This window comes from Pseudomonas sp. B40(2017) (assembly GCF_002112855.1).
Taxonomy (GTDB): Bacteria; Pseudomonadota; Gammaproteobacteria; order Pseudomonadales; family Pseudomonadaceae; genus Aquipseudomonas; species Aquipseudomonas pharyngis.
Genome location: NZ_NEIT01000007.1, coordinates 506,378 through 548,191, shown reverse-complemented (window position 1 = coordinate 548,191; position 41,814 = coordinate 506,378). Strand labels below are relative to the sequence as shown.

The 41,814-nt window shown below is 61.0% G+C and carries 40 protein-coding genes (1 of these 40 running past the window's edge); 19 read left to right on the top strand and 21 right to left on the bottom strand.

Annotated features, from left to right (window positions below):
- A partial coding sequence (locus CAF76_RS22640; RefSeq protein ID WP_085695479.1) for a type II secretion system protein N occupies nucleotides 1–366 on the bottom strand: 366 nt, incomplete at its 3' end.
- Between the two features lie 133 nt (nucleotides 367–499).
- Between CAF76_RS22640 and CAF76_RS22635 the strand changes: the two genes are divergently transcribed.
- Together CAF76_RS22635 and CAF76_RS22630 are read left to right on the top strand one after the other, a co-directional pair.
- A complete protein-coding gene (locus CAF76_RS22635) occupies nucleotides 500–952 on the top strand; it encodes a GspH/FimT family pseudopilin (protein WP_085648456.1) in 453 nt (150 codons plus the stop codon).
- On the top strand, nucleotides 949–1,557 hold the full coding sequence (locus CAF76_RS22630) for a prepilin-type N-terminal cleavage/methylation domain-containing protein (RefSeq protein WP_085648455.1): 609 nt from the start codon (nucleotides 949–951) through the stop codon (nucleotides 1,555–1,557). Before CAF76_RS22635 ends, CAF76_RS22630 begins: the two co-directional genes overlap by 4 nt.
- 154 nt (nucleotides 1,558–1,711) lie before the next feature.
- Here CAF76_RS22630 and CAF76_RS22625 read toward each other — a convergent pair whose 3' ends face one another.
- The 3 genes from CAF76_RS22625 to CAF76_RS22615 are packed head-to-tail and all read right to left on the bottom strand — an operon-like array spanning nucleotide 1,712 to nucleotide 3,951.
- Nucleotides 1,712–2,650: a DUF4880 domain-containing protein gene (locus CAF76_RS22625; RefSeq protein WP_085648468.1), complete on the bottom strand. Its 939-nt coding sequence runs from the start codon at nucleotides 2,648–2,650 to the stop codon at nucleotides 1,712–1,714.
- A 33-nt stretch (nucleotides 2,651–2,683) separates the two neighbouring features.
- Nucleotides 2,684–3,235 (bottom strand): RNA polymerase sigma factor, encoded by a 552-nt coding sequence (locus CAF76_RS22620; RefSeq protein ID WP_011334580.1) that lies wholly within the window; start codon nucleotides 3,233–3,235, stop codon nucleotides 2,684–2,686.
- Nucleotides 3,232–3,951, bottom strand: coding sequence for a secretin and TonB N-terminal domain-containing protein (locus tag CAF76_RS22615; protein WP_085648454.1), 720 nt, complete (start codon nucleotides 3,949–3,951; stop codon nucleotides 3,232–3,234). Before CAF76_RS22615 ends, CAF76_RS22620 begins: the two co-directional genes overlap by 4 nt.
- A gap of 150 nt (nucleotides 3,952–4,101) precedes the next feature.
- Here CAF76_RS22615 and CAF76_RS22610 point away from each other — a divergent pair, with 150 nt between their 5' ends.
- On the top strand, nucleotides 4,102–4,446 hold the full coding sequence (locus CAF76_RS22610; protein ID WP_085648453.1) for a hypothetical protein: 345 nt from the start codon (nucleotides 4,102–4,104) through the stop codon (nucleotides 4,444–4,446).
- On the opposite strand, the gene CAF76_RS22605 is transcribed toward CAF76_RS22610, so the two are convergent.
- Nucleotides 4,447–4,887 (bottom strand): carboxymuconolactone decarboxylase family protein, encoded by a 441-nt coding sequence (locus CAF76_RS22605; RefSeq protein ID WP_085610522.1) that lies wholly within the window; start codon nucleotides 4,885–4,887, stop codon nucleotides 4,447–4,449.
- Nucleotides 4,888–5,198: 311 nt separating this feature from the next.
- On the opposite strand from CAF76_RS22605, the gene CAF76_RS22600 reads away from it, so the two are divergent.
- The 4 genes from CAF76_RS22600 to CAF76_RS22585 all read left to right on the top strand — a co-directional run bounded on the left by CAF76_RS22600 (nucleotide 5,199) and on the right by CAF76_RS22585 (nucleotide 8,598).
- The gene (locus tag CAF76_RS22600) at nucleotides 5,199–6,635 is read left to right on the top strand and encodes a PLP-dependent aminotransferase family protein (protein ID WP_085648452.1); all 1,437 of its coding nucleotides are present in this window, start codon (nucleotides 5,199–5,201) and stop codon (nucleotides 6,633–6,635) included.
- A 120-nt stretch (nucleotides 6,636–6,755) separates the two neighbouring features.
- A complete protein-coding gene (locus tag CAF76_RS22595; protein WP_039773274.1) occupies nucleotides 6,756–7,049 on the top strand; it encodes a putative quinol monooxygenase in 294 nt (97 codons plus the stop codon).
- Between the two features lie 174 nt (nucleotides 7,050–7,223).
- On the top strand, nucleotides 7,224–7,643 hold the full coding sequence (locus CAF76_RS22590) for a cupin domain-containing protein (protein WP_085648451.1): 420 nt from the start codon (nucleotides 7,224–7,226) through the stop codon (nucleotides 7,641–7,643).
- 241 nt (nucleotides 7,644–7,884) lie between these two features.
- On the top strand, nucleotides 7,885–8,598 hold the full coding sequence (locus CAF76_RS22585; RefSeq protein ID WP_085648450.1) for an ATPase: 714 nt from the start codon (nucleotides 7,885–7,887) through the stop codon (nucleotides 8,596–8,598).
- Between the two features lie 270 nt (nucleotides 8,599–8,868).
- Here the strand turns inward: CAF76_RS22585 and CAF76_RS22580 are convergent, their stop codons facing one another.
- On the bottom strand, nucleotides 8,869–13,755 hold the full coding sequence (locus CAF76_RS22580) for an NAD-glutamate dehydrogenase (protein ID WP_064597204.1): 4,887 nt from the start codon (nucleotides 13,753–13,755) through the stop codon (nucleotides 8,869–8,871).
- Nucleotides 13,756–14,271: 516 nt separating this feature from the next.
- Between CAF76_RS22580 and CAF76_RS22575 the strand changes: the two genes are divergently transcribed.
- The 7 genes from CAF76_RS22575 to CAF76_RS22545 all read left to right on the top strand — a co-directional run bounded on the left by CAF76_RS22575 (nucleotide 14,272) and on the right by CAF76_RS22545 (nucleotide 21,751).
- On the top strand, nucleotides 14,272–14,625 hold the full coding sequence (locus tag CAF76_RS22575; protein ID WP_085648449.1) for a hypothetical protein: 354 nt from the start codon (nucleotides 14,272–14,274) through the stop codon (nucleotides 14,623–14,625).
- 280 nt (nucleotides 14,626–14,905) lie between these two features.
- A complete protein-coding gene (locus CAF76_RS22570; protein ID WP_011334589.1) occupies nucleotides 14,906–15,865 on the top strand; it encodes a MoxR family ATPase in 960 nt (319 codons plus the stop codon).
- A gap of 5 nt (nucleotides 15,866–15,870) precedes the next feature.
- On the top strand, nucleotides 15,871–16,815 hold the full coding sequence (locus CAF76_RS22565) for a DUF58 domain-containing protein (protein WP_007959332.1): 945 nt from the start codon (nucleotides 15,871–15,873) through the stop codon (nucleotides 16,813–16,815).
- On the top strand, nucleotides 16,812–17,309 hold the full coding sequence (locus CAF76_RS22560) for a DUF4381 domain-containing protein (protein ID WP_039766825.1): 498 nt from the start codon (nucleotides 16,812–16,814) through the stop codon (nucleotides 17,307–17,309). Before CAF76_RS22565 ends, CAF76_RS22560 begins: the two co-directional genes overlap by 4 nt.
- Nucleotides 17,302–18,381 carry a VWA domain-containing protein gene (locus tag CAF76_RS22555; protein WP_085648448.1) on the top strand — a complete coding sequence of 360 codons (1,080 nt, stop codon included), beginning with the start codon at nucleotides 17,302–17,304 and terminating at the stop codon, nucleotides 18,379–18,381. The genes CAF76_RS22560 and CAF76_RS22555 overlap by 8 nt, the downstream gene beginning before the upstream one ends.
- Nucleotides 18,378–20,114: a tetratricopeptide repeat protein gene (locus CAF76_RS22550; protein ID WP_085648447.1), complete on the top strand. Its 1,737-nt coding sequence runs from the start codon at nucleotides 18,378–18,380 to the stop codon at nucleotides 20,112–20,114. Before CAF76_RS22555 ends, CAF76_RS22550 begins: the two co-directional genes overlap by 4 nt.
- Entirely contained in the window at nucleotides 20,111–21,751 is a 1,641-nt protein-coding gene (locus CAF76_RS22545) for a BatD family protein (protein WP_085648446.1), read from the top strand. The genes CAF76_RS22550 and CAF76_RS22545 overlap by 4 nt, the downstream gene beginning before the upstream one ends.
- A 143-nt stretch (nucleotides 21,752–21,894) precedes the next feature.
- Here CAF76_RS22545 and CAF76_RS22540 read toward each other — a convergent pair whose 3' ends face one another.
- The 6 genes from CAF76_RS22540 to CAF76_RS22515 form a co-directional block, all read right to left on the bottom strand.
- Complete coding sequence (locus tag CAF76_RS22540) at nucleotides 21,895–22,347, bottom strand: hypothetical protein (RefSeq protein WP_237233725.1); 453 nt, start codon at nucleotides 22,345–22,347, stop codon at nucleotides 21,895–21,897.
- 69 nt (nucleotides 22,348–22,416) lie between these two features.
- Complete coding sequence (locus tag CAF76_RS22535; protein ID WP_085610531.1) at nucleotides 22,417–22,770, bottom strand: hypothetical protein; 354 nt, start codon at nucleotides 22,768–22,770, stop codon at nucleotides 22,417–22,419.
- A gap of 72 nt (nucleotides 22,771–22,842) precedes the next feature.
- Nucleotides 22,843–23,133 carry a hypothetical protein gene (locus tag CAF76_RS22530; protein WP_085648445.1) on the bottom strand — a complete coding sequence of 97 codons (291 nt, stop codon included), beginning with the start codon at nucleotides 23,131–23,133 and terminating at the stop codon, nucleotides 22,843–22,845.
- Nucleotides 23,133–23,552, bottom strand: coding sequence for a hypothetical protein (locus tag CAF76_RS22525; protein ID WP_143491836.1), 420 nt, complete (start codon nucleotides 23,550–23,552; stop codon nucleotides 23,133–23,135). Before CAF76_RS22525 ends, CAF76_RS22530 begins: the two co-directional genes overlap by 1 nt.
- Entirely contained in the window at nucleotides 23,549–23,932 is a 384-nt protein-coding gene (locus CAF76_RS22520; RefSeq protein ID WP_064597226.1) for a contact-dependent growth inhibition system immunity protein, read from the bottom strand. Before CAF76_RS22520 ends, CAF76_RS22525 begins: the two co-directional genes overlap by 4 nt.
- Nucleotides 23,929–24,426 (bottom strand): hypothetical protein, encoded by a 498-nt coding sequence (locus CAF76_RS22515; RefSeq protein ID WP_064597228.1) that lies wholly within the window; start codon nucleotides 24,424–24,426, stop codon nucleotides 23,929–23,931. The genes CAF76_RS22520 and CAF76_RS22515 overlap by 4 nt, the downstream gene beginning before the upstream one ends.
- 264 nt (nucleotides 24,427–24,690) lie before the next feature.
- On the opposite strand from CAF76_RS22515, the gene CAF76_RS22510 reads away from it, so the two are divergent.
- Genes CAF76_RS22510 through CAF76_RS22500 form a run of 3 tightly spaced genes read left to right on the top strand, consistent with a single transcriptional unit; the run spans nucleotide 24,691 to nucleotide 30,154 of the window.
- Entirely contained in the window at nucleotides 24,691–25,935 is a 1,245-nt protein-coding gene (locus CAF76_RS22510; RefSeq protein ID WP_085648444.1) for an exonuclease SbcCD subunit D C-terminal domain-containing protein, read from the top strand.
- Nucleotides 25,932–29,573, top strand: a complete 3,642-nt coding sequence (locus CAF76_RS22505) for an AAA family ATPase (protein ID WP_085648443.1) — start codon at nucleotides 25,932–25,934, stop codon at nucleotides 29,571–29,573. The genes CAF76_RS22510 and CAF76_RS22505 overlap by 4 nt, the downstream gene beginning before the upstream one ends.
- Nucleotides 29,570–30,154 (top strand): glutathione S-transferase, encoded by a 585-nt coding sequence (locus CAF76_RS22500; protein WP_085648442.1) that lies wholly within the window; start codon nucleotides 29,570–29,572, stop codon nucleotides 30,152–30,154. Before CAF76_RS22505 ends, CAF76_RS22500 begins: the two co-directional genes overlap by 4 nt.
- Nucleotides 30,155–30,159: 5 nt before the next feature.
- On the opposite strand, the gene CAF76_RS22495 is transcribed toward CAF76_RS22500, so the two are convergent.
- From CAF76_RS22495 to CAF76_RS22460, 8 genes are all read right to left on the bottom strand, one after another.
- Nucleotides 30,160–30,417 (bottom strand): hypothetical protein, encoded by a 258-nt coding sequence (locus tag CAF76_RS22495; RefSeq protein ID WP_039766855.1) that lies wholly within the window; start codon nucleotides 30,415–30,417, stop codon nucleotides 30,160–30,162.
- The gene (locus CAF76_RS22490; protein ID WP_085648441.1) at nucleotides 30,414–30,626 is read right to left on the bottom strand and encodes a hypothetical protein; all 213 of its coding nucleotides are present in this window, start codon (nucleotides 30,624–30,626) and stop codon (nucleotides 30,414–30,416) included. Before CAF76_RS22490 ends, CAF76_RS22495 begins: the two co-directional genes overlap by 4 nt.
- Before the next feature lie 255 nt (nucleotides 30,627–30,881).
- On the bottom strand, nucleotides 30,882–31,061 hold the full coding sequence (locus tag CAF76_RS22485) for a hypothetical protein (RefSeq protein ID WP_007941320.1): 180 nt from the start codon (nucleotides 31,059–31,061) through the stop codon (nucleotides 30,882–30,884).
- A 156-nt stretch (nucleotides 31,062–31,217) separates the two neighbouring features.
- A complete protein-coding gene (locus CAF76_RS22480; RefSeq protein ID WP_085648440.1) occupies nucleotides 31,218–32,393 on the bottom strand; it encodes a lactonase family protein in 1,176 nt (391 codons plus the stop codon).
- Nucleotides 32,390–32,698, bottom strand: coding sequence for a DUF5629 family protein (locus CAF76_RS22475; protein WP_085648467.1), 309 nt, complete (start codon nucleotides 32,696–32,698; stop codon nucleotides 32,390–32,392). The genes CAF76_RS22480 and CAF76_RS22475 overlap by 4 nt, the downstream gene beginning before the upstream one ends.
- A gap of 163 nt (nucleotides 32,699–32,861) precedes the next feature.
- A complete protein-coding gene (locus CAF76_RS22470) occupies nucleotides 32,862–34,442 on the bottom strand; it encodes an aldehyde dehydrogenase (NADP(+)) (protein WP_085648439.1) in 1,581 nt (526 codons plus the stop codon).
- 9 nt (nucleotides 34,443–34,451) lie between these two features.
- The gene (gene araD1, locus CAF76_RS22465; protein WP_085648438.1) at nucleotides 34,452–35,444 is read right to left on the bottom strand and encodes an AraD1 family protein; all 993 of its coding nucleotides are present in this window, start codon (nucleotides 35,442–35,444) and stop codon (nucleotides 34,452–34,454) included.
- Nucleotides 35,445–35,502: 58 nt separating this feature from the next.
- Nucleotides 35,503–36,825, bottom strand: coding sequence for an MFS transporter (locus tag CAF76_RS22460; RefSeq protein ID WP_085648437.1), 1,323 nt, complete (start codon nucleotides 36,823–36,825; stop codon nucleotides 35,503–35,505).
- A 193-nt stretch (nucleotides 36,826–37,018) separates the two neighbouring features.
- On the opposite strand from CAF76_RS22460, the gene CAF76_RS22455 reads away from it, so the two are divergent.
- A complete protein-coding gene (locus tag CAF76_RS22455) occupies nucleotides 37,019–38,755 on the top strand; it encodes an IlvD/Edd family dehydratase (protein ID WP_064380416.1) in 1,737 nt (578 codons plus the stop codon).
- A 188-nt stretch (nucleotides 38,756–38,943) separates the two neighbouring features.
- Nucleotides 38,944–39,663: a FadR/GntR family transcriptional regulator gene (locus CAF76_RS22450; RefSeq protein WP_085648436.1), complete on the top strand. Its 720-nt coding sequence runs from the start codon at nucleotides 38,944–38,946 to the stop codon at nucleotides 39,661–39,663.
- Between the two features lie 263 nt (nucleotides 39,664–39,926).
- Here the strand turns inward: CAF76_RS22450 and CAF76_RS22445 are convergent, their stop codons facing one another.
- On the bottom strand, nucleotides 39,927–41,814 hold the 3' portion of the coding sequence (locus CAF76_RS22445) for an RND family transporter (protein ID WP_085648435.1). Its footprint extends 497 nt past the window's final position; the window shows 1,888 of its 2,385 coding nt (coding positions 498–2,385); the start codon falls outside the window, past its right edge; the stop codon is at nucleotides 39,927–39,929.

Here is a 41,814-nt window from a genome sequence, read left to right as displayed (position 1 = left end):
CTCCCCACCCTGCTCAATCACCACCCCATCTCCCTCCACCGCCACCAACTTCACCCCAGGACTCACCCGCTCCCCCTGCAAAAAACTCCTCGGTGATCCGTCGTTCAGGCTGAGTATCGCCACCGCCCCGCGGCTCCCCGCCATCACGCCGCTGACCTTGATTTCCACCGGCGCCGTCCGGTTGGAAAACCATTGCAACGCCGGGTTATCGCTACGCGCCGCGAGCAGTTGCGGCGTGGCCGCCGGGGTGTGGGATTCGGCGGTGGTCAGGAGCAGGGATGACCAGGTGGCGATGCCGACCAGGGCGGTCAGCAGTGCGGCGGCCTGGATGATTTGGGGGGGTGAAAAGCGTGCGGTGTATTTCATGGGCTGAATCTCCTTTTAGTCCCGGTGACCAGACTACGCGGCAATTCTCACGGTTTTATTTCACACGCCTTACATGTTGGCCGTGCAGGATGGTTTTTTGGGACGGGGCTGGACGCAAGGGAGTGCGCATTCGATGAACCGGTGCAGGCAGCAGGGTTTTACGCTGATCGAGTTGATGGTGGTGTTGGTGATCATCGGTATCGCCAGTGCGGCGATCAGTTTGAATATCAAGCCCGATCCGTTGCAGTTGCTGCGCAAGGACGCCGAGCGCGTGGCGCAGTTGCTGCAGATTGCCCAGGCTGAGGCCCGCGCCGATGGGCGGCCGATTGCGTGGTTGAGCGATGGCAAGGGGTTTCGGTTCAGTCGGCGCAGTGACAGTGGCAACGGTTTTGATCATTTCGATCGGGACCCTCAGTTGCGGCCGCGTCCCTGGCAGAGTCCGAAGCTGGAGGTGCGGGTGGAGCCCAAGCAGAAAGTGGTACTGAACGCGGAGTGGATCAATCCGCCGCTGCAGTTGACGCTGTCTGACGGGCTCAATCGGTTGAGTGTGCTGCGCGATGCTTCGGGCCGGATTAGCGTGCAATGAACAGACAACACGGTTTTACGCTGATCGAGGTGATGGTCGCGATTCTGCTGATGGCGGTGGTCAGTCTGATTGCCTGGAAGGGGCTGGACAGTGTCACCCGCGCCGACAGCCATTTGCAGGCCAGTGGTGAGCAGAGCGACAGCCTGTTGCGGGCGTTGAATCAGATGCAGCGGGATGTGGAGATGCGCGCCGGGGTTGAGCTGACGGAGCCGAAGAAGGTTGGCACGGAGGATGAACCGGCGACGGCGCCGCCTGCCGTTACGGTGCGCAGCAGTGACAGCAAGGGGTTTCGGCTGGACATTATTCGGAGCGCGGCGGATCAGTCGGGGGCGTTGCAGCGGGTGCGCTGGTGGCTCAAGGGGGACACGCTGTATCGCGCGGTGGCGCCGGCGCGCAGTCGCTATCCGTTGCCGGCGCCGACGGCTGGGGTGGCGGTGTTGGGCGGGGTGAGTGATTTGCAGGTGCGGGTTTGGGAAATGGATAAGGGCTGGCGGCAGTTGAGTGGGAATCGGCGGGAGGATCCGTTGGGGCTGGAGGTGCGGTTGACTCGGGAGACGGCGCAGGGGGTGGAGAAGTATCGGCAGGTGATGGGGCCGTTGCAGTAATTGAAGTCACTGAGGTCCTGTGGGAGCTGCGGTGCGACGATTCGACTTGCCAGCGATGGGGCCTGCACATCCAACATTTCATTGCCTGACATACCGCTATCGCTGGCAAGCCAGCTCCCACAGGGTTTTAGGGTGTTTGTGGGGGTTGTGTTAGTTAGCTGAGGACGACTACGCCGCCCGGCAACTCGGTGCATTTGACGCCGTAGGCATCGCGGATCAGCGCGCCTACGCCGGCCAGTTGATCGAGGGAGAAACGCGCCTGTACGCGGCGCTGGCCGAGTTCGCGGTTGAGCAGCAGCAACATGCCTGGGCGGTAGCGGTTGATCTCGTCGATCATCTGGCTCAGGGTCGCACCGTTGAACACAAGGACCTGTTGACGCCAGTTCATCACCGCCGCGGTGTCGACGCTTTGCACGGTGCCGACCTGTTGCGCGTCATAGGTCAGTTGCTGGCCCGGTTCCAGGCGCAGGCTCCGGCCTTCAACTTCCACATCCACCGCACCATCGAGGCACGTCACGCAAACCTGTTGATCAAGGTTGCGCAGGTTGAACCGCGCCCTGCTCGCCCGCAGCCATCCGCCACCGGCCTGCATCGCCATCGGCAACCGTGCGGTCTGCACTTCAACTTCGCCGCTGACCAGTTCAAAGCCTTGCACGCCCTCATCCACCGAGCGTTGGTTGATGCGGGTCTGGGTATTCAGTTCCAGGCTCAAACCATCGGCCGGTTCGACGCGGCGTTGCTGACCGACTTCGGTGATGTAATCCGCGCCGAGCCCGGAGAACCCGCCCGGGATCGTGCCGCGCACCAACAGGAACGCTGCCGACGCCGCAACCGCGCCGCCGAGAAAGGCCCGTCGTCCAAACCGGCGTGGCGCCTGCGTCGCTTCCGCCGCCGGTTGCAACAGATGCCACAACGCTTTGCACTCTTCAAAGGCTCGGGCGTGTTCGGGGCTTTGCGCGCACCACTGGCGCAGCGCTCGGGCGTCGGCGACCGTGGCGCGGCCGGAGGTCAGCAGGATCAGCCAGTCGCGGGCTTCGCTTTGCAGACGCTCGGCAGGCGTGGGCTCGGCAGGTGTCAGACGGAAGATGTTCAAACGCACAGGTACTCGACGGGTTGATCGGGAGCTTCATTCACTAGACGGTTTTCCGGCCCCGCGACCGAACCGCTGAAACACTTTTCTTTCCAGTTTGGCCGCGCAGTGTCCGAGGGCAGCCTTGATTTCCTTCTCGACCATGCGCGTGGAGATGCCGAAACGCTGGGAGATTTCCAGGTGCGGCGCTTCTTCCAGCCGTGCGGCGATGAAGATCCGGCGGCGCCGGGCCGGCAGTTCGTAAAGGGCGCTTAGCAGGGACTGGATTTCCTTTTGGCCGCCCACGACGCGCATCGGGTCGAGCGCTTCGTCGCTGACTTGCAGCAGCTCTTCGACTTCACTGCCGGTGAGCAATCGCGCATCGGCCTGGCGGCGGTCGGCGGCGATGTTCAGGGCCATGCGATAGAGGTAGGCGTTGGGCCGCAGCAGGTTCGGCGGCGCTTCCATGCGGTCGACCCGCAGGTAGGTTTCGTGCAGCACGTCGTTGGCCAGGTCCTCCGAGCCGAGACGGCGTCGCAGGCGCACCCGAAAGTCCTCGTAGGACGTCAGGAACAGCTGGACCATCGAACTTTGTCCGGCGTCTTTCATCCCCCGGAAACTCCTTCCCATTGTGTGCATTCCATGCGCTTTCCTGACGATTCGGGTAACAACAGCAACGTGACTGGCTGGCGCAATGCGCCGGGTGTGGGCCGGTCGATCTTGAGCGTGTGAAAACTGTCTACCAGCGCTGCATCGCGCCGAACATCGCCGGTCGAGGTGACCAACCGGTTGTGCTGCACCACGCCGTCGCGGCCGATCCACAGCTGCAACACCGCGCGAAAACTGCCGGGCCGGGTCAGCGGCGAGCGGCACAGGTTGCGTTCAATCGCGGCCTGCACCGCCGTGGCGTAACTGCGGTTGACTGCCGCGCTGGCCGGGGTCGGTTTCTCCGCCGGCATCGGCACGTCCTCGACTTGCGCCACTTGCAAGGTGAACGCGTCGTCGCGGCTGTACTTGGCCATCAAGCCGCTGCCGCCGAGCATCCGGCGCAATGCTTCGGCAGCAGTGAATTCGCCTTCGACTGCCAACGAGCGGCGACCGCGACTCAACTGGCTGTCGACCAGCACCGCCATGCCGGTGGCGCGGCTGAACTGTTCGAGGGCGCGGGCCAGTTCCTGGGCCGGGATGTGCAGCGTCATGCGCATCGATGCCGGCATCGGGTCGGCGCTGACGCGGCTCAGAAACAAGCCAAGCAGCAGCCCCAGACAGAGCTGGCGCACGAGCGCTGAGCGCGTAAATTCGTCCCTGGCACGGCCTCGCTGCACGGCTGATGCACCCCTGAAAACCGTCATCCTGAGGGCTGTTTATGAATCTGGTGTGACGGCCACTGCAAAAAAACCATCACGGGATCGGCGCCGCCGTTGCACTAGACTCTGGAGCTAGAGCGGCCCCTTCGGGCCGGCCAGGAGGCAGGCATGAAATCAGTCTGGAAAGTCGTCTTCGGCGGGTTGTTGCTGACGGTGTTGGGCGGTGCGCACGCGGAGCAGCCGCTGGGCTGCGTCGAGGTGACGGTGGGTGGCTACAAGGCGCCGAATTACGATTGCCTGAGCCAGCAGATGGGCAACAACCCCGACGGCGCGGCGGCTGCGCAGAAGAATCAGGAAGCGATGAATGTGCCGGTCAACAAGCGCCCGCCGAATCAGGTGGGGCTGGCGACGCCGGCGGCCACGAGTACGCGGATGGGCAATACGTTTGGCACGTCGGTGAAACCGCAGCGGCCGCCGGTGAATACCGGCGCTTCACCGCTACTGGGCAAGTGATCAGTCGCTGGGGATTTGGCGAAAGCTCACCGCCAACCGGTTCCAGCTGTTGATGGTGCTGACGGCCATGGTCAGGTCCACCAGTTCCGTCTCGTTGAACTGTTCCCGCGCCTGCTGGTAAACATCGTCGGGCACCCGGCTATCCGCCAGCAGCGTCACCGCCTCGGTCCAGGCCAGCGCCGCCCGCTCGCGCAGGTTGAAGAAGCCGCTGTCGCGCCAGACCGCGATGGCGTACAAGCGTCGATCCGTCTCCCCGGCCCGCCGCGCCTCAACCGAATGCATGTCGGTGCAGAACGCGCAGCCGTTGAGTTGCGAGGCGCGGATCTTGATCAGGTGCAGCAGCGGCGGTTCGATGCTCAGGTTGCTGGTCAGCGCTTCCAGGCCAATCATCGCTTTCATGGCTTTGGGCGATGCACTGTAGTAATCCAGACGCGGGGACATGGGCGGGCCTCGGGCAGCAGAAGAGTGATTTCACGGTAGGCGCTGGTTGGGCAACGTTACAGCCCCAATTCCACGAAAAAATGGCAGACCATTTCCCCCGAGCCAAACACGATACCTGTGGGAGCGGGCTTGCTCGCGAAGGCGGTGTGCCAGTCGATTTTTTGTTGCCTGACACGACGCCTTCGCGAGCAAGCCCGCTCCCACAAGGGTAAGTGACCAATTCGATATTTTTGCTCTACGCAACTACTGCCCCGTAAACAAACGGGAGTAATCTGGCCGGCACACTCAATCACCCGGAGCGCCCCGTCGGGATGGAACTGCATGTCGTGATCAATGGCCGCAAGGATCTGGCCGGTCAGTTGTACCAGCAACTGCGCGGCGCCATTGAATCCGGGCGCCTGGCCGCCGGCACCCAGTTGCCGCCCAGCCGTTTGCTCGCCGAGCAACTGGGGATCTCGCGCAAGACCATTTCCGACACTTACGCGCAGCTGACTTACGAAAACTTCCTGACCGGAGTGATCGGCAAAGGCACTTATGTCAACGCCCGCTCGACGCCGGTACAGCGCAAACAAAGCCATTCCGAACTGGCCAGTTCCGAGGTGATCGAGAGCTGGCGCAATCTGCCGGTGTTCCTGCGGCATCCAACGCTTGAAGGCTCGCTGCGCTACGACTTCATCGGCGGCGCCACCAGCAAGGGCCAGTTTCCCCAGGATGACTGGCGCCGCTGCGTCGCTCATGCGCTGCGGCAGATGGCCAATGCCAAAGGTTTCTACAGCGTGCCGGAAGGCCTGCCGGCGCTGCGCAATGCGATTGCCCGGCACATCGCGTTTTCCCGTGGTGTGAACTGTCAGGACGAGGACATCGTGGTCTGCAACGGCGCGCAGCAGGCGCTGGATTTGATCACCCGGGTGTTGATCCGCCCCGGCAGTCTGGTGGCGATGGAAGATCCCGGTTACCCGCCGGCGCGGCTGCTGTTCGGCACTCACGGGGCGACGGTGGTCGGCGTGCCGGTGGATGCCGAGGGCATTCAGGTCGAGCGGATTCCCGAGGGCACGCGGCTGATTTACGTGACGCCGTCGCACCAATTCCCGCTGGGCATGCCGATGAGTCAGGCGCGGCGCGAGGCCCTGCTCGAGCGAGCCCATGAGCTGGGCGCGATCATCATCGAGGACGACTATGACAGCGAGTTCCGCTACGAGGGCCGCCCGACGGATTCGCTGCACAACCTCGATCAGCGCGGCATCGTCGCCTACGTCGGCACCTTCTCGAAAACCCTGCTGCCGGAGCTGCGGCTCGGCTACGCGATCCTGCCGCCGGCGATTCTCGAGGCGGTGATTCGCGCCAAGCAGCTCACCGATCTGCACGCCTCTACCCTGCCCCAATGGGCGCTGGCCAAGTTCATCGCCGAAGGCTGTCTGCTCAAGCACATCCGCCGCTGCCATACCATTTATGCCCAGCGCCGCGAGCGGATTCTGGCGCGCATGGCCACCGACCTTTCGCCGTGGCTGGAAGCCGTGCCGCCCAGCGCGGGGTTTCACATGGCGGTGTTCTGCAAGGTGCCGATCAACTTGCCGCTGGTGATCGAACTGGCGAAAAAAGTCGAAGTCGGGCTGTACGCCATCGACGGCTTCTATTACCAGCAGCCGGCCAGAAGCGGGATGTACTTCGGTTTCGGCGCCATCGAGACGCTGGACATAGACATCGCGCTGGACCGCCTGCGCGACATACTGCAACAGGTCGTTGGTTAGATTGGACTAAACGATTAACCGCCGATTGGTTATTGGTGATCCGGGGGTGCAGGCCTATTCTGCACAAGCGTTATCCCTCAGTGAGCAGGATTCGTCCGGCCTGATTCAGGAGTGTGAGCAATGTCCAACGAAGTGATCAACACCGTACAGGTGCAGGCTGCCGCCGGCCGATCGGAGGAGCTGGGCAAGCAGTTGCAGAAGATCGTCGAAACCCTGCGCCAGACGCCGGGCTGCGATTCCTACATGGTCGACCGCTGCCCCGAGGACAGCCACCGCTGGACGGTCAGCGCCCGCTGGCAGTCGGAAGCGGCGATGCAGGCGCATTTCAATCGCCCGGAAGCTCAGGGGTTTATTGACTTGATCGACAGTCGTCTGGCCAATAGCGTGGATTTCAACAGCTTCCCGATCGTATAAAAACAACAGGATCCACATCGATGGCGACGGAGCCCCCTCCGTCGCCATCGTTCGTTTTGCCGGCCTTGTTTTCCCGCGATTGGTCACCCGAACTTCCCGAACATTGGCCGTTTGAATACCCCGGCACGCGGACTACTGTGATCACCGACTCCCCCACTTCATCAGGTGATCACCATGAAAGTCCTGCACTTGCTTGCCGCCCCGCTCGCCGCTCTGGCGCTCACCATCAGCGCTTCCGCACTGGCCCACGGTACCGATTCCCCGTCCGAGAAAGTCTCGGTGCTGCAGGACCAGCTGCTGAAAAACGTCCCGGGCAAAAAAGCCATGATGATCGAAGTCGATTACAAACCCGGCCAGTCCTCGATCGCCCACAAACACGACGGCACCGCCATGGCCTACGTGCTCGAAGGCGAGATCGTTTCCCAGGTCAAAGGTGAGCAACCGATCACTTACAAGAAAGGCCAGTACTGGTACGAGCCGGCCGGTTCCGAGCATTTGATCTCGAAAAATGCCAGCAAGAGCAAGCCGGCCAAGTTGCTGGTGTTCATGGTGCTCTCGCCGGACGAGCAAGTGCTGATCCCATTGAAAAACTGATGGCTGTTTAACCAGCCATAAATGAAAGGCGGAAATTTCTGATTTGCGCCTTTTTTATTTCACGCGGCAATTAATCAAAAATCCTTACAACCAATAAAACTATGACATGACAGTCATTCAGCAAATTGTCAGGTTGTTTTCAGTTTGGCGGGAGTAGTCTGAGGCGACTGTCGCCGGTTCTATTTAATCAACCCCGACATGCCTGACTTTCCGACTGAAGTTGCTTCACGGGAGACTCACCATGAAACTTGCATTTGCCAGTACTCTGGCGATATCGGTTTTAGCCTTGTCAGCCTGTTCTGTTCCAACCGCTCCGAAAGCGGTTTCCTCCCTCGATACGCTGTTCAACCAACCGGTGGGACGCAGCAGCGCCACTCAGGTCAAAAGCGGTCCCGGTGTCTCGCTGGGTGTCATCTACAGCCCAAGCACCCAGGCCAACCGCGACTATTTGCGCAACTACCAGGCCAACGCCGGCACCGGCTTCGGCCAGAGCCTGCTGGTGCAGCCGATCCATGACGCCTACGTCGCCACTTCAAAACCGGACATGGCGGTGGATTGGGTGAAAGCCTCGCTGCAACGCCAGTTCGGTTCGGTGACGGTGTACCCGGACATGCAGAGCCTGCGTGCGGCCAACCCGGATGTGGTGGCGATCGTCGACACGCACAGCCAGTTGATTACCTCGCGCAGTTCGAACATCAAGGCGGATGTGAGTGCGGATTTTTATGACGGGAAGTTCAACTATATCGGGACGGCCAAAGGATCCGAGGCGAAAGAGTTGACGCCGGTCTGGGCGGACTTCAAGCGTTCGGAAGATATCGTGGCAGATATTAACGAACAGCAGAATGTACAAGTTCGGGCGCTGCAGAAGTTTGACCAGTCGCTCAGTAATTTATTGACCAGGTCGGCAGGTAATGTGTCGATGCTTGAGAGTAAACAGGAACTGAATGTGCGGTGATAGTTAGGCCGCTGCCCTCACCCTAGCCCTCTCCCGGAGGGAGAGGGGACTGACCGAGGTGCTCTTTCGAACTACGCCGACGTGAAATACCGAGGCGAACTCAAGTTTGAACAGCATGGAGATCTGCTCCCTTTCCCCCTCGCCCCCCTGGGGGAGAGGGCTGGGGTGAGGGGGTGGGATCTATGCATCAACACATAAATACCGCCGAGACAACAGGCATAAAAAAGCCCCGCCTCTTTCGAGAGCGGGGCTTTTTCATTCAACGTCTACTCAAGCAAGCTCAAGCTCCGCCGTCGCCGCAGCAGGCACAACCGCCTGACCGCTCAGCGCCACGTCGTTCAGCTCACGGTTGGCCACCGCGTACATGGCGTAGTCGGTGCCGCTGGCGGCACGGATTTCCACCAGCATGGCGCGCCAGCGCTGGATCATCGCGTCGTGTTGCGCCATCCACAGCGCCAGACGCTCTTCCACGTCCAGGTTACCGCCGCCCGCTTGCAGAACGGCGATGGTGATCGCGCGTTGCTGCCAGTCGACGTCGTCGCGGAACGCTTCACGGGCCAGGGCCTGCCAGTTGTTTTCAACCGGCAAGGCGCTGATCTGCGAAATGTACCAGGTGATGTCCAGCGCGCTGCCCACGGCGAAGTACGCCTTGGCCACTTCGGCTGGATCCTGACCGGTCACGTCGGCGGCTTCGATGATCGGCAGCAGCGTGTAGAGGTGGGTAGTACCCGCCACCATACGCGCCAGCAGTTCCGGTACACCGGCGGCGACGTACGCCTGATAGCGCGCCTGCCAGTTTTCGCGGATTTCGCCGCTCAACAGTTCGTCCAGCTTCAGGCCCAGCTCTTTGAGGTGCGGACCGAAATGCGCGACGTCACGGGCAGCGTTCTGCTCGTTGCGACGGGCACGCAGGAACCAGCGCGTAGCGCGACGGCCCAGACGCATCAGCTCGTCCATCAGCTCCAGTTGCACGTCAGCGGAGACCTGATAGTCCAGGGCTTCGATCTGACGGAACCAGTGCGGGAGGTGGAAGATATCCCGAACAATCACATACGCACCGGCAACATTCGCCGGGGTCATGCCGGTGGACTCTTTGAGTCGCTGAACGAAGGTGATGCCCATGTGGTTGACCAGATCGTTGGCGATCTGGGTGCTGACGATCTCGCGCTTCAGGCGGTGACGACGCATGGCTTCAGAGAACTTGCTGACCAGAGTCGGCGGGAACGCCGTTTCCATGTCGCGGGTCAGGTAGTCGTCGTCCGGCACCAGGGAGCCCAGCAGCTGCTCCTTGAGGTCGATCTTGCTGTACGAGATCAGCACCGACAACTCTGGACGGGTCAGGCCATGGCCTTCGGCAACGCGTTCGGCCAGTTGCTCTTCGGTCGGCAGGAACTCGATGGCGCGATCCAGCTTGCCACGGCCTTCCAGGTCGCTCATCAGACGCTTGTACTCGGCGATCCGCGCGTAAGCACGGCGGGCTGCCAGGGACAGGGCCTGAGTCTGCTTGTAGTTATTGCCCAGCACCAGACCACCGACTTCGTCGGTCATGCTCGCCAGCAACTGGTTGCGTTGCTTGTCGGTCATGTCGCCGGCCTGAACCACTTCGTTCAGCAGGATCTTGATGTTCACTTCGTGGTCGGAGCAGTCCACGCCACCGGCGTTGTCGATGAAGTCGGTGTTGGAACCGCCACCATTGAGACCGAATTCCACACGACCCAGTTGGGTCATGCCGAGGTTACCGCCCTCGCCCACCACTTTGCAGCGCAGTTCGTTGCCGTTCACGCGCAGCGCATCGTTGGCCTTGTCGCCGACATCGGCGTGGCTTTCGGTGCTGGCTTTGACGTAAGTACCGATACCGCCGTTCCACAGCAGATCCACCGGTGCCTTGAGCAAGGCATTCAGCAGTTCGGTCGGGGTCAGCTTGTCGGCCTGGATGTCGAAGCGCTCTTTCATCTGTGGCGAGATGGCGATGCTCTTCGCGCTGCGCGAGAAGATGCCGCCACCTTCGGACATGATGCTGGTGTCGTAGTCGGACCAGGCCGAACGCGGCAGGTCGAACATGCGTTGACGCTCGGCGAAGCTGGTGGCCGGATCCGGGTTCGGGTCGATGAAGATGTGCATGTGGTTGAACGCGGCGACCAGTTGCAGCTTGTCGGACATCAGCAGGCCGTTACCGAACACGTCACCGGCCATGTCACCCACGCCGACCACCGTGATGCTGTCTTCCTGGACATTGATGCCGCGCTCGCGGAAGTGGCGCTGTACGCCAACCCACGCGCCCTTGGCGGTAATGCCCATTTTCTTGTGGTCGTAACCGGCCGAACCACCGGACGCGAACGCGTCACCCAGCCAGAAGCCGTAATCGATGGCAATGCCGTTGGCGATGTCGGAGAAGGTTGCAGTGCCCTTGTCCGCCGCGACCACCAGGTACGGGTCATCGTCGTCATGCCGCACGACGTTGGCCGGCGGTACCAGTTTGCCGTCCTTCAGGTTGTCGGTGATGTCCAACAGGCCCGAGATGAAGATGCGGTAGCAGGCGATGCCCTCGGCCGCAATCTCGTCACGGCTGCCGCCCAGTGGCAGGCGACGCGGCAGGAAGCCGCCCTTCGCCCCCACCGGCACGATGACCGAGTTCTTCACTTGCTGGGCTTTTACCAGGCCGAGGACTTCGGTACGGAAGTCTTCTTCGCGGTCGGACCAGCGCAGGCCACCGCGAGCGACATTGCCGAAGCGCAGGTGCACGCCTTCGACGCGTGGCGAGTAAACGAAGATTTCGAACTTCGGCACCGGTTTCGGCAGCTCAGGGATCAAGTGCGGGTTGAACTTGAAGCTGAAGTACGACTTGTTCTGGCCGTTGGCGTCGGTCTGGTAGAAGTTGGTGCGCAGGGTCGCTTTGATCAGGTCCAGGTAACGACGCAGAATGCGGTCTTCGTTGAGGACCTGAACGTCGTCCAGCGCGGTCAGGATCGCCTGTTCCAGACGTTGTTGCTTGTCGTCCAGGTCGTCGCTGCCGAGCTTGCGGGCCAGGTAGAAACGGGTCTTGAACAACCGGGTCAGTTCGCGAGCGATGTCGGTGTGGTTGTTCAGGGTGCTGGCGATGTAGCCGAGGTCGAAGCCCAGGCGGATCTGCTTCAAGTAGCGAGCGTAAGCACGCAGCAGCGCCACGTCGCGCCATGGCAGGCCGGCGGTCAGCACCAGACGGTTGAACGCATCGTTCTCGGCATCGCCACGGACGATGTGGACGAACGCGTCCTGCAGGGTGTCGTTGAGTTGCTGGATGTCCAGGTCCAGGCCTTCGGCAGCGGTGAACGCGAAGTCGTGGATCCAGAACTCGCGGCCGTTGGTGTGACGCAGACGGTACGGGAATTCACCCAACACGCGCAGGCCGAGGTTTTCCAGGATCGGCAACACGTCGGACAGGGCCAGCGGGGTATCGGCGTGATACAGCTTGCAGTGCAGCTCGCGTGGGCCGGAGGCCAGCGGCTGGTAGAAGCTCATGGCCAGCGGCTTCTTCTCGCTCAGATTGAGCAAGTGCTGCATGTCGACCACGGCCGAATGCGCAGCGAAACGCTCGCGGTAGCCGGCCGGGAAGCCTTTCGGGAAATCGGCCAGCACGTTGGTGCCGTTGGCTTCGCCGAAGGTTTCAACGGTCAGGGCGGCGTAGTCGTCCTGCCAGCTGCGGCAGGCCTGGATCACTTCGTTTTCCAGTTGCAGCGGGTCGATGTCGATGCGGTTTTTCGGGTCGACGCGCAGGATCAGTTGCACGCGGGCCAGCACGGACTCGGAGAAGAACGTCCAGAACTCGCAGTCGGAAGCTTTCAGGCGCTCCATCAGCACTTGCTGGATCTTCTGGCGAACTTCGGTGGAGTAGATGTCGCGCGGCACGTAGGCCAGGCAGTAGCAGAAACGGCCGTACGGGTCTTTGCGCAGGAACACGCGGATCTTGTTGCGTTCCTGGATCTGCACGATCGACATCACGGTGCTGAACAGTTCGTCGACCGGGGTCTGGAACAGGTCGTCACGCGGCAGCACTTCCAGAACCTGTGCCAGTTCCTTGCCCAGGTGAGCCTTGGACTGGAAGCCGGAACGGCGCTCGATTTCCTCGACCTTGCGGCGGATGAACGGAATGACACGCACGCTTTCGCCATACACCGACGAGGTGTACAGGCCCATGAAGCGGTGTTCCTTGATCACTTTGCCGTCGGCATCGATTTCGCGAATCGACACGTAGTCCGGGTAGGCCGGACGGTGCACGCGGCTCGGATGCGCGGCCTTGGCGAACGACAGCAGTGTCGGTTCGCGCAGGTAGTTCACGGCATAGTCTTCGATGTGGCGGTCTTCGTTGGTCAGACCGGTGCGCAGCATCTTGGTCAGGCCGAGGAAGGAGTTCTGGTCGTATTCGATATGGCCACCATCGGCCTGATCGACAACGGTGAACTCTTCGTAACCAAGGAAGGTGAAGTGGTTGCCCACCAGCCATTCCAGGAAGCTCTTGATTTCGTTCTTTTCGTCGGCATCGACGGCGAATGCGCTGTTATCGAGCTTGGTGAGGATTTCCTGCACCTTGGCCTTCATCGGCTCGAAATCGGCGACCGCGACGCGGACTTCACCCAGGACCTGTTCCAGTTCCTTGGACAGCACATTCAATTCGGCCGCGTTGGCGCAGCGGTCGATTTCCAGGTACATCAGCGACTCGTGCAGCACGCCTTCGCCGGTGGTGCCTTTTGGCAGGATTTCCAGCAACTCGCCCTTGCTGCCACGACGCACGCTCAGCACGGTGGTCTGCAGCGTGTGGATGCTGTAGCCGCGACGGTTCAGCTCGGTACGCACCGAGTCCACCAGGAACGGCAAGTCATGGTGCAGCACTTCGACCGCGGTGTGGGTCGACTGCCAGCCGTGACGTTCGTAATCGGGGTTGTAGACGCGCACTTGCGGTTGCGCGTGATCGAAGCGCTCAAGCAGGCGCCACGCAGAAAGAGTACAGCCAGCGAGGTCGGAGAGGCGACGTTGAGTCAGCTCGTCCAGGGAAATGATGCCGAAGAATTGTTCAGCGAACAGCGCCACTTGTGGCAGTGCCTGTTCACTGATGTGCTGCGCCAGTGCCGCTTGCAGTTGGTGCTGGAAGTCGGCTTTGCTGGCTGCGGTGAAGAACGCCATCTGTGGTACTCCGCTTGGGCTTGTTATTGATGGAAAGCGTCGCGTGCAAAACCCCTTTCGGGGCGTTCCGTCGCCCTGTTCCTGAATCTCGGGCAGAGGAAACAGGGTGACAGGTGGGTGAAGCTGGACGAGACACTCAGGTCACATTCACCTTCCATGAATGGGCATCTGCAAAAACGACTGCCCGGCGCCGCTCGCGGGGCCCTGGCAATGCCTTTACGGGTGCTCATCCGTTGCGCAGCTTAATGGGTGCGACAATGTGTCTGCTTGCGGTGCTGCGACATATTCGGTCATTGGCACGTAAACCAAGGCCTGCGCATCGGTAAACACTAGCATTCATGGGGCGGAACGCCGGTCTGAATGCCCGTTTTTACGGTACAGGCGTGCCAGGAATGACCATTGACCTGTGTCGCGTTCACGACACATCCTCTGACACTCTCACATGCAGAAATTCCCGCGGGCTGGCAGAATCGCGCCCAATTGCGACCAACACGCCCGCCGAGGCAGGAATTCCCCATGCAAATGACCACCGCCCTTTTGATCGTCAACCCGTGCGACGACGAAGAAGACAACATGGCCATGCTCTGCTGCCACAGCGACAAGGGCGACATGTTCCTGATGAGCCGTTACCCGGACGAGGATGAGCTGGAGATCACGCTGGATGGCGAGCCGTCCACGCTCGATGGCGTCAAGGTCACGCTGACCAGGACACTGCTGAAGATCGAAATCGCCGCGGCGGATGCCGATGCGCTGAACGGGGATGATGTGCTGGAAATCACCTTCAACCCGGACATGGTGGATCTGGCTGAAGTCGAGGAAACGCTGAAGAACATTCTTGATGGCACCGGGACCTTCATTAGCGAAGTTTAATGGCGTCTGCACTGGCCCAATCGCGAGCAGGCTCGCTCCCACAGTGGACCGTGTCTTACTGACAGAACGCGGTCACTGTGGGAGCGAGCCTGCTCGCGATTGGGCCCGAAAGAACACCGCACCTACCCCGCCCTACAAAATTCCAACAAATCCCCCGGTCATTTCCCGCACTTTGCGCAAAATGCCGTTAGTCGCCACCCCCCGCGATGGATTAAAGTAACGCCCCCAGCCCCGGCGTTATCCGAACGCCTGTGGCCACCCTTTCCAGGAACAGTCATCGATGGAACATCGTGAAGCGCTGCTGGCGCTGCGAACCTTTCTTTCAACGCAGATTCTCGGCCAGGAAAAACTCATCGAGCGCTTGCTCATCGCCCTGCTCGCCGACGGCCACATGCTGGTCGAGGGCGCTCCGGGTCTGGCCAAGACCAAAGCGATCAAAGAGCTCGCCGAGGGCATCGAAGCCCAGTTCCATCGCATCCAGTTCACTCCGGACCTGCTGCCGGCCGACATCACCGGCACCGAGATCTATCGCCCGGAAACCGGCAGTTTCGTGTTCCAGCAAGGGCCGATCTTCCACAACCTGGTGCTGGCGGACGAAATCAACCGTGCCCCGGCCAAGGTGCAATCGGCGCTGCTGGAAGCCATGGCCGAACGTCAGGTCAGTGTCGGGCGCAGTACTTACGAGCTGTCGCCGCTGTTTCTGGTGATGGCCACGCAGAACCCGATCGAGCAGGAAGGCACCTATCCGTTGCCCGAAGCCCAGCTCGACCGCTTCCTGATGCACGTGAAAATGGGTTTCCCGGACGCGGCCGTCGAACGCCGGATCCTGCAACAGGCAAGGGGCGAAGCCCTCAACGGCGAGACCAAGCCCGAACGTCGAGTCAGCCAGCAGGCGATCTTCGCCGCGCGCAAGGAAATCCTCGGGCTGTACATGGCGGACGCCGTGGAGGAATACCTGGTGCAACTGGTCATGGCCACGCGCAACCCGGCCAAGTTCGACCCGGAAATGGCCGAGTGGATCGCCTACGGCGCCAGCCCGCGTGGCTCGATCGCCCTCGACCGCTGCGCCCGCGCCCACGCCTGGCTGGCCGGTCGCGACTTCGTCAGCCCGGAAGACATCCAGGCGGTGCTGTTCGACGTGTTGCGTCACCGCATCATTCTGTCGTTCGAGGCCGAAGCCGCTGGTATCGACCAGGATCGGGTGGTGCAACGGATTCTCGACGTCGTAGCCGTCGCTTGACCTCGATGAACGCCTCCCTGCCGTCCGAACCGGGCATCCGCATCAGCCTCGCCGAGCTGATCGAGATGCGTCACCGCGTGCGCGAAGTGCAGCTGTTTTCGACGCCGAGCCAGCGCAGCCCGTTGATCGGCCTGCATCACTCGAAATTCCGTGGTCGCGGCGTCGACTTCGATCAGGTGCGGGTCTATCAGGCCGGCGACGACGTGCGCACCATCGACTGGCGCGTCACCGCGCGGACGCAGGAGCCGCACACCAAACTGTTCCATGAAGAACGCGAACGGCCGATTTTCATCATGGTCGAGCAAAGCACGCGGCTGTTTTTCGGCTCCGGGCTGATGTTCAAGTCGGTGCTCGCGGCGCAGGCGGCGGCGCTGATCGGCTGGGCGGCGCTGGGCCACAACGACCGGGTTGGCGGGCTGGTGTTCGGCGACAACGAGCATTACGAAATCAAACCACGGCGCAGCAAGCAAAGCCTGCTGCAACTGCTCAACCGCTTGGTAAAGGTCAACCAGTCGCTGCACAGCGAGCGGGAGCCGGATCGCGATGCGTTTGGCGTGGCGTTGCGCCGGGCCCGTGAAGTGCTGCGACCGGGCAGTCTGGTGATCGTGATCTGCGACGAGCGCGCACTGTCCGACAGCGCCGAGCAGCAATTGAGCCTGCTGTCGCGCCATTGCGACCTGTTGATGCTGCCGCTGTCCGATCCGCTGGATCACGCCCTGCCCGCCGCCGGACTGCTGAGGTTCGCCGAGCGCGGCGCGCAGCTGGAACTCGACACCCTGAACTTCGATCTGCGCCAGACCTATCGCGCCCAGGCTGAAGCGCGGATCGCTCGCTGGGAACTGCTCGCGCAGAAGCTGCGCGTGCTGCTGATGCCGCTGAGCACCCAGAGCGAAATGGTCGAACAGATGCGCGAATTCCTTAACCCGCAACGCCCGGGGAAAGGTCGATGAACGGCCTCGAACAACTGCAGCCGCTGATCTCCCCGCCACCGATTGCCTTCTGGCCGCCGGCACCGGGCTGGTGGTTGCTGCTTTTGCTGTTGCCGGTGATTGGTTTTGCAGTCTGGCGGCTGCGGCGTTTCATTCCGATCAAGAAAAAACCGGTCGTGCGCGCCGAACTGCCACTGGACCCGGTGCGCATCGCTGCACTCGCGGAACTGGCGCAGATGCCCAAACCCTACGACGGCGCCCCGGCCGGGGCCTGGCTGCAGCAGCTCAACGGCCTGCTCAAGCGCCTGTGCCGCAACCACTATCCCTACAGCCAGAGCCATACCCTCAACGGCCGCAAATGGCTGGCGTTTCTCGACAACCGTTGCCCCGCCGCCGGCCTGACCCGCTGGATGGTGCTCGTCGAAGGCGCCTACAAACCCGAGTGCAAACTCGACGACAAAGCCATCGCCGGCCTGACCCAGGCAGTCGACACCTGGATCCGCAAACATGTTTGAGTTCGCCTGGCCGTGGATCTTTCTGCTGTTGCCGCTGCCGTGGCTGATGCGCCTGGTGCTGCCGGTGGCGGACAGCGGCGAGCCGGCGTTGAAAGTGAGTTTCCTGGGTGACCTGGAAGGCCTTGCTCGCCGTCGCGCCCGGGCCAATCTGCCGGCCTGGCGTCAGCAGGCACCATTTCTGTTGTTGTGGCTGATGTTGCTGACCGCCGCCGCACGCCCGCAATGGCTCGGCGAACCGCTGCCGATTGCCGCCAGCGGTCGTGATCTGCTGGTGGCGGTGGACGTGTCCGGCTCGATGGATTTCCCGGACATGCAATGGAACGACGAAGACGTCAGTCGCCTGTCGCTGGTCCAGCATTTGCTCGGTGATTTTCTCGAAAGCCGCGATGGCGACCGCGTCGGTCTGATCCTGTTTGGCAGCCAGGCTTATCTGCAAGCACCACTGACGTTTGACCGGCGCACCGTTCGGGTCTGGCTCGATGAAGCGCGGATCGGCATCGCCGGCAAGAACACCGCGATTGGCGACGCCATCGGCCTGGCCCTGAAGCGCCTGCGCATGCGTCCGGCCCAGAGCCGGGTGCTGATTCTGGTCACCGACGGCGCCAACAATGGCGGCGAAATCGACCCGCTGACCGCCGCAAAACTGGCCGCCAGCGAAGGCGTGAAAATCTATCCGATCGGTATCGGTGCCGATCCCGAAGAAAGCGGCGCCACGGCGTTGCTCGGCGGCAATCCGACTCTCGATCTCGACGAACCGGCGCTCAAGTCCATCGCCGAGGTCACCGGCGGGCGTTACTTCCGCGCCCGCGACGGTAAGCAGTTGCAAGCGATCAAGGACACCCTCGATCAGCTCGAACCGGTGACTCAGCAACCGACCCAGGCCCGCCCGGCGCAGGCGTTGTATCAATGGCCGCTGGCATTCGCGCTGCTGCTGAGCATTTTGCTGGTGGCCCGCGTGTTGTGGCCGGACAACCCGCTGCAACGGCTGTTCACCAAGGAGCTGTATCTGCAAAGTCCCCTGCCTGACTGGCGCGAACGCCTCAAGCGCCTGCGCTTGCGGAGGCGCCGATGATCGTCCTGTGGCCGCACTGGTTCCGTCCCTGGTGGCTGTTGCTGCTGCCGTTGCTCGGCTGGCTGATCTGGCAGCTCTGGCACCGGCAGAAACGCGCGGGTCGCTGGCAGATGATTCTGCCGCCGGCCTTCCACGCCACGCTGCTCAGTGGCGGCAGTGGTCGTGACAGCAAGTTGCCGTGGGTCGCCCTGAGCGTGGCCTGGCTGCTGACGATTCTGGCGTTGCTCGGGCCGAGCTGGGAACGGGTCGAACAGACCAGCCAGAAACCCGCCGATCCGTTGGTGGTGGTGCTGGAGCTGACCCCGGAAATGCTCGCCACCGATTCGCCGCCAACGCGACTGGAACAGGCCCGGCGCAAGCTGTTCGACCTGTTGCAGGTGCGCAGCGACGCCCAGACCGCCATCGTTGTTTACGCCGGCAGCGCCCATACGCTGGTGCCGCTGTCGGATGACCTGGCGACCAGCCGCAACCTGCTCGACGCGCTCAAGCCTTCGCTGATGCCGGAAAGCGGCCATCGCGCCGATCTGGCAGTGGGCAAGGCGCTGGCGTTGCTCAAGCAGGGTGCGTTGGGTCAGGGGCGGATTCTGCTGATTGGCTCTTCGCTGTCGGAAGAAGAACGCCAAGGCATTCGCAATGCGCTGAGCGGCCAATCGGCGCAGTTGTTGATGCTCGGTGTCGGCACCGCCGAGGGCGCGCCGATTGCTCAGGAAGACGGCAGTTTCCTCAAGGATGCCCAGGGCGCAATCCGCGTGCCGCAACTCGACAGCCCGGGCCTCGGCGCCTTCCTCAACGCGGTCGGCGGCGAGTACCGCAGCGCACGGCTGGATGAATCCGATCTGGGCGACCTCGGCCTGCTCGATGGCCCGCGCAGCCTGCGCGACGATGGCCAGACCGTGCGCCTCGACACCTGGGCCGATCAGGGTTACTGGCTGCTGTTGCCGCTGTTGTTGCTCGCCGCGTGCGCCGGGCGGCGTGGCTGGCTGTTCTGCCTGCCGCTGCTTCTGGCATTGCCGCAACCGAGCTATGCCTTCGACTTCGAGGACCTGTGGCTGCGCCCCGACCAACAAGGCCTGCACCTGCTCAAACAGAAGCGCCCGGCCGAAGCGGCGAAGCATTTCGAAGATCCGCAATGGCAAGGGGTGGCGTTGTACGAGGCCGGCGACTACAGTGGCGCCGCTCAGCGTTTCGCCGAGGGCAATGACGCCCACGCCCACTACAATCGTGGCAATGCCCTGGCCAGAAGCGGCGAGCTGGAAGCGGCGCTGGATGCCTACGAACAGGCCCTGGAACGTCAGCCGGATCTGCGTCCGGCGCTGACCAACAAGGCGCTGGTGGAAAACCTGCTGAAACAGAAAAACGCCCCGCCGCCGGCCGAACCGCAAGACAAACCGGCGCAGCCAAACCTACCGGGCGATGAACCACCGCCAACGACCGCACCACCACCAGCGGTCAAAAGCGAAACGCACAGCGAGCCGCAGACCGGCGAATCCGCCAGCGAACCGCCACCGACCACTCCGCCGCTGCCGGGTGCCAACGAGCTGCCGGACAGCGAACCGGGCGAGGAACACAACACCCCGCCGCTGCTGCGCCCCAATGAGGACACTCTCGAAGGCGAGCAACAGCAGGCGCTGGAACAATGGCTGGGCAAGATCCCGGATGATCCGGGCGAACTGCTGCGACGCAAATTCTGGTACGAACAGCAACAACATCAGGATCAGGAAAACATTCGATGACCCGTTTCACCGCTCTCTTGCTGCCCCTGCTGATCTGCACGGCCACCGCCCAGGCGGCCGAGCTGACGGCCAGTGTGGATCGCAGTCGCCTGAACTCCGGCGAGACGGTGGAACTCACCCTCGAATCCAACGATGTCACGCAGTTCGGCAAACCGGACCTGAGCCCGCTGGAGCCGCTGTTCGAAGTGCGCGGCACGCGTCAGGTCAACCAGTTGAACACGCTAAACGATGACAACCGCGCTACCACGCGCTGGATCATCACATTGCTGCCCAAGCAGAACGGCAGCGTTGAAATCCCGCCGCTGAAACTGGGCGACGTCGAGAGCCAGCCGATCACCGTGCAAGTGATCGAGAGCGACACCCGCGAAGAAAACAATGCCCGCGAACCGGTGTTCATCGAAGCCAGCCTCGACCAGACCAGCGTTTACGTGCAGGCCCAGGCAATCCTGACGTTGCGCATCTACCATTCGGTGTCGCTGTACGACGACAGCAGCCTGACGCCATTGCAGATCGCCGATGCGCGCATCGAGCAACTGGGCGACATGCGCACCTACGAAAAAGACATCAACGGTGTGCGCCATGGCGTGATCGAGATGCGCTACGCGATCTATCCGCAGCACAGCGGTCTGCTGAGCATCGCCCCGCAGACCTTCAGCGCCACACTGGTCGATACCCAACCCTCGCAGGACGCCACGGCGCAGGGGCCGAAGCCGGGCAAACTGATGCACATCAGCTCCGCCGCGACTTCGCTGACGGTCAAACCCAAACCGATGACCTACCCCAGCGATGCGCCGTGGCTGCCGGCTCGCAGCCTGAGCCTGAGCGAAAGCTGGAACCCGGAGCCGGAGCACACTCAGGTCGGCGACTCCCTGACCCGCAGCCTGACCCTCAAGGCCGAAGGCCTGGCCAGCTCGCAACTGCCCGCCCTGCCCGCCACCGAAGCCAACGGCCTGCGCCGCTACCCGGACCAACCGGTGCTGAACAACCAGAGCAGCGACCGCGGCCTGATCGGCAGCCGCGAAGAACGCGAAGCGCTGGTGCCGAGCCGCAGCGGCGCGATCGAGTTGCCAACGGTGGACGTGGTCTGGTGGAACACCTTCGAAGATCACCTAGAACACACCAGCCTGCCGGCGCGCACCCTGCAAGTGGCGAACAACCCGAGCCTGCAAGTCGACACCCCGGCAGGCAACGCGCAACCGCTCAGCGTCGCCGACAGCGAAGCCTTGTGGTGGTGGAAGCTCAGCACGTTCGTTTTCGCCTGCACCACCCTGCTCGGCTTCGGCCTCTGGTGGCGTGCCCGCTGGCAACCGGCAATCCTGCGCGCCGCCCAAACCGGCCCGAGCCCGCGCACCCTGCTCGACGACATCAAACGCGCCAGCCAGGCCAACGACCCCCACGCCACCCGCCAGGCCCTCGACGCCTGGGCCCGTCAGCAGCCGGAAACACTGGCGGACATGGCGGCGCGGTTTGTGCCGCTGTCGGATGCGCTCGATGGTTTGAACGGCGCGCTGTACAGCGAGACCGGGCAGCATTGGCAGGGTGAGGATCTGTGGCGGGCGATCCGGACGATTCCGACGGCGGAGCGGGTGCAGGATCCGGTCGGTGATAGTGGGTTGCCGCCGCTTTATCCGAAGTAGTTGCAGTCCAATAGAAGCTTTTGCCCGTAAACTCTCTTCTTTTTTCGCCGCGTTTTTTTCCTGCGGCCATCACCTCTTTATATTGCGGAGTCAAGACAAAAAGGGGACAGATTTATTTAATCAAATAAATCTGTCCCCTTTTGCTACTGGGCAAGAAATCCCATGTCACCCGAGTTAACAGTAAGCACTGCTTGCTCATACCCCTCAAGGTCATCGCCCAACCAGGGCTCATCAGGTCGGAGCACATGAACCTTGACCGTTGCACCGAATTCGTCGGTTGAAACGCTCCCCTGAAGAACACCCGGCAGACCGAATTTATTCCATTGATCAAGTACCAGGGACAACCAGGAAATAGCGGTGGCTAATAAATCATCGCTGACATAATCATCAATATGAACCGAGTTCACGAAACACTCATAACCGGTTCTATCAGGGAAGCTATCGAGGCTCATATGACTTTGAGGATTCAGAGCTGCGATAAAAATACAACCATCACGCTCCACAAAATCAGAACGTGCAATACGCTCTAGCTCACCCTCGATAACAACGAGTGGCAGGTCAGCCAGCAGCGATTCCATTGCCTTGTTAGCTTTCACAGCAATCCTCAAACATAGTAAAAAAAGGGACAGATTTATTTAATAAAAAAGCCCCCTTTCCTTTCACTTTCATGTCTTGTCGTAAACATAGTCGTCAGGTATTTCTTGCCACTCGGCTTCTCTGACCAGTGCATCGAAATCATCAAATATTCCTCTAAAAAAATTTGACAGATCCAAAAAACCCGTACGCGCCCTCCCCGCCGCCACACACAACTCAACGTCATCTTTATTTTTCAATGCTTGCGCGACTCTCGAAACATCGGACACAGCGTTACCCATCAATTCCGACAGTTCGTCATTCCAATTCAGCCTATAGTCGGCCGCCCAACTCTCAGCCTCGAAAGTTCCCCACTTTTCGGCAATCAAGTCAATCAACGTCTTTCGGAACACTTCTCCATCCTTCATCGCAACCCCTGCGGTCATTTATCGCCTTTTTCGCTTTTCGATCCTGAGCAACGAGTTTCCACTTTTATCTGGCTCATTGTCTGTTAGCACCTACTTCATAAACTCGCCAGGAACCGCCCTTCCCGTTTCGATATCAATCTCAAACATACCACCATCCCATCTATAACCTTTAAGCCCCCTCTCATTGAGGATGATATTTGTGAAGGGACCTGCATGGGCGTCAAAGTCAGAAAAAACTTGCCAAACCCTACGACCGACTTCACCCATTAAATAGATATTGCTCGCACACTCAAGTTCACCGAAAAGTGCTTCTTGCCCAAGTCGATCAATCAGCACAACACTCAAGGATTCTGCGACCTTAATTACTTTTGAAGTCTTCATCAGGCGCGATAAAGCTCTACATACACAGCCTCGACGATGGCGTCATCTTCTTCGAAGTCAGGCACGTAAAACTTCAAACCCATATCAACAACATCAAAACCCGAGTTATTGAAAACCAGCGTTTGTCCTCGGCTTTTCAGAAACCGCTGTATCACCAGAGCATCTTCACCGACCAGTTTCTGATCCCCCCAAACAAGCTCACTCCACTTTAAAAATTCAACACCAACGACAATGAAACTCTCATCAAAGTACATGTGAACGCCTAGATCATCATAAGCATCCGTCGGCACTGCCGAATCTTCAGTCTTGAAAAACTCATCAAACTTTCCACCAAGGGTCGCTCGGGACTGGTCTCGCGTCATACCAGCGCGAATCAATCCCAGATCACCGCGACCCAACAAGCTAAAAATCATAGTCATCTCAAGCAACCTGTCAGGGCTGAAGCAGCCTTTAACAGCTCGGCGTCAGCACTCAAGCGATTCACTTCGGCCACAGCTACAACAGCCTTGCGGGATGCTTCGACATTCTCGTGCCAATACACAGTTCTCAAACCCGCCAGCGCGACCAGCAATTCTCCGTCATATCTATCGCCTTCCAGGACGTCTTCGGTCAGTAAAGCGATGCCGATGGGCAACAATTCCCGCACATGCAAATCCTGCCTCAATGCACGACAGACATCTCCCACACTCAAGCAATCCAAGGGCGTATCGCGCACGGACAAATACCATTCATCCAACGACGAGAGCTTTACCGGGGGCCCGTAAACATCCGGTCCTTGCTCCAGGTCCCGAAACCTCATGCCTCGGCTCCCGGACTCAACGATCCAACCTGGTAGAAAGTAATATCCGGGCCATAGTTCTGCTCCGAGTTCGACACCTCTACACAAAACACCTTCTCTGGAAATTTTTCTTTCAGCACCATGCGCCACGCGAAACCGATCACATTGCACAATTGAAGAAACACGTCATCCGAAACACCAGCAGCAACCTGGCCAAAAACGTCATAGATCCTCACAACATTCAATAACTTTTCAGTCTTTGAAATATCACCAGAGGTAAGGCCAGAACACCTATCAAGCACTTCAGTCGAGAAATTCCGCGCTAAAAATACGCCACCCTCTTTCACCACAAAATCCGGGAAAAGCATTTTTGAAAACAACAGAATATGTTCGGGCTGGCATTGATCGAAGATGTACGAATAAACGTCCAGGCCTTCCTGATTCGACCACTGTTTTTTCCAGGAAAAATACGCTGGATTGTCAGTAACGGAAGGTATCGAATTAACCCGTTTCATTACGCTTGCTCCAGACTCTATGTCTCTGTGAGCTATCGTGGCGTGCGGGTTGAAGCACGACGAGTCGCCAGACCCCAAAAACGATATCAATATAGTGGCGCGATGGTAGGTAACCGGTGCCGAGTCGTCAATTAATGGGTTCACCGAGATCGCGGCCGCCATCTCCCGGACAAGCCTACCCGCCGCAATAATCTGTAAACTCTCCCCTCTTTCGCCGCCCTCTCATCCCGGCGGCCATCACCTTTTTATATTGCGGAGTCAGCCTTGCGTCTGTTTCACACCTCCGACTGGCACCTTGGGCAGAACCTGCACGGCCAGGAGCGCGATTTCGAGCACGCCTGTTTTCTCGAGTGGCTGCTGCGTCAATTGAGGCTGGCGCAGCCGGACGTGCTGCTGATTGCCGGCGACATCTTCGACACGGTCAATCCGCCGGTCAAAGCCCAGGAACGCCTCTACGATTTCATCGTCAGCGCCCACGAACAGCAACCGTTGCTGACCATCGTGATGATCGCCGGCAACCACGATTCCGGTTCGCGGATCGAACTGCCCGCGCCGTTGATGCGGCGTTTGCGTACCCATGCGCTGGGCCGGGTGTTATGGCTGGACGACGGGCAGCTGGATGCGGAACGCCTGCTGTTGCCGCTGCCGGACGCCACCGGTGAAATCGCTGCATGGTGCCTGGCGCTGCCGTTCCTGCGGCCTGCCGAAGTGACCGGCGCGCATCTGGGCGACAACTATTTGCGCGGCATTTGCCAGGTGCATGAATGGCTGATCGAAGCGGCGAACGCCAAGCGTCAGCCGGGTCAGGCATTGGTCGCCATCAGCCACGCGCACATGGCCGGCGGCTCGGTGTCGGAAGATTCCGAGCGCAGCCTGATCATCGGTAACGCCGAAGCTCTGCCTGCCAGCCTGTTCGGGCCGAGCATCAGCTATGTCGCGCTCGGCCATTTGCACAAGCCGCAGAAGGTCAATGGCGAAGAAAGAATTCGCTACAGCGGCTCGCCGATCCCGTTGTCGTTTTCGGAAATCAGTTATCAGCACCAGGTGCTCGACGTCGTTCTGGACGGCGAAACCCTGGTCAGCGTCGAGCCATTGCTGATCCCCCGCTCCGTAAACTTGCAGCGCCTCGGCCCAGCGCCGCTGGCCGAAATTCTGCTGCAACTGGCGGACCTGCCGAACATCGACCTGCTGGCCGAAACCCAGCGCCAGCCGTGGCTGGAAGTGCGGGTGCGTCTCGACGAACCGCAACCGGACCTGCGCCATCAGGTCGAAAGCGCCCTGCAAGGCAAGGCTGTGCGGCTGGTGCGGATCGCCGCCGAATACGCCGGCAACCGTGGCGCTGATGGTGCCGAGGACGGCAGCGCGCTGATTGAACTGGACCAGCTTACGCCGCAGGAATTGTTCAGCCGCGCCTGGCTCGACAACTACGGCAGCGAAGTCGACGAGCAAACCCTGAAGGACTTCGCCGAGCTGCTGCAAGACGTGCAAATGGAGGGCGAGCAGCCATGAAGATTCTCGCCATTCGTTTGAAAAACCTCGCGTCGCTGGCCGGCCCGTTCGAGATCGACTTCACCGCCGAACCACTGGCCAGCGCCGGTCTGTTCGCGATCACCGGCCCCACCGGCGCCGGTAAAAGCACTCTGCTCGATGCCTTGTGCCTGGCGCTGTTCGGCGCCGTGCCGCGACTGAACAACACCGGGCGTGACGCCAAGGTGCCGGACGCCGACGGCGAAATCGCCACCGGCGACCCGCGCACCCTGCTGCGTCGCGGCACCGGTGAAGGCTTTGCCGAAGTGGATTTTGTCGGCGTCGATGGCCGCAGGTATCGCGCGCGCTGGGAAGCCAACCGCGCCCGGGAAAAGGCCGGCGGCAAGTTGCAGGCCAGCCGTCAGAGCCTGCGCGACATCGATCAGGATCAACTGCTCGCCAGCCAGAAAGGCGAGTACAAGACTCAGCTCGAGGCCGCGCTGGGCTTGAACTTCGAACAGTTCACCCGCGCGGTGCTGCTGGCCCAGAGCGAGTTCAGTGCGTTCCTCAAGGCCGACGATAACGACCGCAGCGAACTGCTGGAAAAGCTCACCGACACCGCGCTCTACACACGACTCGGCCGCCGCGCGTTCGACAAGACCAAAGAGGCCCGCGAAGCCCACAAGCAGTTGCAGGATCAGGCCACCGGCGTGACTCCGCTGGCCCCCGAAGCCCGCGCCGAACTCGATGAGCGCTTCAATGCCGCCCAGCAACAACTGAAGTTGCAGCAGGCGCAGCTCAAGCAGATCGAGCAACAGCACGACTGGCTCAGGGAGCTGTTGCGGCTGCAAGACTCGCAACAAGCCGCCGCCGAGCAACTGCGCAGCGCCGAGCATGAACGCGAATCGCTGGCCGGAGAACGTCTGAAACTGACACGCCTGGAACAGCTCGCCCCGCAACGGCACCAGTTCGCCCGCAAAACCGAACTGGATGTACTGCTGACGCCACTGGCGGAACAGATCAGCGTGCACACCCGGCAACAAAGCGAACTGGCTGAGCGCCAGACGCGACTGGAACAGGATCTCGCCGCAGCGCAGATCGCCCTGACCCAGGCGCAAACGCAGCTGAGCGAAAGCGCTCCGCTGTTGCGCCAGGCTTTCGAGGAGCAAAGCACCCTCGCCCGCCTCGCCAAGGACGTTGCGTCCGGCACCGAAGCGAAGCACGCCGCAGAGCAAGCCTGCACTCAGGGCCAAAGCACGATCCAGTCCCTGCTCGATCAGCAAAAACAGGTTGCCGAGCGCCTGCAACGTATCGCCGCTGATCTTGAGCAAAGTGCTCATCTGGCACCGTTGAGCGAAGCGTGGAATGCCTACCGCGACCGCTTGCAGCAACTGATGCTGATCGGCAATCGGTTGAACAAGGGCCAAAGCGAACTCGCTTCCCTCGAAGAAAACGCCACTCGCGCCAGCGAAGCGCTCGCCACGCAGAAGCAACAGCTGGAAGTGCTGTTCAAGGAAGCCGGCGCCGAGCCGGACGCCGTCGCCGAGCAGATCGGCATCCTCGGCACTCTGTTGCAGGACAACCGCAAGCAACTGCGTGCCATCGAAGAGCTGACGCGCCTGTGGGCCAGTCAGCAGGAGCTGGACAAACGCAGTGCCGAGCTGCAACAGCGTCAGCTCGATGCGCAACAGGAACGCGAGCGCCTGACCCAGGACGGGGTGAACACCAAGTCCGAGCTGACCGTCGCCGAACAGACCCTCAACGTCACCCGTGAACTGCTCGAGCGTCAGCGTCTGGCCCGCAGTGCCAGTGTCGAAGAGCTGCGCGCGCAGTTGCAGGACGACCAGCCGTGCCCGGTCTGCGGCAGCAACGAGCATCCGTATCATCAGCCGGAAGCCCTGCTGCAAAGCCTCGGCCGTCACGATGAAAGCGAGCAGGCCAGCGCGCAGCAAGCAGTCGATCAACTGAAGGAAAAACTCACCGAGCTGCGCGCCAGTGTCGGTGGCGTGATTGCCCAACAGAAAGAGTTGCTGCAACAGCAGGAACAACTGGCTGCTCAGCAACAATCGCTGACGCCGAGCATCGAGGCGCATCCGCTGGCGGCATCGTTGCTGAATCAGGACAGTGACAAACGCGCTGCGTGGCTGACTCGCCAGAATGAACAGCTGAACCAGAGCATCACCCAGGACGAACAACGCCAGACCGCCCTGCTCACGCTGCAACAGGACGCGGCGCGCCTGACCCAGCAATTGCGTCAGGCCGAGACGGCGCACCAGCAAGCGGCGCAGCACCTGAGCAATCAGCAACGCGAACTGAGCGCTGACCGCCAGCGTCTGGACGAAGAGCTGGCGGCCTTCGCCACACTGCTGCCCAGCGACACCCTCGACGCCCTGCGCGCCGACCCGGCTGCCACCTTCATGCAGCTTGACCGGCAGATTGCCGAACGTCTGGCGCAAGTCGATCAGCAGAAGGAAGAACTGGCCGAACAGCAACAGCGCCAGCAGACGCTCGAGAAAGAACAGGACCGCCAACAGGGCCGTGTGCAGCAGCTGCAAAACGCTGAACAGCAACTCAACACGCTGACCGAACAGCAACTCGCCAGCCAGGAAAAACTGGCGCAATTGTTGGGCGATCACACCTGCGCCGAGCATTGGCAGCAGCAACTGGAACAGGCCGTGGAACAGGCGCGCAACGCCGAATCCACGACGACTCAGGCGTTGCAGGAAGCGCGTACGCAGTGGGTGCAAATCGCCGCCGAACTCAAGGCGCAGCAAGAGCGTCTGCAAGCGCTGGAAACCGAGGACCGCGAACTGGCCGGCAAGATTGCCGACTGGCGCGCCCGTCATCCGGAGCTGGATGACGGCGGCCTCGAAGACCTGCTGCGGATTGATGACGCGCAAGTTGATGAGCTGCGCCAGCGCTTGCAGCACAACGAAAAAGCCATTGAACAGGCCAAGGTGTTGTTGCAGGAACGCGATCAGCGTCTGCTCGAACATCAGGGCCAACACAACGGCAACCTGGATGCAGAACAACTCGCCAGCGCCCTCGCCGACCTGCAAAACCAGTGCACGGCCAGCGAACAGCAATGCGCCGAACTGCGCGCCGAGCAGGCCGAAGACCAGCGGCGCCAGAACGCCAATCAAGCGCTCGCGCAGCAGATCGCCGATGCCTATGCCGAATATCAGCGCTGGGCGCGGCTCAATGCGCTGATCGGCTCGGCCACTGGCGACACCTTCCGCAAGATCGCCCAGGCTTACAACCTCGACCTGCTGGTGCATCACGCCAACGTGCAGCTGCGGCAACTGGTCAAGCGCTACCGCCTCAAGCGCGGCGGCAGCATGCTCGGCCTGCTGGTGATGGACACCGAAATGGGCGACGAACTGCGCTCGGTGCATTCGCTGTCCGGCGGCGAAACGTTTCTGGTGTCGCTGGCCCTCGCCCTGGGCCTGGCTTCGATGGCGTCGAGCACGTTGAAGATCGAATCGCTGTTCATCGACGAAGGCTTCGGCAGTCTCGATCCGGAATCCCTGCAACTGGCCATGGACGCCCTCGACGGCTTGCAGGCTCAAGGGCGCAAGGTTGCGGTGATTTCCCACGTACAGGAAATGCACGAACGGATTCCGGTACAGATTCAGGTGCAGCGACAAGGCAACGGTTTGAGCACGCTGGAGGTGAAATGAACACGCTGTATTCCTTCCGCCGCTGCCCGTACGCGATGCGGGCACGGATGGCCCTGCGTTATTCGGGCGTGCCGGTGGAGATCGTCGAAGTCAGCCTCAAGGCCAAACCGGCCCAGATGCTGGCGATCTCGCCCAAGGGCACGGTGCCGGTGCTGGATGCGGGTGGTCAGGTGATCGACGAAAGCCTGGAGATCATGCACTGGGCGCTGGCGCAGAACGATCCGGATAACTGGTTGCTGGGTGGCGATTCAAGGATCGCCGAGTTGATTGAAGCCAACGATCAAGTGTTCAAGATTCACTTGAATCGCTACAAGTACGCCGAGCGTTATCCGGAACAGCCGATGGAGGTTTATCGCGCCGAAGGTGCTCTGTTCTTGCAGAAACTGGATGAGTTGTTCGAGGGTCGTGATTACTTGTTGACCGGGCACCCGAGCCTGGCCGATATCGCGCTGTTGCCGTTCGTTCGCCAGTTTGCTCACGTTGATCGTGACTGGTTTGCGCAGACGCCTTACGTGCGATTGCAGGCCTGGTTGCAGCGGTTTCTGGAATCGGAGCTGTTCACCGGCATCATGAAAAAGTAGGCGCGTTACGCCAACACTTCACACATGCCGATGGCCGAGCAATCCACTTCGAACGGGCCGAGAAAACCGCTGGCGGTTTTCGCTGGCGGATTGCCGGCCAGCAGCCCCAGCGCATTGGCCCGTTCGATGTTGTGCGCGATGTTGTGGTTGGCCTCTATGGCCCGGGCCAGCCCGCCGACCGAGCCTTGGCCGAATCCCAACAGGGAAGCGCCGTTGGTCATGAACGCCAGTCCGGCAATGACCCAGAGTCTGTAGCCTTTCATGCTCCGCCGACTCCCGTGAGTTCAGCTGAACCGACCGCTGCGTTTTGCGAGCGAAGTTCGAACTGGATGCCGGGATGTGCAACGTCGATCGGTGCTTCGAAGCTGTGTTGCGACTGCGACGCCAGACTGACAAACAGCACCATGACCAGGTACAGACCGATGGCCACGTAGGCGCCGCGTTTGGCGGAAGTGATGATTGAACTGGCCATGATGTGTGCTCCGTGGACAATGTTTCGAGGTCCACAGAATCGATCAAAAAAGCCGGGGTATCCACTCAGGGTTTTCCATAGTAACCATCAGCTTCGTTGATTATTTAGCCGATCTATCTCGTCGTTTGAAAATAGCTATCGTTGGTCGTTGCGCAGGCAAAAAACTGCCCAAGGCTGCGATCTTTTGATTTTGCTTTTTGAGAAACAAGATCAAAGGATCGCAGCCTTGGGCAGTTCCAGGGCGTAACGGAAATTTCAGTGTTGAGCTTTGTGATCCAGCGCGGCGTAGAAGTTGGCGCTTTGTTGCAGGTATTTCTGGGTGTAGCTCTGGGTGTGGGATTTTTTGTCGCTGATTTCAACGTTGGCACTGGCTGGCAGAGCCACGGTGGCGGAGATGGCGGAAGCGGCAATTACGGAGAAGAGATTGAAGTTCATGGCGGTAACCCTCGTGTTCAGTTGGCTTGCTTGCCCGGTTGGGCCGTGGAGCAAACTTAACGCTCGAGGGTTGATCGCTTGAAATGCTTTGCAACATTACCTGTTATCAGCAGGATTAATACATAGCTTCAGGCCCCGTAGAACGGGGCCTGCGGCTTATTGACGCATGAGGAACTTGATATCGCTCGGGGCGTCCATCGGCAGTTTTTGTACGGTTTTGCCCAGCAGACCGGTCTTGCTGTCGCGCTCGACCACGACAATCTGATTGCTCTTCTGATTGGCGATCAGCAGGAATTTGCCGCTTGGGTCGAGGCTGAACTCACGGGGGTGATCGCCTTCCACCGAACGTCGCTGCAACTCTTTGAGCTGACCGGACGCCGGATCAATCGCGAACACCAGCAGCTGATTGGCCGTGCCACGGTTGCTGACATAGAGGAATTTGCCGTCGGCGGACGTGTGCAACGCGGCGGCAGCCTTGTCCGAGGTCGGTTGACCGGCCGCCAAATCGACCAGTTGCGTCTGGGTCAGCACGCCGTCGTGGTAATCGAACACCGCAACCTGGGCGCTCATTTCCATGGTCAGCCAGGCGTGTTTGCCGTCGGCGCTGAACAACAGATGACGCGGGCCGCTGCCCGCGGGCAAAGGCACAGAAGCGGTCATCGCCGGCGTCAATGGCAAGTCCGGGTTGGCCTTGGGATCGAACAGGTAGACAAAGACCTTGTCCGCGCCCAGGTCATTGGAGAACACATAACGACCGTCCGGCGAGGAAACCGTCGAGTGCACGTGGTTCGAGGCCTGACGCTCGAGATTGATCCGGCTTGCCGGGTGCGCGCTCATCTGCACCACCGGTTTGAGCTTGCCGTCGCTGCCCACCGGCAATACCGCGAGGGTGCCGCCCGGATCTTCCATCACCGAATAGTTGCTGACAAACAGATGGCTGGCGTCGCCGCTGAGGCTGGAATGGGTCGGCTCGTTGCCCAGGCTCTGGACCTGATTGATCAGGGTCAGGGCATGGGTCTTCGGATCGATGGAATAACTGCTGACGCGACCGACCGGGTCTTTCTGGCCAGGACCGTTTTCGTTGACCACGAACAGCCGGCGCTGATCCTTCGACAGGGTCAGCCATGACGGGTTTTCGCTCTTGATCACTTGCAGTGGTTTGGTGTCGATCTGGCCGGTGGCGCTGTCGAAGCTCATCCGGTAGATGCCTTCGCTGGTATCGGCGGTGTAGGAGCCCACCAAAAACTGGAAGCTCTCGGCCGAGGCGCTGGAAAGGCCCATCGCGCCGACGCTGCCGGCCATCAGCAATGGCCAGAATTTACGCATGTTCATTCGGTTTCTTCCTCGTCGTCGGCGCTGCTCAGTACATCACCGAGGCACACCAAGCGGTGCTCGCCAACGGTTTTGGTGTCGCTGGCAAAACCGACGATCAGCCAACTCTGCAAATCTTGATCAAACGTCGCCGCTGCCACCTGCGCCGGGGTGAACTCCCAATGCTTGGCTGCCCGGCCATCGATGCATTCGATGTGCAGGTTGTCGTCTTCGTCGAGGGCGAATTCGAAAGCGTGCAGGCCGTCGATTTCGACCATACCGCAGTGTTCGAGGGCGTTGAGAAGGGTGTCGGTTACGGCAGTCATGGCAATCATGTCTTTCAGGGGGAAAGGGGCAATGATAGCTCAAAGCAGCTGCTGAGCCTGCCTGTGGGAGCGAGCCTGCTCGCGATAGCGGTGCATCAGTCGACATACATGTCGCCTGACGATCGCGAGCAGGCTCGCTCCCCCCATTGACTGGGTTCGGCGGTTAGAGGGCATCGCGCGATGGCTTGCCATCGACCAGCCGCTGTATGCGCAACGGGTTGGCGTTTTTCAGCGGTTCCGGCAGCAGACTGTCGGGGTAGTTCTGGAAGCACACCGGACGCAGGAATCGATCGATCGCCAGCGTGCCCACCGAAGTGCCGCGGGCATCGGAGGTCGCCGGATAAGGCCCGCCGTGCACCATCGAATCGCACACTTCGACACCGGTCGGATAACCATTGAGCAGGATCCGTCCGACCTTCTGTTCCAGCAACGGCGTCAGCTCCGGGAAGCGCTCGAAATCCGTCTGCTCGCCGATGATGGTCGCCGTCAGTTGCCCGTGCAGGCCCTGCAACGCCGCGCTCAACTGCGCCTTGTCGGCCACTTCAACGATCACCGTGGTCGGGCCGAACACTTCTTCCTGCAGCACTTCATCGCCATCGACCAGCAGGCTGACATCGGCCTTGAACAACTGCGGCTGCGCCTGATTGCCCTGCTGCGGATTGCCCGCCAGATGCTCGATGCCGGCGTGCGCCAGGAGTTTTTCCAGGCCTTTGCCGTAGCTGCCGAGGGTGCCGGCATTGAGCATGGTTTGCGCCGGTTGATCACCGATCAGCGCCGCGACTTGCTCAACGAATGCGGTGAACTGTGGCGAACGGATGCCGATCACCAGGCCCGGGTTGGTACAGAACTGACCGCAGCCCTGCACCACCGACGCGGTGAGATCGCGAGCAACGGTTTCCGAGCGCACGGCCAGGGCCTCGGGCAACACGATCACCGGGTTGATGCTCGACATCTCGGCGAACACCGGAATCGGTTGAGGGCGCGCGGCGGCCATGTCACACAGCGCCCGTCCACCGCGCAGCGAGCCGGTGAAACCCACGGCCAGAATCGCAGGATGCTTGACCAGCCATTCGCCGACGCCACCGCCGTAGATCATGTTGAACACGCCGGCCGGCATAGCGGTTTTTTCTGCTGCACGGATCAACGCGTCGGCAACCAATTCGGCCGTGGCCATATGACCGCTGTGAGCCTTGAACACCACCGGGCAACCGGCCGCCAGCGCCGACGCGGTATCGCCGCCAGCAGTGGAGAACGCCAGCGGAAAATTGCTGGCGCCGAACACCGCCACCGGCCCCAGGCCGATACGGTACTGACGCAGATCCGGACGCGGCAACGGCTGACGATCCGGCAATGGCAGGTCGATGCGTGCACCGTAGAAATCACCGCGCCGCAGGACTTTGGCGAACAAGCGCATCTGGCCGCTGGTGCGCCCTCTTTCGCCTTGAATCCGCCCGGCCGGCAGCGCGGTTTCGCGACAGACCACGGCGACGAAATCATCACCCAGTGCGTCCAGCTCATCGGCAATCGCATCGAGAAACTGCGCACGGCGTTCGGCGCTGAGGCTGCGATACGCCGGATACGCCGCCGCAGCGGCCTTGGCGGCGGCGTCGACTTCCGCTTCCGTGGCCTGAATGAAATCGTGGGGCAGTGCTTCGCCCGTGGTGGCGTCGACGCTTTGCAGCTTGACGTTGCCCGCCGCGCTGCGACGACCGCCGATGTAGTTGTGACCGAGAATCTGAGTCATGGGATCTCCTTAAAGGGTGCCGATGCTGTCCGGTTCGAATGCCGCTGCAACCGGGGCGATGCCGTTGACCAGCGGTGCGCCGAATTCAGCCTGGCTGATCTCGAAGACGTCGCCGGGCTGAGTGCGGATGCCATCGGCGAACGACAGGGTCGCGGTGCCGAAAAAGTGAATGTGCACGTCGCCAGGACGCAGGAACTGGCGGTACTTGAAGTGGTGGTATTCGAGGTTCGCCAGACTGTGGCACATGTTGGCCTCGCCGCTGAGGAACTCGTTCTGCCACAGCACTTCGCCGTCGCGCAGGATGCGACTGGTGCCCGCCAGGTGTTGAGGCAATTCACCCGTGCGAAGTTCCGGGCCGTAGCTGCAACTGCGCAGCTTGGAGTGGGCCAGGTACAGGTAATTCTTGCGTTCCATGACGTGATCGGAGAACTCGTTGCCCACCGCAAACCCGAGGCGATACGGCCTGCCGTCGTGGCCGATGATGTAGAGGCCGGCCATCTCCGGCTCCTCGCCGGCGTCTTCGGCAAACGGCGGCAGCGGGAACGGCTGACCGGGACGCACAACGATGCTGCCGTCGCCCTTGTAGAACCATTCCGGCTGCACCCCGGCCTGCCCCGCCGCCGGTTTTCCACCCTCCACCCCCCACTTGAAGATGCGCATGGTGTCGGTCATCGCCGCTTCGTCGCCGGCCTGCTGGTGCATCTTGTCCCGGGCCGACGCGCTGCCGAGGTGCGTGAGGCCGGTGCCGCTGACCAGCAAGTGCGCCGGGTCCGGGTGATCCAGTGGCGGCAGGATCCGCAGTTGGGCCAGCAACTCGGCGTAATCATGGCTGATGCCCAGGCCGAGGGTCTGCACTTGCTGCGCGAGCGTGTTGCCGGCCTCGATTGCCGCCAGGGCAAGATCACGAACCGTGCGCGCATCCTGCACTTCACGCACCAGACCGTCCTCGACCACCCCGACACGGCGCTCGCCGTTACTCAATTCGAATTGAACCAGATGCATAAATCCTCTCCTATTCCCTCAAAAACACAGCGCTCCCACAGGGGCCAGTGTTGATCATTCAGGTGCGCGTCGCACCGCGTGCGCTCGCTGCAAATTGCTCGACTGGCAGCACATGCTTGCGCTCCAGCAAGCGATAAACGACGCCCGTCAGAATCAGCCCGAACACCATCACCCCGGACAGGAAGTACAGGCCCGAAGCGAGGTTGCCGGTGTATTCCTTCAGCGCGCCGATCACGAACGGGCCGATGTAACCGCCGAGGTTGCCCACCGAGTTGATCAAGGCGATCCCGGCCGCCGCGCTGGCACCGGCAAAGAATCGGCCCGGCAGCGTCCAGAACACCGCCGTGCAGGAAAACAACGCAAACGCCACTAGACACAACGCCGCCAGTTGCGCCACCGGCAACGACAGCCAGGCGCTGAGGAACAGGCCCATGGCACCCAGCACATAGAGCACCGCCAGATGGCCGTAGCGGTCGTTCAAACGGTCGGAACTGCGCGGAATGATCAGCAGGCCGATGATCCCGAAAATGTACGGCACCGAGGACACGAAACCGGTGACCAGATCACTGCCGCCAAACTGTTTGATCAGGGTCGGCAACCACAGGCCCAGGCCATAGATGCTCAGGGTCACCGGCAGGTAGAACAGCGCCAGCAGCAATACGCGTTTGTCTTTCAGCGCATGCAGCGGATTGCCGTGACGGGTCTGGCCGTATTCCTGCAAGTCCTTTTTCAGCTCGCCGGTCAGCCAGTCCTTCTCGGCCTGGTCCATCCATTTCACTTGCTGCGGGCCGTCCGGCAGCCAGTGCAATACCGGCCAGGTCAGCAGGATCGCCGGGGTGCCGATAACGATGAACAACCACTGCCAGCCGTGCAGGCCGAGGATGCCGTCCATGCCCAGCAAACCGCCCGAAACGGGGCCGGTGATCATCATCGCGATGGGTTGGGACAGGATGAACAGCCCGAGGATCTTGCCGCGGTGGCGCACCGGGAACCATTGGGTGATGTAGTAAAGAACGCCGGGAAAGAAACCCGCCTCCGCCGCGCCGAGCAGAAAGCGCATCACGTAGAAACTGTGCGGGCCCTGAACGAAGGCCATGCCGATGGTGATCGCGCCCCAAGTGATCATGATCCGCGCAAACCAGCGCCGCGCGCCGAAGCGTTCGAGCATCAGGTTGCTGGGGATTTCAAACAGAAAGTAGCCGATGAAAAACAGCCCGGCGCCAAGGCCGTAGGCGGCATCGCCGATGCCGATGTCGGCGCCCATGTGCAGCTTGGCGAAGCCGACGGCAGAGCGATCCACATAGGCGATCAGGTACAGCAGGATCAGGAAGGGAATCAGTTTCAACGTGATGCGCCGGACAAGCCGCAGTTCCTGGCTCATGAGATCGGTCTCCGATTGTTGTTTTTATGGAACCTCGGGGGACGCCTCTCGCGGAAAACCGCCAGGGCCGTCCCTCCGTCGAAATCGACTATATAGTAATACTAATTACGCAACAACACTTCCAAACCGGTGATTTTGCGCTTATGTTTAGTCAAAGCTCGCAAACAATAGTCTTACAATAAGAGAATCGATCATGTCTGATAAGAAACCCACCCTGCGCTCCGCCCAATGGTTTGGCACGGCCGACAAGAACGGCTTCATGTACCGCAGCTGGATGAAGAATCAGGGCATCGCCGACCATCAGTTTCACGGCAAGCCGATCATCGGCATCTGCAACACCTGGTCGGAACTGACCCCGTGCAACGCGCACTTCCGCCAGATCGCGGAACACGTCAAACGCGGGGTGATCGAGGCTGGCGGCTTCCCGGTGGAATTCCCGGTGTTCTCCAATGGCGAATCGAACCTGCGCCCGACCGCCATGCTCACCCGCAACCTGGCGAGCATGGACGTCGAGGAAGCGATTCGCGGCAATCCGATTGACGGCGTGGTGCTGCTGACCGGTTGCGACAAGACCACCCCGGCCCTGCTGATGGGCGCGGCCAGTTGCGACGTACCGGCGATCGTCGTCACCGGCGGGCCGATGCTCAACGGCAAGCACAAGGGCAAGGACATCGGCTCCGGCACCGTGGTCTGGCAGCTCAGCGAACAGGTCAAGGCCGGCACCATCACGATTGACGATTTCCTCGCGGCCGAGGGCGGCATGTCCCGCTCGGCCGGCACCTGCAACACCATGGGCACCGCGTCGACCATGGCCTGCATGGCCGAAGCACTCGGCACTTCCCTGCCGCACAACGCGGCGATTCCGGCGGTGGATGCGCGGCGCTATGTGCTGGCGCACATGTCCGGCATGCGTGCGGTGGAGATGGTTCGTGAGGATCTGAAACTGTCGAAGATCCTGACCAAGGAAGCCTTCGAAAACGCGATCCGGGTCAACGCGGCCATTGGCGGTTCGACCAACGCGGTAATCCACCTCAAAGCCATCGCCGGGCGCATCGGCGTCGAGCTGGATCTGGACGACTGGACGCGCATCGGTCGCGGCATGCCGACCATCGTCGACCTGCAACCGTCCGGGCGTTTCCTGATGGAGGAGTTCTACTACGCGGGCGGTTTGCCGGCCGTGCTGCGCCGCCTCGGTGAGGCCAATCTGATTCCCAATCCAAATGCATTGACCGTCAACGGCAAATCCATCGGCGAGAACACCAAGGACGCACCGATCTACGGTGAAGACGAAGTGATCCGCACCCTCGACAATCCGATCCGCGCCGACGGCGGCATCTGTGTGTTGCGCGGCAACCTGGCGCCACTGGGCGCGGTGCTCAAGCCGTCAGCCGCCACGCCGGAACTGATGCAACACCGTGGGCGCGCGGTGGTGTTCGAGAATTTCGACATGTACAAGGCGCGGATCAACGACCCGGAACTGGACGTCGATGCGGACTCGATTCTGGTGATGAAGAACTGCGGGCCGAAGGGTTATCCGGGCATGGCCGAAGTCGGCAACATGGGTTTGCCGGCCAAGCTGCTGGCGCAGGGCGTGACCGACATGGTGCGCATCTCCGACGCACGGATGAGCGGCACCGCGTATGGCACCGTTGTCTTGCACGTAGCTCCGGAAGCGGCGGCCGGCGGGCCTTTGGCGGCGGTGAAGGAAGGCGACTGGATCGAGCTGGACTGCGCCAGCGGGCGTTTGCATCTGGACATTCCGGACGCTGAACTGGCGGCGCGCATGGCGGATCTGCAACCGCCGCAGCAGCTGTTGGTGGGTGGGTATCGTCAGTTGTACATCGACCATGTGCTGCAGGCGGATCAGGGTTGCGATTTCGACTTCCTGGTAGGTTGCCGAGGGGCTGAAGTCCCGCGCCATTCTCACTAAAACCGCCATCCTTTTGTGGGAGCCAGCCTGCTGGCGATGGCGATCTGTCAGTTGATATTCATATTGACTGATACACCGCTATCGCTGGCAAGCCAGCTCCCACATTTGCTTTGTGTATCCACCTCAAGATTGTGTCGTGCCTGCTATGATGCGCGGCATCTCCATCGCTCAGGATCGCGCCACTCCCTATGGATTACCGCAAACCTTCCGACCGTAAAAGCATGCACTCGCGCATCGTCCAGGAACTGGGCATGCAGATTGTTTCCGGACGTTTTCTGCCCTGCGACAAACTGCCCGCCGAAGCCCTGCTCTGCGAGGAGTACGCGGTCAGCCGGCCGGTGTTGCGCGAAGCCACGCGAGTGCTGGTCGCCAAGGGCCTGGTGTATTCCAAACCCCGCGTCGGCACCGTGGTCAAGCCGCGCCGCGAATGGCACATGCTCGACCCGGACGTATTGCACTGGTTGATGCAAAGCAGCCCGCAGAACGAGTTCTTCAACGTCCTGACCAGCGTGCGCAGCATCATCGAACCGGCCGCCGCCGCCCTCGCCGCCCAGCATGCGACCGATGCCGACATTGCCGCCATCAACGAAGCCTATCAACGCATGGAGGCCGCGCCGACGCCGGAAGCCTTGTTGCAGCCGGATCTGGATTTCCATAGCCGGATTGCCGATGCGACGCACAACGATTTGCTGGCGAACCTGTGCAACATGCTCGCGGTGGCGATTGCCGAGGCATTGAAGCATTCCAATCAACGGCCGAATCTGCATGAGTTGGCGTTGCCGCGGCATAAGGCGATTCTGACGGCGATCGAGAATCGTGATGCGTTGGGGGCTCGGCATGCGACGTTGGTGCAGTTGGATGATGCGCGCAGTGCCTTGAGTGTTGTGCTGGGGGCGGATCTTTCTTAAGCCTTGAGACCGCTTGCCCTCACCCTAGCCCTCTCCCAGAGGGAGAGGGAACCGATTGGGGGATACTTGAGAGATACGCCGACTTGAACGATCCGCTTTGAATCCATAATCGACTCGGTTTTTCAGGTCGATGTATCACGCGAGACATTGCGGTCAGTCCCCTCTCCCTCCGGGAGAGGGCTAGGGTGAGGGGCTTTTGATCTTGCCCCATAAAAAAGCCGCAACCCTTCAAGGTTGCGGCTTTTTCATTTCAGCCAAACGGATCAGTGAGCAAACAACGAATTGCCCTTCTGCCCTGCCAGTTTCTCCGGCTTGATCAGGAACTTCGCCAGTGCCGGCAGCAGCCACAGCGCACCGAACATGTTCCACAGCAGCATGAAGGTCAGCATCAGGCCCATGTCGGCCTGGAACTTGATCGCCGAGAAGATCCAGGTGCATACACCAATGGCCAGGCACAGGCCGGTGAACAGCACCGCCTTACCGGTGGATTTCAGGGTCTGGTAATAGGCTTCCTGCAACGGCAAACCGGCACGCAGGAAACTTTCCAGACGGCTGTAGATGTAGATGCCGTAGTCCACGCCGATCCCCACGCCCAGCGCCACCACCGGCAACGTCGCAACTTTCACGCCGATGCCCATGAACGCCATCAGCGCGTTGCCCAGCACCGAGGTCAGCACCAGCGGCAGCACGATGCACAGGGTCGCCGCCCACGAGCGGAAGGTGATCATGCACATGACCGCCACGCAGATGTACACCAGGATCAGGATGGTCAGCTCGGACTTCTTGATCACCTCGTTGGTGGCCGCTTCGATGCCGGCGTTACCGGCAGCGAGGATGAATTCCAGGCCTTCCTTGTTGTTTTCCTTGGCGAAGTCCTGCACCGCATGCACCGCCCGATCCAGGGTTTCAGCCTTGTGGTCGTTGAGGAACACCAACACCGGCGCCAGCGAGCAGCTGTTGTTGTACAGGCCGTCGGCCCGGGCGATGGAGTTGTTCAGCACGTCCGGGTTGCGCGACAGGGTTTCCCATTTCAGGTTGCCCTCGTTCATGCCCTTGATCATCTGCTTGGACACGGTCACCAGCGAGATCGCCGACTGCACGCCCTCGGTGTTCTGCATCTTCCACATCAGCTCGTCGATCGGCGCCATGGCTTCATAACGCGAGCAGCCTTCGGACTTGGTCTTGACCATCACCACCAGCACATCGGAGCTGGTCGAGTAGTTATTGATGATGAAGTTGTTGTCCTTGTTGTAGCGTGAGTCCGGACGCAGTTCCGGCGCGCCCTGGTCGAGGTCGCCGATCTTCAGGTTCTGGCTGTACCAGAGGCCGCCACCGAAGGCGACCAGCGCCAAAGCGATGGAGATCGGCGCGACTTTCGGGTTGGCGAAGTTCGACAGCAGGCGCCAGAACGGATGTTCGCGGTGCGCGTCCTTCTTGCTCTTGGCAATGGCGCGCTTGCTGATGCCGACATAGGAAATCGCCACCGGCAGCAGGATCAGGTTGGTGAACACGATCACCGCCACGCCGATGGAAGCGCCGATAGCCAGCTCGCGGATCACCCCGATGTCGATGATCAGCAGTGTGATGAAGCCGACGGCGTCCGCCAGAATCGCGATCATCCCCGGCAGGAACAACTGACGGAAGGTCCGCCGTGCGGCCGTCAACGCGTTGTCCGCCTCACCGGATTGCAGGGCGATACCGTTGATTTTCTGCACGCCGTGGGAAATGCCGATGGCGAAGATCAGGAACGGCACCAGCATCGAATACGGATCGAGGCCGAACCCGAAGAAGTGCATCAACCCGAGTTGCCAGACCACCGCCACCAGCGTGGTGCTCAACACCGCCACGGTGCTGCGCAGGCAGTTGGTGAACCACAACAGCAGGATCAGGGTGATGACGAAGGCGATGCCGAAGAACATCACCACCATCACCAGGCCGTCGATCAGGTCACCGACCTTCTTGGCGAAACCGACGATGTGGATCTTGACGTTGGGGTTCTGCGCTTCGAACTTGTTGCGGATCTTGTCTTCGAGCTCATGGGAGAACTGGCGATAGTCCAGCGCCAGCAACTTGCCTTGGTCCTGCGGGTCCGGGTAGGACTCCAGCAGCGGGATGTCGACAATACTCGACTTGAAGTCGTTGGCCACCAGA

What these genes read in the sequence shown, in the direction of transcription:
- CAF76_RS22635 (WP_085648456.1), top strand. Translation starts at nt 500, where the DNA reads ATGAACCGGTGCAGGCAGCAGGGTTTTACGCTGATCGAGTTGATGGTG.
- CAF76_RS22630 (WP_085648455.1), top strand. Translation starts at nt 949, where the DNA reads ATGAACAGACAACACGGTTTTACGCTGATCGAGGTGATGGTCGCGATT.
- CAF76_RS22620 (WP_011334580.1), bottom strand. Translation starts at nt 3,235, where the DNA reads ATGAAAGACGCCGGACAAAGTTCGATGGTCCAGCTGTTCCTGACGTCC.
- CAF76_RS22610 (WP_085648453.1), top strand. Translation starts at nt 4,102, where the DNA reads ATGAAATCAGTCTGGAAAGTCGTCTTCGGCGGGTTGTTGCTGACGGTG.
- CAF76_RS22605 (WP_085610522.1), bottom strand. Translation starts at nt 4,887, where the DNA reads ATGTCCCCGCGTCTGGATTACTACAGTGCATCGCCCAAAGCCATGAAA.
- CAF76_RS22600 (WP_085648452.1), top strand. Translation starts at nt 5,199, where the DNA reads ATGGAACTGCATGTCGTGATCAATGGCCGCAAGGATCTGGCCGGTCAG.
- CAF76_RS22595 (WP_039773274.1), top strand. Translation starts at nt 6,756, where the DNA reads ATGTCCAACGAAGTGATCAACACCGTACAGGTGCAGGCTGCCGCCGGC.
- CAF76_RS22590 (WP_085648451.1), top strand. Translation starts at nt 7,224, where the DNA reads ATGAAAGTCCTGCACTTGCTTGCCGCCCCGCTCGCCGCTCTGGCGCTC.
- CAF76_RS22585 (WP_085648450.1), top strand. Translation starts at nt 7,885, where the DNA reads ATGAAACTTGCATTTGCCAGTACTCTGGCGATATCGGTTTTAGCCTTG.
- CAF76_RS22580 (WP_064597204.1), bottom strand. Translation starts at nt 13,755, where the DNA reads ATGGCGTTCTTCACCGCAGCCAGCAAAGCCGACTTCCAGCACCAACTG.
- CAF76_RS22575 (WP_085648449.1), top strand. Translation starts at nt 14,272, where the DNA reads ATGCAAATGACCACCGCCCTTTTGATCGTCAACCCGTGCGACGACGAA.
- CAF76_RS22570 (WP_011334589.1), top strand. Translation starts at nt 14,906, where the DNA reads ATGGAACATCGTGAAGCGCTGCTGGCGCTGCGAACCTTTCTTTCAACG.
- CAF76_RS22565 (WP_007959332.1), top strand. Translation starts at nt 15,871, where the DNA reads ATGAACGCCTCCCTGCCGTCCGAACCGGGCATCCGCATCAGCCTCGCC.
- CAF76_RS22560 (WP_039766825.1), top strand. Translation starts at nt 16,812, where the DNA reads ATGAACGGCCTCGAACAACTGCAGCCGCTGATCTCCCCGCCACCGATT.
- CAF76_RS22555 (WP_085648448.1), top strand. Translation starts at nt 17,302, where the DNA reads ATGTTTGAGTTCGCCTGGCCGTGGATCTTTCTGCTGTTGCCGCTGCCG.
- CAF76_RS22550 (WP_085648447.1), top strand. Translation starts at nt 18,378, where the DNA reads ATGATCGTCCTGTGGCCGCACTGGTTCCGTCCCTGGTGGCTGTTGCTG.
- CAF76_RS22545 (WP_085648446.1), top strand. Translation starts at nt 20,111, where the DNA reads ATGACCCGTTTCACCGCTCTCTTGCTGCCCCTGCTGATCTGCACGGCC.
- CAF76_RS22535 (WP_085610531.1), bottom strand. Translation starts at nt 22,770, where the DNA reads ATGACCGCAGGGGTTGCGATGAAGGATGGAGAAGTGTTCCGAAAGACG.
- CAF76_RS22530 (WP_085648445.1), bottom strand. Translation starts at nt 23,133, where the DNA reads ATGAAGACTTCAAAAGTAATTAAGGTCGCAGAATCCTTGAGTGTTGTG.
- CAF76_RS22525 (WP_143491836.1), bottom strand. Translation starts at nt 23,552, where the DNA reads ATGACTATGATTTTTAGCTTGTTGGGTCGCGGTGATCTGGGATTGATT.
- CAF76_RS22520 (WP_064597226.1), bottom strand. Translation starts at nt 23,932, where the DNA reads ATGAGGTTTCGGGACCTGGAGCAAGGACCGGATGTTTACGGGCCCCCG.
- CAF76_RS22515 (WP_064597228.1), bottom strand. Translation starts at nt 24,426, where the DNA reads ATGAAACGGGTTAATTCGATACCTTCCGTTACTGACAATCCAGCGTAT.
- CAF76_RS22505 (WP_085648443.1), top strand. Translation starts at nt 25,932, where the DNA reads ATGAAGATTCTCGCCATTCGTTTGAAAAACCTCGCGTCGCTGGCCGGC.
- CAF76_RS22500 (WP_085648442.1), top strand. Translation starts at nt 29,570, where the DNA reads ATGAACACGCTGTATTCCTTCCGCCGCTGCCCGTACGCGATGCGGGCA.
- CAF76_RS22495 (WP_039766855.1), bottom strand. Translation starts at nt 30,417, where the DNA reads ATGAAAGGCTACAGACTCTGGGTCATTGCCGGACTGGCGTTCATGACC.
- CAF76_RS22490 (WP_085648441.1), bottom strand. Translation starts at nt 30,626, where the DNA reads ATGGCCAGTTCAATCATCACTTCCGCCAAACGCGGCGCCTACGTGGCC.
- CAF76_RS22485 (WP_007941320.1), bottom strand. Translation starts at nt 31,061, where the DNA reads ATGAACTTCAATCTCTTCTCCGTAATTGCCGCTTCCGCCATCTCCGCC.
- CAF76_RS22480 (WP_085648440.1), bottom strand. Translation starts at nt 32,393, where the DNA reads ATGAACATGCGTAAATTCTGGCCATTGCTGATGGCCGGCAGCGTCGGC.
- CAF76_RS22475 (WP_085648467.1), bottom strand. Translation starts at nt 32,698, where the DNA reads ATGACTGCCGTAACCGACACCCTTCTCAACGCCCTCGAACACTGCGGT.
- CAF76_RS22470 (WP_085648439.1), bottom strand. Translation starts at nt 34,442, where the DNA reads ATGACTCAGATTCTCGGTCACAACTACATCGGCGGTCGTCGCAGCGCG.
- araD1 (WP_085648438.1), bottom strand. Translation starts at nt 35,444, where the DNA reads ATGCATCTGGTTCAATTCGAATTGAGTAACGGCGAGCGCCGTGTCGGG.
- CAF76_RS22460 (WP_085648437.1), bottom strand. Translation starts at nt 36,825, where the DNA reads ATGAGCCAGGAACTGCGGCTTGTCCGGCGCATCACGTTGAAACTGATT.
- CAF76_RS22455 (WP_064380416.1), top strand. Translation starts at nt 37,019, where the DNA reads ATGTCTGATAAGAAACCCACCCTGCGCTCCGCCCAATGGTTTGGCACG.
- CAF76_RS22450 (WP_085648436.1), top strand. Translation starts at nt 38,944, where the DNA reads ATGGATTACCGCAAACCTTCCGACCGTAAAAGCATGCACTCGCGCATC.